Genomic DNA, 47,409 nt, shown 5'->3' on the forward strand with positions numbered 1-47,409 from the left:
TATCCTCGATGGTAGGGTCGCCCGTTCCTCTTTCTCCGCGGGCCACAGACCTGGCAAGGGCGACCTACTGACCTCCGCGTTCAAGGCGAGGCCCCCCCCCCCCCCCCCCCCCCCCCCAGGGCACGGCGACGTCGCCACCGCCGGCCTGGACCGGGTGGACCACCCGATGCTGAGCGCCGCCGTCGTCGAGCCGGACTCCGGCGGGGTCGTCCTCACCGGCCGGCTCTCGACCGGTGTGCAGCGGTGGGTCGCCGATCACGACGTGCTCGGCACAATCCTGTTGCCGGGCACCGGTTTCGTGGAGCTGGCGCTGTGCGCCGGGCAGCACGTCGGCAGCGGGCACGTGGACGAGCTGACCCTCGAAGTGCCGCTCGCGCTGCACGTCGGCGTCACCCTGCGCGTGGTCGTGGGTCCGGCCGAGGACGACGGCACGCGTGCGGTGCGGGTGTACTCGCGCGCTGAAGGAGACGACGTGCCGTGGGTGCGGCACGCGACCGGCGTGCTCGGCCCGGTGGCCGACCCGCCGACGGCCGAGCTGGTCGAGTGGCCGCCGCCGGGCGCCGCCGAGGTGCCGGTGGACGACGCCTACCGGTGGCTGGTCGACCGCGGTTACGCCTACGGCCCGGCGTTCCAGGGCCTGCGGCGCGCGTGGCGGCGCGATGACGACGTGTTCGCCGAGGTTTCGCTGCCCGAGGAGGCCAGGCGCGACGCCGGCCGGTTCGGGCTGCACCCGGCGCTGCTCGACGCCGCGATGCACGCCGACCTGCTGGACGCGGAGGGCGGCGCGGCGGGCGCGACGCTGCTGCCGTTCTCGTGGAACGGCGTGTCGCTGCACGCGTCGGGCGCGACCGACCTGCGGGTGCGGCTGCGGCGGCTGCGTGGCGAGGAGGTCACCGGGATCACCGTCGCGGACGGCTCCGGCAACCCCGTCCTGTCGGTGCGCTCGCTGGTCAGCCGCCCCGTCACGGCCGGCGAGCTCGGCCGGGCCGCGGCGTCGTCCGGTTCGCTGTGGCGGGTCGACTGGAGCCGGGTCGGCGTGCGGACGGGCGTTCCGACGCCGGCGCACGACGTCCTCGTGGTCACGCCCAAGGACGGCGAGGTGCCTGAGGCGACCCGGGCGGTCGTCGTCGAGGTCCTCGACGGGCTGCGGACGTGGCTGGCCGACGACCGCAACACCTCCTCGACGCTCGTCGTCCGCACCACGCGGGCCGTCGCGACCTCGGATGACGACGCCGTCGACGTGACGCAGGCCCCGGTCTGGGGTCTGGTGCGCGCCGCCCAGGCCGAACACCCGGGCCGGGTCGTGCTCGTGGACGACGACGGCACGGCGTCGGCCGAGCTGGTGGCTTCCGCGGTGGCGCTGGGCGAGCCGGAGATCGCCTTGCGGGCGGGTGAGGCGCTGGTGCCGAGGCTCGTCGCCGCGGCGCCCGCGACCGCCGACCTCTCCGCCGCCTGGCAGGGCTCGGTGCTCGTCACCGGCGGCCTCACCGGGCTGGGCGCGATCCTCGCCCGGCACCTCGTCACCGAGCACGGCGCGCGGCGGCTCGTGCTCACCGGCCGTCGCGGCGCCGAGACGCCGGGCGTCGACGGGCTGAGGGCCGAGCTGACCGGGCTCGGCGCGGACGTGCGGGTCGAGGCGTGCGACGTCACCGACCGCGCCGCCGTCGCCGCGCTGCTCGACCGGATCACCGCGGATCACCCGCTGACCGCCGTCGTGCACGCGGCGGGCGTGGCCGACAACGCGCTGGTCGGCGACCTGACCGCGGCGCGGACGGACGCCGTGCTGCGGCCCAAGGTGGACGGCGCGTGGCACCTGCACGAGCTGACCCGCGACCTGAAGGCGTTCGTGCTGCTCTCCTCGGCGGGCGGCACCGTGCTGGCCGCCGGGCAGGGCAACTACGCCGCCGCCAACGTGTTCCTGGACGCCCTGGCGGCCCACCGCGCGGCGGCCGGCCTGCCCGCCGCCTCCCTCGGGTTCGGCATGTGGGCGGTCGACACCGGTCTGGGCGGTCCGCTCGCGGACGCCGACCTCGACCGGATGGCCCGGCTCGGCACGCCCGCGATGGCCGTCGAGGACGCCCTCGCGCTGTTCGACAGCGCCCTCGCGACCGGTGACCCGGTGGTGACGCCGATGCCGGTCGACCGGGCGGCGTTGCGCGCGAGGTCCGACGAGCTGCCCGCGTTGCTGCGCGGCCTGGCCGGTCGGCCGGTGCGCGCGGCCAAGGCGTCCGACGACCGGTTCGCCGGGCTGTCCGGCGCGGAGCGGCTGCGGGCCGTGCTCGACGTCGTGCGGTCCTGCGCGGCGGCCGTGCTGGGCCACGCGAGCCCCGACGCGATCGACGCCGACCGGCCGTTCCGGGACCTCGGCGTGGACTCGCTCGCGGCCGTCGAGTTGCGCAACGCGCTCACCGCGGCGACCGGCGTGCGGCTGCCCGCGACGCTGGTGTTCGACCACCCGACGGCCCGTGCCGTCGCGGCGCTGATCGACGGCTCCCTCACGACCACCACCGCCGTCGCGCCGCCGCCGGTCACCACGTCCGCCGTCGCGGACGACCCCGTCGTGATCGTCGGCATCAGCTGCCGCTTCCCCGGCGGCGTGCGCGACGCCGAGGACCTGTGGCGGCTGGTGGCCGAGGGCCGGGACGCGGTCGGCGGCTTCCCCACCGACCGCGGCTGGGACGTGGACGGCATCTTCGACCCGGAACCGGGCCGACCGGGCCGCACGTACGTCCGCGAGGGCGGCTTCCTGCACGACGCGGCGGAGTTCGACCCCGAGTTCTTCGGGATCATGCCGCGCGAGGCGCTGGCCATGGACCCGCAGCAGCGGCTGCTGTTGCAGGGCTCGTGGGAGGCGTTGGAGGACGCCGGGATCGACCCGACCACGCTGCGCGGCAGCCGGACCGGCGTGTACGTCGGCGTCATGTACGGCGACTACGGCAGCCGTCCCGGCGAGGTGCCCGAGGACCTGGCCGGGTACCTCGGCAACGGCAGCGCGGGCAGCATCGCGTCCGGCCGCGTCTCCTACACCCTCGGGCTGGAAGGGCCCGCCGTCACCGTCGACACGGCGTGCTCCTCGTCGTTGGTCGCGCTGCACATGGCGGTCCAGGCGCTGCGCCAGGGCGAGATCGGGATGGCCATCGCGGGCGGCGTCACGGTGATGCCGACCCCGGACATCTTCGTGGACTTCAGCCGCCAGCGCGGGCTGTCGGCCGACGGCCGGTGCAAGGCGTTCGCCGGCGCGGCCGACGGCACCGGCTGGGCCGAGGGCATGGGCCTGCTCGTGGTGGAGCGGCTGTCCGACGCCCGCCGCAACGGCCACCGGGTGCTCGCGGTCGTGCGCGGGTCGGCGATCAACCAGGACGGCGCGTCCAACGGGTTGACCGCGCCCAACGGCCCCTCGCAGCAACGGGTGATCCGGCAGGCGCTGGCGAGCGCCGGTCTGTCCACATCGGACGTCGACGCGGTCGAGGGCCACGGCACCGGCACCCGGCTCGGCGACCCGATCGAGGCGCAGGCCCTGCTCGCCACCTACGGCCAGGACCGCGCGCCGGACCGGCCGCTGTGGCTCGGCTCGGTCAAGTCGAACATCGGCCACGCGCAGGCGGCGGCCGGTGTCAGCGGCGTGATCAAGATGGTGATGGCGCTGAGGCGGGGCGTGCTGCCCCGGACCCTGCACGTGGACGAGCCGTCGCCGCAGGTCGACTGGACCGAGGGCGACGTGCGGCTGCTGACCGAGCCGGTGGAGTGGGTCGACGCGGGACGTCCGCGCCGCGCCGCCGTGTCGTCCTTCGGGCTCAGCGGCACCAACGCGCACGTGATCCTCGAACAGGCGCCGGACGAGCCGGTGGCCGAGGAGGCCTCCGGCCGGCAGGAACCCGACGCCGGCCTCGTGCCGTTGGTGCTCTCGGCCGCGGCCGAGAACCGGTTGCCCGAGCAGGCGGCCAGGTTGAGGGCGCGCTTGGCGGCCGACCCTGACACCAGCCTGCTCGACCTCGGCTACTCCCTGGCCACCGGGCGGGCGGCGTTGAAGCACCGCGCGGTCGTGCTCGGCGCGAACCGGGACGACGTGCTGCGCGACCTCGCCGACCTGTCCGCCGGCGCGGTCGCCACCGGCGCGGTCGTCACCGGGGCAGCCGCGAGCGACGGCCTCACCGCGTTCCTGTTCTCCGGGCAGGGCGCCCAACGCGCCGGCATGGGCCGCGAACTGTACGAGGCGCACCCGGTGTTCGCCGACGCGCTGGACGAGGTGTGCGCGCACCTCGACCCGCTGCTCGGCCTCTCGCTGCGCGACCTGATGTTCGACGAGAGCAGCACCGACCTCGACCGCACGCTCTACACCCAGACCGGCCTGTTCGCGTTCGAGGTCGCCCTGTTCCGGCTGGTCGAGTCGCTGGGCGTCACGCCGGACGTGCTGCTCGGCCACTCCATCGGCGAACTGGTCGCCGCGCACGTCTCGGGCGTGCTGTCGTTGGCCGACGCCTGCGCGCTGGTCGCCGCCCGCGGCCGGCTCATGCAGGCGCTACCCGCCGGTGGTGCGATGGCCGCGGTGCGCGCGACCGAGGACCAGGTCGTGCCGCTGCTCACCGCGGGCGTCGGCATCGCCGCCCTGAACGGCCCCGAGTCCGTGGTGATCTCGGGCGTCGCCGACGAGGTCCGGGCCGTCGCCGCCCACTTCCGCGGCACGGAGTTGCGCGTGTCCCACGCCTTCCACTCGCCGCTGATGGAACCGGTGCTGGCGCGGTTCCGGGAGGTCGCCGCCGGTCTCGACTACGGCACGCCGCGGCTGCGCGTGGTGTCCAACCTGACCGGCGGGTTCGCCACCGCCGCCGACCTGGCCTCGCCCGACTACTGGGTGCGGCACATCCGCGAGGCCGTGCGGTTCGCCGACGGGGTGCGCACGCTCGCCGACGCCGGCGTCACCCGGTTCCTGGAGCTGGGTCCGGCCGGCGTGCTCACCGCGCTGGCCGACGCCTGCCTGGACGACGCGCCCGCCGTGCTGGCGCCCGCCGTCCGCAAGGACCGGCCCGAACCCGAGGCCCTGCTCACCGCGCTGGCCGGGCTCCACGTCACGGCGGGCGGCCCCGACTGGTCGGCCTACTTCGCCGGGCGCGGCGCGCGGCGCACCGACCTGCCCACGTACGCGTTCGAGCGACGGAGGTTCTGGCTCGACATGGCACCCGCGAACACCGGCGTCACCGGCGCCGGCCAGGTGGACGCCGACCACCCGCTGCTCACCGCGGTCGTGGTGGCGCCCGAGTCCGGTGGCGTCACGCTGACCGGGCGGCTGGCGCTGGACACCCACGCCTGGCTCGCCGACCACGACGTCCTCGGCACCGTGCTGCTGCCCGGCACCGGGTACGTGGAACTGGCCGTGCGCGCGGGCGAGGAGGTCGGCTGCCCGGTGGTCGAGGAGCTGACCATCGAGGCGCTGATGCCGCTGCCGCCGACCGGCGGCACCGCCGTGCAGGTCGTGGTGGAGCAGGCGGACGCGGGCGGGCGCCGGTCGTTCGCGGTGTACTCGCGGGTCGAGGACGCGCCGCCGCACGTGCGCTGGACCCGTCACGCCTCCGGGGTGCTGGCCGGACTCATGCAGGAGCACCCGACCCCCGAGGAGTTCGACGTCGGCCACCGCGAGTGGCCGCCCGCCGGCGCCGAGGTCGTCGACATCTCCGACGTCTACGACTACCTCACCAGCCAGGGCTACCACTACGGGCCGATGTTCCGCGGGCTCAAGCGGGTCTGGCGGCGCGACCGGGAGATCTTCGCCGAGGTCGCGCTCCCCGAGGACGCGCGCACCGAGGCCGCCCGGTTCCGGCTGCACCCCTCGCTGCTCGACGCCGCGCTGAGCGCCACCGACTTCCTGGGCGGGCGCAAGCCGCAGGACGTCGGCGCGTCGCAGCTGCCGTTCGCGTGGACCGGCGTCACCGTGCACACCGGGGGCATCGCGCACCTGCGGGTGCGGATCAACTGGGTCGACTCCGACGCGGGCGTCGGCTCGGACGCCGTGCGCCTGGAACTGGCCGACACCACCGGCAACCCGGTGGCGACCGTGCGGTCCCTGGTGGTCCGCGCGGTGACGCCGGACCGCGTCGCCGCTGCCGCCGCCGCCTCCACCGGCACCCGGCCGCGCGAGTCGATGTTCCGGCTCGGCTGGGTCTCGCTGCCGCTCGGCGCGGCGGGTGACGCGCCGGCCGGTCGGTGGGCGGTGCTCGGTGACGTGGACCTGCCGGGCGTGCCCGCGTTCGACGACCTGGACGCGCTCGCCGCGACCGGGCCCGAGGTCGTGTGGTTCGGGTGCCCGGCCGGTGACGGCGACGTGCCCGGTTCCGCGCGACGCGTGCTGTCCGACGTGGTGGACCTGCTCCAGCGCTGGCTCGCCGACGAGCGGTTCGACCGGTCGCGGCTGGTGGTCGTCACGCGCGGCGGGGTCGACACCGACGACGTGGACCCGGCGCAGGCCGCCGTGCACGGTTTGGTGCGCGCGGCGCAGCAGGAGCACCCCGGCCGGTTCGTGCTGGTCGACGTGCTCGACGGGCGGATCAGCCCGGCGCTGGTCGCGCTGGACGAGCCGGAGCTGTCCGTGCGCGGCAGCGACGTGCGCGTGCCGCGGCTCGCCGAGGTGTCCACGTCCGACCCGGAGCGGTCGGCGCCGTGGGACGCCGACGGCACCGTGCTGGTGACCGGCGGCACGAGCGGCCTCGGCGCGCTGGTGGCCCGCCACCTGGTGTCCGTGCACGGTGTCCGGCACCTGCTGCTCACCAGCCGCAGCGGCGCGACCGCGCCCGCCGCGGCGGCGCTGGTCGCCGAACTGGCGGAGCTGGGCGCCCGGGTCGAGGTGGCCGCGTGCGACGTGGCCGACCGCGCGGCGCTGGCCGACCTGCTGGCCGCCGTGCCCGCCGAGCACCCGTTGCGCGGTGTCGTGCACGCGGCGGGCGTCATGGACAACGCGTTGGTCGGCTCGCTGGACGCGGACCGGCTGGACCGGGTGCTGCGACCCAAGGTCGACGGCGGCTGGCACCTGCACGAGCTGACCCGTGACGCCGACCTGACCGCGTTCGTGCTGTTCTCGTCGGTGTCCGGGCTGGTGCTGGGCACGGGTCAGGCGAACTACGCCGCGGCGAACCGGTTCGTGGACGCGCTCGCGCAGCGCCGGCGCGCCGAAGGGCTGCCGGCCACCGCGCTCGCGTTCGGCCTGTGGACCACGGTGACCGGCCTGGGCGGCGGCGCCGTGGACGCGGGCGCGGAGGAGCAGCGGCTGGCGGCGCTCGGCCTGCCGCCGATGTCGTCGGCCGAGGGGCTCGTGCTGTTCGACGAGGCCGTGGCGCTGGACCAGCCGGTGCTCGTGCCCCTGCGCGTCGACGCGGCGGCGCTGGCCGCGTCGTCCGCCCCGGTCCCGGCGATGCTGCGCGAGGTCGCCAGGCGCACGACCCCGACCCGGGTCGCGGCGGCGGACCGCACGGCCGCGCCGGCCGCCAAGCCCGCCCCCGTGTCGCTGGAACAGCGGTTGGCCGGCCTGCCCGACGACGAACGCGAGCGTGTGCTGCTCGACCTCGTCCGCACGCACGTCGCGGCCGTCCGGCACGACGAGCCGGAGGCGATCGACGTCGACCGGGGCTTCACCGAGATGGGCCTGGACTCCCTGGCCGCCATCGAACTGCGCAACCGGCTCCAGACCGCGACCGGCATGCGGTTGCCCGCCACGCTCATGTTCGACTACCCGAACCCGAGCGCGCTGGCCGGTTACCTGTTCGAAGAGGTGTCGGACCTGATCCCGGCCGTGACGCCCGCGCCGACGGCCGCGCCCGTCCCGGTCGCCGCGCCCGTCCCGGCGGCGCCCGCACCGGCGGCGCCCGCACCGGCGGCGCCCGACGACGAGGCGGTCCGCCGTGCCCTCACGTCGGTCCCGGTCGACGCGCTGCGCGCCGCGGGTCTGCTCGACGTGATCCTCGCGCTGGCCGGGACGCCGGACGCGCCACCCGCTGCGGACGGCCTAGCCGCGTCGGACGGGCCGACCGACCAGAGCGATTTGATCAAGAACCTGGACGTGGACGACCTGGTGCGCGCCGCGCTCGCCGCGAGCGACGACGACTGAGAGTGAGGCTGTCCTCAGTGGACACATCGGTTGAGCGGATCGTCGAGGCGCTGCGCAAGTCCATGCTGGACAACGAGCGCCTGCGACAGCAGAACGCGCGGCTCACGGCGGCGGCCACCGAGCCGATCGCCGTGGTCGGCATGGCGTGCCGCTACCCGGGCGGCGTGACGTCCCCGGACGAGCTGTGGCGCCTGGTCGACGAGGGCCGGGACGGGGTGACCGGGTTCCCCACCGACCGCGGGTGGGACCTGGACGGCCTGTACGACCCGGAGCCGGGCGCACCGGGCCGCAGCATCGCGCGGGAGGGCGGGTTCCTGCACGACGCCGCCGACTTCGACGCGGACTTCTTCGGCATCAGCCCGCGCGAGGCGATCGGCATGGACCCGCAGCAGCGGCTGCTGCTGGAGACGTCGTGGGAGGCGATCGAGAGCGCGGGCATCGACCCGCGCTCCCTGCGGGGCAGCCGCACGGGCGTGTTCGCCGGCGTGATGTACCACGACTACGGGTTCGGCACGAGCGACGGCAGCCTGGTCACCGGGCGGGTCGCGTTCTCGCTCGGGCTCGAGGGCCCCGCCGTCACGGTCGACACCGCCTGCTCCTCGTCCCTGGTGGCGCTGCACTCGGCGGTGCAGGCGCTGCGGTCGGGGGAGTGCGGGCTCGCGCTCGCCGGCGGGGTCACGGTGATGGCGACCCCGGACATGTTCGTCTACTTCAACGTCCAGCGCGGCCTGGCCCGCGACGGTCGGTGCAAGTCGTTCTCCTCCGCCGCCGACGGCACCGGCTGCTCGGAGGGCGTCGGCGTGCTGCTGCTGGAGCGGCTGTCCGACGCCCGGCGCAACGGCCACCCGGTGCTCGCGGTGGTGCGCGGCAGTGCGGTCAACTCCGACGGCGCGTCCAGCGGGCTGACCACGCCGAACGGCCCGGCGCAGCAGCGGGTGATCAAGCAGGCGGTCGCGGCGGCCGGCCTTGCCCTGGCCGACGTGGACGTGGTCGAGGCGCACGGCACCGGGACCGTGCTGGGCGACCCGATCGAGGCGCAGGCGCTGCTGGCCACCTACGGCCGGGACCGGCCCGCCGACCGCGCGCCCCTGTGGCTCGGCTCGATCAAGTCGAACCTGGGGCACACCCAGGCCGCCGCGGGCGTCGGCGGCGTGATCAAGGTGGTCCAGGCGATGAGGCACGGAGTCCTGCCGCGCACGCTGCACGTCGACGAGCCGACGCCGCACGTGGACTGGTCCGCGGGCGCCGTCGAGCTGCTGACCGAGGCCCGGCCGTGGCCCGAGCACGGTGGCACGCGCCGGGCCGGCGTGTCGTCGTTCGGCATGAGCGGCACCAACGCGCACGTGATCCTGGAGCAGGCGCCCGCCGAGGACGTCGCCGACACCGCCGACGTCGCCGTGGAGCCGCCGCGCGCGGTGTGGCCGCTGGTCGTGTCCGCGAAGACGCCGGAAGCGCTGCGCGGGCAGGCCGCCGCCCTGCTGTCCCGGATCGACGCCCGGCCGTCCGCCCGCGTGGTCGACCTGGCGTTCTCCCAGGCGACGACGCGCACGTCGTTCGACCACCGCGCGGTGGTGCTCGCCGCGGACCTCGTCGAGGCCCGCACGGCGCTGGCCGCGGTCGTGGCCGGGCAACCCCACCCGGACGCCGTCGTGGACAGCGGCCGCCACCGCGCCCCGGCGGTGCTGTTCACCGGCCAGGGCGCGCAGCGGCTCGGCATGGGCCGTGACCTGCACGCGGCGTTCCCGGCGTTCGCCGCCGCGTTCGACGCGGTGCTCGCCGCGCTCGACCCGCACCTGGAGCGGCCCCTGCGCGAGGTCGTGTGGGGCGAGGACGCCGAGCTGCTGGACCGCACCGACTTCGCGCAGCCCGCGCTGTTCGCGTTCGAGGTCGCGCTGTACCGGCTGGTCGAGTCGTGGGGCGTGCGGCCGAGCGCGGTCGCCGGCCACTCGATCGGCGAGCTGGCCGCCGCGCACGTCGCCGGTGTGCTGTCCCTTGAGGACGCATCCACTCTGGTCTCCGCACGCGGCCGGCTCATGCGGGAACTGCCCGAGGGCGGCGCGATGGTCGCGGTGCGGGCGAGCGAGCACGACGTGCGCCCGCTGCTGACCGACGAGGTGGACATCGCCGCGGTCAACGGTCCCGACGCGGTGGTGCTCTCCGGCGTCGAGGCCGCCGTGCTGGAGCTGGCCTCCCGGTTCCCCCGGGCCAAGCGCCTGCGGGTCTCGCACGCGTTCCACTCGCCGTTGATGGCGCCGGTGCTCGCCCGGTTCCGGGAGGTCGCGGCCGGCCTGACCTACCACCCGCCGACGTTGCCGGTGGTGTCGATGACCACCGGTGCGAAGGCGGGCGCGGACGTGCTGTGCTCGCCGGAGCACTGGGTCCGGCACGTGCGCGACGCCGTGCGCTTCGACGACGCGGTGCGCGCGATGGCCGCCGACGGCGTGCGGACGTTCGTGGAGCTCGGCCCGGACACGGTCCTGTCCGCGCTGGGGGAGGAGTCCCTGGCGGACCCCGAGGTGGTGTTCCGCGCCGCCGCGCGCCGGGGCCACGACGGGCCGCGCGGTGTGCTCGCCGCGTTGGCCGCCGCCGTCGCCCGCGGCGCCGCCCCCGACTGGGCCGCGTTCTTCGCCGACAGCGGCGCCCGCCGCGTCCCGCTGCCCACCTACGCCTTCCAGCGCCGCCGCTTCTGGTCGCAGGCCGAGGTCGGGCAGGACTCCGACGCGCGGGCGCACGGGCAGCTCAGCGCCGGGCACCCGTTGCTGTCGGCCGTCGTGCCCTTGGCCGACGACGGCGTCGTGCTGACCGGTCGCCTCGACCCGCGCGGCCACCAGTGGCTCGCCGACCACGCCATCAACGGCCGCGTGCTGCTGCCCGGCACGGCGTTCGTGGAGCTGGCGCTGAGCGCGGGCGGCCACGTCGGGTGCGACGCGCTGGAGGAACTGGTCCTGACCGCGCCGCTCGTGCTCACCGGCACGTTCGCGCTCCAGGTGGTCGTGGACCCGCCGCACGAGGACGGCCACCGCCGCGTCCGCGTGTACTCGCGTCCCGCCGGTGACGCCGACGCGTCGTGGACCTCGCACGCGGACGGCGTGCTCACCGCCTCCGACGCCCGGTCCGCCTGGGAACCGCCCGCCGAGTGGCCGCCCGCCGGCGCCACCCCGGTCGAGGTGGCCGACGCGTACGAGCGGATGGCCGAGCGCGGGTACGACTACGGCCCGGCGTTCCAGGGCCTGCGGGCCGCGTGGCGGCTCGGCGACGAGGTGTTCGCCGACGTGGCGCTGCCGGAGCAGGTGCAGCGCGGCGCCGGGTTCGTGGTGCACCCCGCCCTGCTCGACGCGGCCCTGCACGCCGACGTGCTGCGCGACACCGGCGACACGCTCCTGCCGTTCACGTGGACCGGCGTGACGCCGCACGTCCACGGGGCCACCGAGCTGCGCGTTCGGTTGCGGAGGCAGGCCGACGACCTGGTGGCGGTCGACGCGGCCGACGCGGCGGGCCGGCCGGTGCTGTCGGTGGCCGCCCTGCTGTCCCGGCCGGCGGCGCGGGAGTTCGGCGGCTCGCTGTTCGGCGTCGAGTGGCGGAGCACGCTTCCTGGCGAGGTCGGCGAGCCCTTTGCGGTGCACGAGTGCGTGGTGCCGGACGCGGTGGCCGTGCCCGACGCCGTGCGCGCGGCCGTGGGCGACGTGCTCGCCGCCATCCGGTCCTGGGTCGCGGACGACCGTCCGGGCAGGCTGGTGGTGGTGACCCGCAGTGCGGTCGCGACGGCCGAGGGCGCGTCGGTGGACGTGCGCCAGGCTCCGGTGTGGGGCGTGGTGCGCGCCGCGCAGGCCGAGCACCCCGGCCGGTTCACGGTGGTGGACGTCGACCGTGCCGACGCGCCGCTCGCGGCGGCCGTGGCGACCGGTGAGCCGGAGATCGCCTTGCGGGGCGACGACGTCCTGGTGCCCCGCCTCGTCCAGACGACCGGTTCGGCCGTGCGGTGGCCCGTGGACGGCACCGTGCTGATCACCGGTGGCACCGGTGGCCTGGGCGCGCTCGTCGCCCGGTACTTGGTGGCCGAGCACGGCGTGCGGCGGCTGTTGCTGACCAGCAGGCGGGGTGCGGCGGCGCCGGGTGCGGAGGCGTTGCGGGCCGACCTCGTCCGGCTGGGCGCCGAGGTGTCGATCGAGGCGTGCGACGTGTCGGACCGGGCCGCGTTGGCGGCGTTGCTGGCCGACCACCCGCCTGCCGCCGTCGTGCACGCCGCGGGTGTTGCCGAGAACGCTTTGGTGGGTGCGATCACGGACGAGCAGGTGGACCGCACGTTGCGGGCCAAGGCCGACGCGGCGTGGCACCTGCACGAGCTGGCGGGTGACGTGGCGGCGTTCGTGCTGTTCTCGTCCGCCGGTGGTCTCGTGCTGGCGTCCGGACAGGCGGGGTACGCGGCGTCCAACGTGTTCCTGGACGCCCTCGCCGAGCACCGCCGGGCGGCCGGGTTGCCCGCCACGTCCGTCGCTTTCGGACTGTGGGCCGTGGACACCGGGCTGAGCGGTGACCTGGCCGAGGCGGACCTGGAGCGGATGCGACGGCAAGGCCTGCCGCCGTTGCCGGTGGAGGAAGGGCTCGCGCTGCTGGACGCGTCGGTGGGCGCGGACCGGGCGAGGTCCGTGGCGTTGGCGGTGGACGTCTCGGCGTTGCGCCGCCGCACCGACGAGGTGCCCGCGGTGCTGCGCGACCTGGCACGTCGTCCGGCCCGCCGCGAGCCGGTCGCGGTCGGTGGTGCGGCGCTGGTCGCGAAGCTGGCCGGGCTGACCGACGTCGAGCGGGAACGGGTGCTGCTCGACCTCGTTCGCACGCACGCGGCCGCCGTGCTGGGGCACGAGCGGACCGCCGCGGTCGCCGCCGCGAGCGGCTTCCTCGACCTCGGTTTCGACTCGCTTACCGCGTTGGAGCTGCGCAACCGGCTGGCCGAGGCCACCGGCCACCGCCTGCCGCCGACCCTGATCTTCGACCAGCCGACGCCGATCGCCTTGGCCAGGCACCTGCGTGACGAACTGGCCCCGCCAGTGGAGGAGGCTCCCGCGAGCCTCGAGGACGCCACGGCCGATGAGCTGTTCGACATCCTGGATCGGGAACTCAGCGGTTGACCGGCGGTTCGGTGGGTTCGGGCGGCTCGGTGGGTTCAGGCGGCTCGGTGGGTGAGGGCGGCTCGGGTCAGGCTCGATTTGACGGAGCGGCCCGGGTTCGGTCCGGCTCGATTTGACATGGGGCCCTTACGGGCACTCCAGGCAGGCCAAAGCCGGCAGGCCCGGCGGGGAAAAGCGTCCCGCCAGGCCTGCCGGCTTCGACCAGCCTAAAGCACCCGAACCCATGTCAAATCGGGCCTCTGCGGTGCGCTGCGGGTCCGTTGTGGATTGGGAAGTGGCCCGTGGGCGGTGGGCGGTGGTTCGTGGCCCGGGCGGTGGTTTGTGGCCCGTGGTTTGTGGCGGTGGGGTCAGCGTCGGGGAGCGAGCTCGGGGCGTTCGGCCTTCGTCACGTAGTCGGACACGTCGACCGACCGTTGCGGCTTGCGTGCCAGTGCCTCCTTGATCGGCACTTCGAGTCGGCGCTGCTTCGCCGCGTCGCGCTCTTCGCGACGTGCCGCGAACTCGGGCATGACCTCGGCGGCGAACAGCTCCAAGGCCTCGCACACGTGCTCGTGCTTGTTGGCCCCGATCTGCGCCTGGAAGATGATTTGGTCGACGCCCGCGTCCTCGTAGGCTCGGATGACGTCGGCCAGTTGCTCGGGCGTGCCGATGCCGCGGCGCAGGGCGGCGCGTTCGGCGCGGGTCTTCGGGTCCATCGAGGCGAGCGCGGCGTCGCCCAGGTCGCGCACGAACCCCAACTGGTGGCGCATCCGCTCGAAGTCCGCCGTCACGTCGGTGACACCGGGGCGGTGCTTGCCGTTCACGTAGTAGTGCATGAACGAGTAGGCGAAGAAGTAGGCGCCGTCCAGACCGCGGTCGAGGGCCACCTCTTCGTCCTGATGGCACATGAACGGCAGCACCAGCGCGAAGTTCGGGTTCACCGAGAAGCCCATCGGCAGGCACTCGTCGGAGGCCAGCGTCTCGTAGTAGGCGTCGACCCGTTCCTTGGCCTGCTCGGGGGAGATGAAGGCGAACGACAACGCGCCCATGCCGTTGCGGGCCGCGGTCTCCACGGTCTGCGGGCTGCTGCACGCCACCCACATCGGGGGGTGCGGCTTCTGCTTGGGCTTGGGCAGGACGTTGCGCGGCGGCAGGTCGAGGAACCGGCCGTTGTGCCCGGTGAACGGCGTCTCGGTGAGCAGGCGGGTGATGACCTCGACGGCTTCCTCCCACTGTTCGCGCTTGGTCTCGCGGTTGACGCCGAACGCTTCCAGCTCCAGCTGCGTGCTGCCCTGCCCGGTGCCGAAGTCGACCCGGCCGCCGGAGATGAGGTCCAACGTGGCCAGGCGTTCGGCCACCCGGACGGGGTGGTTGACGCCGGGCGGGAGCGACACGATGCCGTGCGCGAGCCGGATCCGTTCGGTGCGCGCGGCGGCGGCGGCCAGGAACACCTCGGGAGCGGACGAGTGGGAGTACTCGTCCATGAAGTGGTGCTCGGTTTCCCAGGCGTAGTCGAAACCGAGCCGGTCGGCCAGCACGATTTGGTCCAGCGACTCGTTGAGCATCCGCTCTTCGCTGTCCTCGGCCCAAGGCCGGGGAAGCTGGTGGTGATACAGGAGCCCAAATCGCATGACCATCCCCATTTCGTTCGGGAAGAAACCTGTCGTCCGCTCGCTTCGCCCCGAAGTATTCGGCCGCCCGAGGGCCACAGCAACCATTACCGCCCCGGTCTCTAGGACATTCGAACAGTTAGGGGTGACTAGGGGAGCCTCCACCGGTCCACCACACCCCACCCGCCCACAACGGCCCCGCAACCACCCACCGGTCCACCACACCCAGCCCGCCCACAACGGACCCGGAACATCCGCACCTAGGCCCGATTTGACATGGGTTCGGGTGCCATAGGCTGGTCGAAGCCGGGCAGGCTTGGCGGACGCTTTTCCCGCCAGGCCTGCCCGGCTTTGGCCTGCCTGGGGTGCCCGTAAGGGCCCCATGTCAAATCGAGCTGGCCCCAACCACCGCGCCACCCAACCCCCAACCAACCAGCCCAACCAGCCCAACCCGCCCCGCCCCAACCCAAACCCAACCCGCCCCCACAAACACTCAGGCCCCACAACTCCCCAAAGGGAAGTCGCAGGGCCTGAGCGGACGCGGCGCTGGACGGGGTGGTGCTAGTCGGCCTCTGGCAGTGCCGCCTCCAAAGGTCGACCCTTCGTCGCACGCATCGCGAACGTGAACGTCGCGGCGAGCACGAGGACGAACGCGGCACCGACCACGGCGAAGTACATCCACACCGGGCCGACCGGGAACGGCGAACCCGTCCGCGCCAGGCTGAACGACACGATCGTCGTGGGCGCGATGAGGCTGCCGAGCACGATGCCGATGAGCGCCACCAGCACGCCCTCCAGCATCGTCATCCTCATCACCTGGCCGCGGGTCGCGCCGGTCAGCCGCTGCAGACCGAACTCACGACGCCGCCTGCCGACCGACAGCGCCAACGTGTTGATCACCGAGATCGCGATGAAGCCGAGCAGGATGGTCAGGAACAGGTAGTTGATCGTGGCCATCGCGTCGAGGTAGTTCTCGAACGCCTCGTTCAGCTGCTCCCGGTTCACCACGTGGCTGCCCGGGTGAGCCGCCGTCACGGCCTCCATCGCCGTGGTCAGCTGGGCCGCGTCCGTACCGGCCGCCGGCGCCGCCACGATGTGGTTGGGCAGGCCGGACGTGGTGTGCTCGGCCAGCAACCGGGCGGGCAGGATGATCGAGGTGAAGTCCTCGTCCTCGGCGTGCAGCGCGACGACCCGCAGGCCGACCTCCTCGCCGTCACCGAGGCGCATCGTGATCGAGTCGCCCACCTTCACACCCATGGCCTGCGCGTGACCTTCATTGAGCGACACCGCGTCACCCTTGAGGTCCGCCAGCGAGCCCTGCGCGACCTTGGTCGTGGTGACCTCCTGCGCGGCGTCCGCGGTCAAGCCCTTCAGCTGCCAGCCGCCGAGGCTCTGCTGGCCCGCCCACGCGTCGGTCGGCGAGGTGATGAACCCGTTGCTCACCAGGAACTCCGACGCCTTGCCGACGCCCGGCAGGGCCCGGACCTCCTCCAGCACGGTGGGCGCGAACCCGTCCGGGCCCGACCGCAGGATCGTGTTGGCGCCGAAGCCCTCGGTGTACTTGCCGACCGTGCTCTGCTCGGTCGTGTTCACGTACAGGCTGCCGGTGCCCACGGAGACCAGCAGGATCAACGGCGTGATCACGGCGGCCACCTGAGCCGGCCGGGCCCGCGCGTTGAGCGTGGCCAGCGTGCCCGAGAACCCGGACAGCGCGCGCAGCAGCGGACCGAGGACCGCGACCATGAGCCGTGAGACGTCCGGGCCGAGCAGCAGCAACGCGATCGCCAGCAGGATCGACGACCAGGTCGCCGGTCCGGCCACGAACGGGCCGCTGACGAAGTTGAACGTGACGAAGACGAGGCCACCGGAGTAGATCACGCACAGGATCGCCAGCCCCCGCCGGACCCACCCGGCGCGGGTGCGCTGGGCGGCGAGGTCGCCGAGCGCCTCGATCGGCCGGGTCTTGGTCGCGCGCCGACCGGCCACCAGCCCCGCGCCCACGGCCGTGACCAGGGCCGTCACCACCGCGGCGACGGTGGGGATCCAGCCCAGGTGGAACGCCATCATCTTGGGCGCGATCTCCGCGTCCACGACCCGGCTGAACAGCCAGCGACCCAGCAGGACACCCGGCGCGACGGCCAGCGCGGAGGCGACCAGCGCGACCGCGATCGTCTCGCCGAGCACCATCCGCCGCAGCTGACCCGGCGTCGCGCCGACCGCGCGCATCAGGGCGAGCTCGCGGTGGCGGTTCTGCAGCGCCAGGGTGAGCGTCACCGCGATGCCCAGCAGCGACACCAGGAAGGCGACGCTGGCCAGCATCAACGAGATCAGCAGCAGGTCGTCGGACTCCAACGCGACCGGGTACTCGGCGTGACCGCGCTGGTCACCGGTCAGCACGGTCGCCTGCTTGCCCGCGAGCGCGTCGGTGATCCGCTGGGCGAGCGCCGCCGTGTCCGTGCCCGGCTCGGGCAGCACGGCGATCGCGTCGACCTTCGACGTGTCGGTCACGAACCGGCTCGCGTCCTCGGCGGTGAAGAAGACGGTCGCCGAGTTGTTCGCCCCCGGACCGCTCGCGATGCCGGCGACCTCGAACTGCTCGACACCGCCCGCGATGGACAGCGTGACCGGCTCGCCGACCTTCGCGCCGGACTGCTGCTGCGCGATCGGGTCGAGCACGACCTGGCCCGCGGTGGGCGCGGCGCCCTCGCTGAGCGAGTACGGGCGCAGCTTCGCGGTGTCCCAGTCGTGGCCCGTGGTGGCCAGCGGCGTGCCGCTCGGCGGGGTGGTGCCCAGCGGCAGGACGGGGAAGCCCCGGTCGGGCACGGCCTCGGCGACACCCGGGACGGCGGCCACGGTGTCCACCAGGCCCTCGTCGAGCCGGATGCGCTCGCTGAACGAGCCGGTGGCGCCGAACCTCTGGTCCCCGGTCACCACGACCGGCGCGGCGGCCAGCCGTTCGGCGGGGATGGCGTTGAGCACGGTGGTCTCCAGCAGACCACCCGCCGCGATCATCATCGCCGCGCACAGGAACATGCCGACGAACGTCGCCACGAACCCGGCCCAGCGGTGCCGCAGCGTCAGCAGGGCGAGGCGCAGCATCAGACACCCCCGAACGAGCTCGACCCGACGGCGTCCTTGTCGGCCCAGGCGCCGAGCATCGTCATGCGCTCGGCGACGGTCTCGGCGGTGGGGTTGCGCAGCTCGCTGTCGATCTGGCCGTCCGCGAGGAACACGACGCGGTCGGCGTAGGAAGCGGCGGACGGGTCGTGCGTGACCATGACGATGGTGTGCTGGTGGTTGCGCACGGCGTTGCGCAGCAGGGTCAGCACGCTGCGGCCGGACCGGGTGTCCAGCGCGCCGGTCGGCTCGTCGGCGAAGATCACGGCCGGGCGGGTGATGAGGGCACGTGCGACGGCGACGCGCTGCTGCTGACCACCCGACAGCTCGGTCGGCCGGTGGTGGCGGCGGTCCGCGAGACCGACCTGCGCCAGGGCGTCCTCCACCGCGGCGCGGTCCGGCTTGGTGCCGGCCAGCTGCAACGGCAGCGTCACGTTCTGCTCGGCGGTCAGCGCGGGCAGCAGGTTGAGCGACTGGAAGATGAACCCGATGCGCCGGCGGCGCAGCAGCGTCAGCTTCTTCTCGTTCAGCTTGCCCAGGTCGACGTCGTCGAGCACGACCGTGCCGGACGTGGGCTGGTCGAGCCCGGCCGCGCAGTGCAGCATCGTGCTCTTGCCCGAGCCCGACGGGCCCATGACGGCGGTGAAGGTGCCCTTCTCGAATTCGAGCGAGAGATCGGCGAGCGCGGTGACGCTGTTCGCACCTTTGCCGTAGACCTTGCGCACGGAATCCAGCCGGACAATCGCCGTGCTCGAGGATTTCTGGGTTTCCACTTCGTGACTCCTCAAAGGTTCGTCAGCGCCGTTCGTCTTGCCCCATCGCAGCTGCCAGGAACACTACGAGCGGTCGGCGCTCCGCTGGAATGGGGCGCGCCCTGAGCCGGTGGGTAGGGCTAGCCTCACCCCTGGGCGCTGGCGCTGACACCAAGACCGCCGGGGGGCTGGCCGGTCCGGCGTTCGTGCGGATTTCCCGGTTGTCGCGGCCCCGGTTCTCACGCCGGGAACAGCTCGTCGAGCTTTCCCGCCACCTCGCCGTCTAGCGGCGCTTCCAGGGCGCGCTCGGCCGAGGCCAGGTGGTCCAGGGTGCGCGGGCCGATGACCGCGCCGGTGATCCCCGGCCTGGTCAGCACCCAGGACAGCGCCACCTCGGCCGGGTCGGCGCCGAGGTCGGCGCAGAGCTTCTCGTACTCGGTGATCCGGTCGCGCCGCGTGCGCATCTCGACCTCGGCCCGGCCCTGCGCCGTCTTGACCGCCGTGCCGTCCGCGAGCTTGCGCACCGCGCCGCCCAGCAGACCGCCGTGCAGCGGCGACCACGCGAACACGCCGACGCCATAAGCGGTGGTCGCCGGGATCAGCTCGGCCTCCGCGCCGCGCCGGACCAGGTTGTACACGCACTGCTCGGACACGACGCCGAGGTTCCCGCGCCGCAGCGCGGCTTCCTGCGCCGACACCAGGTACCAGGCGGCGAAGTTGGACGTGCCGACGTAGCGGACCTTGCCCTGCCCGATCAGCACCTCCAACGCGGTCCACACCTCGTCCCACGGCGCGGTGAAGTCCATGTCGTGCAGCTGGAACAGGTCGATCCAGTCGGTGCGCAGCCGGCGCAGCGACGCGTCGCAGGAGGCGATGATGTGCCGCGCGGACAAGCCCTGGTCGTTGGGCCGGTCGCTCATCGGCTGGCACACCTTGGTGCCCAGCACCACCTTCTCCCGCCGCGCGCCGTCACGGCCGAACCACTCGCCGATCAGCTCCTCGGTGAATCCCTTGTGGACCTGCCAGCCGTAGTTGTTGGCCGTGTCGAAGAAGTTCACGCCGCGGTCGAGCGCGGCGTCCATGACCTCGAAGCCCTCTTCCCGCGTGGTGCGCACGCCGAAGTTGAGCGTGCCGAGGCACAGCCTGCTCACCTTCAGGGCCGTGCGGCCGAGCCTGACGTGCCGCACCGTCACCCCTCGTCCCAGTTCGACGCGCCGAACGTGCTGTGCAGGCACGCGATCAGGCTGCGGGCCTGCACGTTGACGTAGTGCCCGTGCCGCAGCAGGCTCACCAGCTGGTGCAGCGTCATCCAGCGGTAGTCCTCCGCCAGCTCCGGCGGCACCTCCAGGTCGACCTCGACCACGGTGTAGCGGGTCTGCGCGTTGAAGAACCGCCCGCCCTCCTCGGACAGGACCGTCTCGAACCGCACCCGGTCCGGCGGCGCGGCGAGCACCTCGTCCAGGAACGGCGGGCGCGCGGCGTCGGGCAGCGCGGAGTAGTTGCTCGGCATTCCCTGCACGGTCGGGCCCAGCTCGACCACGTCGAGGTAACCCGGTTCCACCCGCGCGTTCACCAGCACGTGCAGCACGCCGTTGATCGGCTTGGCGAGGAACGCCACCACGCCGACGTCGGTGGGCTCGATCATCGGCTGGGTCCAGCTGCGCACCTCGCGGTTGCCCGCGACCGTGTCGACGCCGACGACGTTGAAGAACAGCCCGCTCTCGTGCGAGATCCGCTCGTCCGTGCGCACCCAGTGCTCCACCTGGTCCAGCGGGATGCGCGTGGTGGCCACGTCGTGCCGGGTCCGGGCGCCGGTGATCCAGCTCAGGATCTCCCCGATCGTGTGCAGGCTGCCCTCGTCGTCGCTGCACGAGCGCAGCACGTCGAGCCGCACCGCGCCGCCCGCCGCCGAGAACGCCTCGGTCAGCCGGTCCCCGGAGAACGGCAGGCAGGACAGCACCGTGCGGGAGTCCATGTTGACCAGGTTGTCGATCTCGAACAGGTGGTGCAGCTGGCCGATGGTCAGCCAGCAGAACCCGTCGAGCAGCTCGACGTCGTCGGTGGTCTCGACGATGATGTTCCGGTTGCGCTTGCGGTAGTACCAGGAACCCTGCTCGGACTGCAGCACGTCCGCCAGCACCTGGTTGCGGCCGGTGTCGGTGAAGTAGTCCAGGTACGGCACCGGTGCGCCTTTGTGCACCCGCGTGTAGTTGCTCTTGGTCGCCTGCACGGTGGGCGACAGCTGGAGGGTGTTGCAGTTGCCCGGTTCCATCTTGGCCTGCATCAGGCAGTGCAGCACCCCGTTGAACTCCTTGACCAGGATGCCCAGGATGCCGATCTCCGGCTGGTTGATGATGGGCTGCGTCCACGCGGGCACCGCCGCGCCCTCGATTCGCACCGACAGGCCTTCGACCACGAAGAACTTGCCGCTGTCGTGGACCAGGTTCCCGGTGTCCGGGTCCGTCCGCCACCCCTTCAGGTCGCGCAGCGGGATCTTGTCGATGACGCTGCCGTCGGTGGCCAGTCTCTCGGCGAACCACTGGAGGAACTCGGGCAGCGACATCTCGGAACCGGAGTCGGCGAAGACCGACTCGGCGATGCGCACGGGTGTCGTCGCATCCGTGGTGCGCAGCAGGACGGCTTGTGCCGCCGTGGTTTCGGACACTGGGCACTTCCTGTGGCTCGTGAGCGGGCCGGCGCGGTCGATCGGGGGATCGGCGCTGGAAAGAGTCGACGGTGCCGCGTGACCGGGTAATGTGGACGGAGGATCGACGCGGTCGACCCGCTCGATCGTGTGGCCTCGGCGCGGTGGAATCAAGGCCGGCGCGGAAGCTAAGGGTGGGTCGGGGGTGCGCCCGATTTCCTTAAGGGGCGGCCGAGGGGTGGCCGGCATTCCGTAGGGGTTGAAGGGGCGGTCGACCGGCCCGCACCATGCAGGAATGCCTGACGAGCCTCTTTTCAGCAGCCCGCTGCACGTGGGGCGCCCGAACGTGGGTGATCGGTCTCGCTTGTTCGAGCTCCTCAACGAGGCACTGGACAGGCTGTGGCTGACCGACGGTCCGCTGGTCCGCGAGTTCGAGCAGCGACTGGTCGAGGTGACCGGCGCGGACCACTGCGTGGCGGTGGTCAACGCGACCGTCGGCATCCAGCTCGCCGCCAGGGCGTGCGGCATCGGGCCGGGTGACGAGGTGATCGTGCCGTCGTTCACCTGGGTCGCCACCGCGCACGCGCTGAGCTGGATCGGCGTCGTCCCGGTGTTCTGCGACATCGACCAGGGGACCGGCAACATCGACCCCGAGCACCTGGAGCGGGTGATCACCCCGAGCACCAAGGGGATCGTCGCCGTGCACGTGTTCGGCCGGCCGTGCCCCATCGCCGAGCTGACCGCGGTCGCCGAGCGGCACGGCATCCCGCTGATCTTCGACGCCGCCCACGGCCTGGGCTCCACCTACGGCGGCGTGCCGCTGGGCGGGTTCGGCGCGGCCGAGGTGCTGAGCTTCCACGCCACGAAGTTCCTCAACAGCTTCGAGGGCGGCGCGGTGGTGACCAACGACCCCGAGCTGGCCGCGCGGGTCCGCGCCATGCGCAACTTCGGCATCGACCCGGACCGCGACGTCGTCTCCTGCGGCACCAACGGGAAGATGAACGAGGGCGTCGCGGCGATGGGCCTCACCTCGCTGGAGGTGATGGACGAGCTCATCAAGCACAACCTGCTCAACTACGAGCTGTACCTCAGGGAACTGGCCGGCGTGCCGGGCGTGACCGTGCGCGAGCAGGCGCCCGACGAGCGGTCGAACAACCAGTACCTGGTGATCGAGGTCGACGGTGCGGTCGCCGGCCTGTCGCGCGACGAGATGTGCGAGGTCCTGCACGCCCGGAACGTGATGGCGCGCCGCTACTTCCACCCCGCGTGCCACGAGATCGAGCCGTACAAGCAGGCGCCCGGGGTGCACGCCCCGCTGCCGCTGCCGCACTCCGAGGCCCTGGCCGAGCGGGTGCTGGCGCTGCCGACCGGCACGTCCATCGGCGAGGAGGAGATCATCGGCATCGCCGGGATCATCCGCGACGCCGTGACCGAACGGGGTTCCCGTGTACGACGCTGAATTCGCCGACGCCTACGACGCGATCTACCAGGCGCACAAGGACTACCGCGCGGAAGCGGACGTGATCCGGGGTCTCGTGCTGGACCGCTGCCCGCACGCGACCACGTTGCTGGACCTCGGCTGCGGCACGGGCTCGCACCTGGTCCACCTCGCCGAGCAGTTCGACGTGGTGGGCGTGGACCTGTCCGCGGCCATGGTGGAGCACGCCCGGGCGAAGCTGCCCGACGTGCCGATCCACTGCGGTGACATGCGGGACGTCGCGCTGGACCGCGAGTTCGACGCGGTGTGCTCGATGTACAGCTCCGTCGGCTATCTGCCCGGCCTGGCGGGGCTCCGCGCGGCGGCCGAGAACATGGTGCGCCACCTGTCGCCCAAGGGCGTCCTGGTCGTGGAGCCGTGGATCCTCGCCGAGCACTGGAACGGCGGCGAGCTGGTCACCGCGACGTTCGAGCACAACGGGGTCGTGGTGTCGCGGATGGGCCGGTGGAAGACGGTCAAGGCGCGCAGCGTGGTGGAGATGCACTACCTGGTCAGCGACGCCGACGGCGACAACATCCGCTACTTCACCGACCGCCAGAGCCTGGGGCTCTACACGAGGGCGGAGTACGAGGCCGCGTTCGCCGACGCCGGCTGCCCGGTGGAGTACGTCGAGGGCGGCGGTCACGCGGCACGCGGGCTGTTCGTGGGCACCAGAACACACTGATCCGACGTCCACTGTGGACGTCCTCGGTAGACGAAGAGGCCCGGCCGGGATGATTCCCGGCCGGGCCTTTCGTGCTCCTGCGTTCAGGCCGTGCGACGGCGGAACATCACCGTGCAGAACACGATGCCGGCGGCGGCGATGCCCACGCACCAGATGACGGCCAGCAGCGGGTTGTCGCCCACCGGCGTGCCGAGCAGCAGACCGCGGATGGTCTCGATGACCGGCGTCACCGGCTGGTACTCCGCGAACGGCTGCAACCAGCCGGGCATGGTGTGGATCGGCACGTACGCGCTGCTCGGGTAGGGCAGGAACACGACCACGAAGGTGAACGCGTTCGCGGCCTCGCTCGACCGGGCCAGCACGCCGACCGACGCGGCCAACCACGCCATCGCGAAGATGAACAGCGCGATGATGCCGACCGCGCTGAGGATGTCGAGCGCGGTCGCTTCGGACCGGAACCCGTACAGCAGCGCGACGCCCACCACCGGCACGAGCGTGATGATCGTGCGGATCGTGCCGACCAGGACGTGACCGGCGATCACCGGCGCGCCGCTGATGTCCATCGACCGGAAGCGGTCCACGATGCCGCCGGTCATGTCGTTGTTGACGGTGACGGCGGTGGTGGCGGCGCCGAAGCCCGCGCAGGTCAGCAGGATGCCGGGGGTGAGGTAGAGGATGTAGTCGGTGCCGGTCTGGATGGCGCCCGCGAACAGCGACATGAACAGCACCATGATCGCGATCGGCAGGATCCACGTGGTCAGCAGCGCGTCCAGGTCGCGCAGCGCGAGCCGGGCGGCCCGGCTGCTCATCGCGGGCCAGTGGCCGATGCGAGACGGCGGGGTGGCGGTGTCAGACACCGGAGTTCTCCTTCTCGTGCTCGGCCTCGGCGTCGCCGTCGGCCTTCCCGGTCTGGTCCTCGGCCCGGGTCGCGGCGCGCCCGGTGAGCGCGAGGAACACGTCGTCCAGCGTCGCGCTGTGCACCTCGAACTGCGTGACCGCGGTGCGGTCCGCGTCGATCTCGTCCAGCAGCGCCCGCATGTGCGCCGCCGTGCCGTCGGTCGCGATGCCGATCGTGCGACGGGACTCCTCGCGGTGCACGGCGCGCTCGCCGAGGAAGCCCAGGGCGGCGCGGAACGCGTCGTCGTCGACGAACGTGACGTCCAGCCGCTGCTCGGCCACCCGCTCCTTCAGCTCCGTCGGCGTGCCCTCGGCCACCACGCGCCCGCCGTCGAGCAGCGCGACGTGGCCGGCCAGCTCGTCGGCCTCCTCGAGGTACTGCGTGGTGAGGAAGATCGTCACGCCGGCGGCGGTCAGCCCGCTGATGACCTCCCACATCATCCGGCGGCTGCGCGGGTCCAGGCCCGTCGTCGGCTCGTCCAGGAACACGATGGACGGCTCGCCGACGAGGCCGGCCGCGAGGTCGAGCCTGCGGCGCATGCCGCCGGAGTAGGTGCCGACGCGGCGGGACCCGGCCTCCACGAGGTCGAACTGCGTCAGCAGCTCCTTGGCCCGCGCGCGGGCGCGGGAGCCGGACAGGCCCGACAGCTGCGCCATCATGCGCAGGTTCTCCTCGCCGGTCTGCCGCTGGTCCAGCGCGACCGACTGACCGGTCAGGCTGATGGCGCGGCGCACCTTGCGCTGGTCCTTCAACAGGTCGTGGCCCGCCACGCGCGCCGTGCCGCCGTCGGGGCGCACGAGGGTCGACAGGATGCGGACCATCGTCGTCTTGCCCGCGCCGTTGGGACCGAGGAGCGAGAAGATGCCGCCCCGGGCGACCCGGATGTCGACACCGGCCAGCACTTGGACCGACCCGTACGATTTCACCAGGCCGTTCGCCTCGATCGCGAAGTCATCGGCCATATCCGTGGTCCCCCTCGTTCGGTTGAGCGGTGCGACGTTCGTGGTGACTGATTGGGATGATCATGGGCCGGGACGGGCGGAAACAGCCCGCCGGTGCCGGGACACGGCGTCGGTCGCGGCGTCCACGTCGCGCCGGGCGCTTGATCTGCGGGGATTGTGCCATAGGGAGCAACGGCGGGCAGCTGTTTCCCACGCTTCGCGCCCCCTATCGTTCGCAGTAGCCGGGCCGGGGCCATTGGGGTGAACGCGGGCTTTCCGGATTGCGCCGCACGGGTGTATTACCGGGTAACAGTCGACGTCGGACGACGGGAGGTTTCGCCCGACAAGGGTCGAATTAGGGGGCCTCTAGGGGCCGTCCGTACGGGGCGGCGGTTCATACCGTCGGCAGTACCCGCCTCAGACCTGAGCCCGCCTACCGAATTGGACCCGCAGCGATGTCCCACCATTTCCTGTTCGTCGGCATCCCCGACCGCGGTCACGTGTTCCCGAACCTCTCGGTCGTGGCCGAGCTGATTCGCCGCGGTCACCGGGTCACCTACGTCACCGGTGAGAGCATGGCAGAGGTCGTCAAGCCCTCCGGGGCCACGCTGCTCCCGTACGACTCGAAGTACGACAAGGTCGACATCCTCGACATCATCAACTCCGACGCGTCGTTCATGCCGCGCACGTTGGTCGAGGACAGCGGCGCGATGGTCCGGGCGGCCCTGGAGGGCCTGGCCGACGACGTGCCGGACATGGTCATCGCCGACTCCGCCACGCCGCTCGCCTGGCGGATCCTGGGCCTGAAGTGGCAGCGGCCCGCCCTGCAGTCCGTCTCGGTGTTCGCCTCGAACGAGCACTTCTCCTACCTCCACGCGATGATGGAGGACGAGGACGGCGTGGTCAGCGAGGTGCCCGACGAGATGGGCGACGTGTTCGGCGCGATGGCCGAGGTCATCGCCTCGTTCGGGATCGAGACGCCGGTGTCGGAGTTCGTGCTGCCGGGCGAGGAGTTCAACCTCGTCTACCTGCCGCGGGCGTTCCAGTTCGCGGGGGAGACCTTCGACGAGGAGCGCTTCGCGTTCGTCGGCCCGTCGATGGACGACCGGCCGTTCCTGGGCAAGTGGGAGCCGCCCGCCGGCGACCGGCCCGTCGTGCTGGTGTCCCTCGGCACGGTGTTCAACCAGATGCCGGAGTTCTTCCGGGTCGCCGCGGACGCGTTCGCCACCGAGCCGTGGCACGTGGTGATGACCGTGGGCGACGGCATCGACCCCGACGAGATCGGCCCGCTGCCCGCGAACGTCGAGATCCACCGCTGGCTGCCGCACCTGGAGGTGCTCGACCGCGCGAGCGTCTTCGTCACCCACGGCGGCCTCGGCAGCGTCATGGAGTCCCTCCACACGGGCACGCCGATGGTGATGATCCCGTTGACGCCGGTCGACCAGCCGACGGCCAAGCGGATCACGCAGCTGGGCGTCGGCCGCATCCTGCCCTTCGGCACGATGTCGGTGGAGGAGCTGCGGGAACTGGTCGCCGAGGTGGCGGGCGACGAGGCGATCGCGGCGAACACCCGCGAGATGCAGCGGCACGTGCGCGAGTCGGGCGGCAGCAGGCTGGCGGCCGACGTGCTGGAGAAGCACCTGGTCGAGCACGGCTGATCCGGCGTTCGGCGCAACCTTCCCCCGCGTCCGGCTCCGTGTGCCATATTACTGACCTGGGCTGGCGGGGGGAGCTCATCGCCACCAACGGGCGGTGACGTTCAGGTCGGAGGCGACATGTTGGTGCGCAGGGACGGGGTGTTCGCCGGGTCCCGCAAGGGCATCCTGCGGACGTTGGGCTTCTTCTTCGCCAGCGCCGTCCCGCGCGTCGTCCAGTTCGGCCTGACGTTCACCGGCCTGGTGGTCGGCGCGATCACCACCCCGATCTGGATCGGCATACCCATCGTCGAGGGCACGCTGCGGATGACCGGCTGGTTCTGCCGGGTCGAGCGGCAGTGGGTCGGCCGGATGCTCGACGTCGAGGTGCCGCCGGTGGCGCCCATCGAGTTCGACCCGGACGAGGACCGCGGCCTGATCCGCCGCGTGTTCCGGCGCATCACCGACTCGCGGACGTGGCGCGAGGTCGCCTACGTGGCGCTCGCGATGCCGCTGGGCATCGCCGAGTTCGCCGTCGCCGCGATCGGCGTCGTGCTGGTGCCGGTCAGCATCTGGGCCGTGCCGTGGATCGGCTTCGCCCACGGGCTGGTCGCGCGCGGCGTCCTGGGCCCGACCAAGAAGTCCGAGCTGCAACGGCGGGCCGAACGCCTCCAGGCGTCGCGGGCCCGCGGCGTCGACGCCGCCGAGGCCGAGCGCCGCCGCATCGAGCGCGACCTGCACGACGGCGCCCAGCAGCGGCTGGTGTCGGTCGCGATGAGCCTGGGCCAGGCCAAGATGCGACTGGCCCAGGACCCGGAGTCCGCGCGCGAGTTCATCGAGGAGGCGCACGTCGGCGCCAAGCTCGCCGTGTCGGAGCTGCGCGACCTGGCCCGCGGCATCTCGCCGGCGGTGCTGCGCGACCGCGGCCTCGACGCCGCGCTGTCCGCGCTCGCGGCGAAGTCGCCGATGGACGTGCGCATCGACACCAAGCTCAACCCCCGGCCGCCGGCGGCCGTGGAGACGACGGCCTACTTCATCGTCGCCGAGTCGCTGACCAACGCGGCCAAGTACGCGGAGGCGACCGAGGTGACCGTGCGGGCGCGCCGCGACGGCGACGGCGTCACCTTGGAGATCACCGACAACGGCGTCGGCGGCGCGAAGATCCGCCCGGGCGGCGGGCTCGCCGGGCTGGCCGACCGCGCGGCCACCATCGACGGCGTGATCACCGTGGAGAGCCCGGTCGGCGGACCCACCGTCATCCGCGCTGAGCTGCCCTGTTCGTGGTGACGCGAAGCGCCGGGCACCGCGGCGCTCGGCCGGTAGGGTGCCTCGCGTACCGGCATTGCTGTCAGGAGAGCGCATGCGTGTTGTGATCGTCGAGGACGCCGCTCTGCTCCGGGCGGGGGTGCAGCGCCTGCTGGCCGACGAGGGCATGGAGACGGTCGCCGCCGTGGACAACCCCGACGACTTCCTCCGCGCGGTCGAGGAGCACCGGCCGGACATGGCGATCGTCGACGTGCGGCTGCCGCCGACGTTCACCGACGAAGGGCTGCGCGCCGCGGTGGCGGCCCGCGAGATCGTCAAGGACCTGCCCGTCCTCGTGCTGTCCCAGTACGTCGAGGAGACCTACGCGGCCGAGCTGCTGGCCGGCGGCACGACCGGGATCGGCTACCTGCTCAAGGAGCGCGTCGCCGACGTGGCGGAGTTCCTCGACTCGGTGCGCCGGGTCGCGGCCGGCGGCACCGCGATCGACCCCGAGGTCATCTCGCAGCTCATCGCGCGGCGCAAGGTCGACCCGCTCGCCGCGTTGACGCACCGGGAGACTGAAGTACTCGGCCTAATGGCCCAAGGTTTGTCCAATCGGGCTATCGAACGGGACCTGCACGTCTCCTCGGGGGCGGTCGAGAAACATATCGGCAACATCTTCGCCAAACTCGGTCTCGATGTGACTCCCGATGAGCACCGACGCGTGCGCGCCGTGCTCACCTATCTCGGTCACGCGTAGTAGGAACCCTTTTTGCGGATCTCCGCAAACACACCACACCTCACCCGTTTGTGGGTAGGCTCCACTCGGCCGCACCAGCGGCCACCACGCACGGTGAAGGGTATCGGGGTGCCGTCCTACCACGGCTCCCCGGTCGTCTCGTATTGAAACGGATACCTCTCGCGCCGTGTTCAGGTCTTCGCTTTGAGTGATGTACCCGTGAGCTGGCTTGGGGGTCAGACGCATGGCGTTTGTTCAATACGAGGAAGCGTTCGATTTGCTGCAAGGTCGCCTGGCGGAAATCTCCGCGGGCTGTGGCCAACTGGTCGTGGTGCGCGGTGGTCCCGCGAGCGGCAAGACGAAACTTCTTCACGAATTCGCGGGCTTGGTGACGGCCGGCGGTGCGACCTTTCTCGGCGCCAGCGGCTCCCGCGACGAGACCGGCCTGCCGGCCGGGGTGCTCGACCAGTTGTTCCACAGCGCCGGCCTGCCCAACGGCGTCGCCGAACGGGTGTGGGACCGGCTCTCCTCGTCCGCCGACGAGGCGCAGACCGCCCGGGAGATCTGCGCGATCATCCTGGACCTGGCCAAGGACCGGCCGCTGGTCATCGGGGTGGACGACGTCCAGTACGCCGACCCCCAGTCCCGCCGCCTCCTGCTGTACCTGCAGCGGCGGCTCGGCTGGGCGCGCATCCTGCTCGTGGTCACCGAGTGGGACCGGTCGCAGCCGACCGACCTGCTGTTCGGCTCGGAGATCACCCGCCGCCCGCACCACCGGCTCCACCTCGCCCGGTTGACCAAGCTCGGCGTGGCCGAACTGGTCGAGCGGTCCGTCGTGGACCCGGCCGCGGCCGGCAGGCTCGCGCCGGAGGTCCACCGGCTCAGCGGCGGCAACGCGATGCTGGTGCAGGCGCTGCTGGAGGACTACCTCAACAGCGGCGACGCCGAGCGGTGCGAGCCGGTCGTCGGCCCGGCGTTCCGCCGCGCCGTGCTGTCGTGCCTGCACCGCTGGGACAACCAGACGCTGGACGTGGCCCGCGCGGTCGCGGTGCTGGGCGACCTCAGCCAGCCGACCGAGCTCTCGCTGCTGACCGGGGTGGACGTCAAGGACGTCGAACAGGTCCTCGCCATCCTCACCGAGGCGGGGATCCTCACGGCGGGCCGGTCACGGCACCCCGCGGTCCGGGACGCCCTCCTGGGCGGCATGTCGGCCTGCGAGCGCGCGACCGCGCACCTGGACGTCGCCGAGATGCTGCACCGCCGCGGCGCCTCCGCGATGGACGTCGCCGACCACATCATCTCGGCCGGGTGCGTCCCGGACGGCTGGGGCGTCGGCCTGCTGCGCGCCGCCGCCGAGCAGGCCCTGGCCACCGACCGCGTGCAGCTGGCCCTGCGCTGCCTCAAGCTCGCGCTCACCGCGTGCGCCGACGAGCCGACCCGGCTGACGATCACGGCCATGCTCGCGCGCGCCTCGTGGCGGTTGAACCCGTCCGCCGCCGCGCCCTACGTGCCCGCTCTGCGCACGGCGTTGCGGGAGGGCAAGCTCTCCGGCCGTGACGCCGTCGTCCTCATCCGCTGCGCGCTGTGGAACGGCGACGAGGAGGAGATCGCGGACGTCCTCCGCGCGGCGCACGACAGCGCGGCGCTGTCCGAACCCCTGATCGAGGCCGAGCTGCGACTGGCCCACCACCTGATCTACGGGTCGGGGCGCAACCACTTCCCCCCGTCCGACCGGCCCGCGGCGGGCGACCCGTGGTCGCAGGCGGTGGCCGCGGTCGAGACGGTGTGGACCCAGGGCGCCAACGACGCCGCGTCGTCGAGCGCCGAGCAGATCGTGCGCAGCTACTGCCTCGGTGACAACACGCTCGGCATCGTGTCGTCGGCGCTGCTCGCGCTCGCCTACGGCAACCGGCTCGACAAGGCCACCGAGTGGTGCGACTCGCTGGTGGACGAGGCGACCCGGCGCGGCGCGACCACGTGGCTGGCGGTGTTCAGCAACATCCGGGCCGAGGTCGCGCTGCGCTGCGGCGACCTGTCGGCGGCCAAGTCCAACGCCGAGACCGCGTTGCGGGTCCTGCCGCCGCAGAACTGGGGCATGGTCGTCGGCTACCCGGTCTCGGTCCTGGTGAGCGCGCTGACCAGGACCGGCAGACACCAGGAAGCCGCCGAGGTGCTGAACTCGGTCGTGGTGCCCGAGTCGATGTTCGCCACCCTGGGCGGGCTGCGGTACCTCCAGGCGCGCGGGCACCACCTGCTCGCCACCGACCGGGCGCTCGCCGCGATCCGGGACTTCCGCGACGCGGGCGCGCAGGCGGAGAAGTGGGGCCTGGACGTGCCGGCGCTCGTGTCGTGGCGCAGCGACGTCGCCGAGGCCAGCCTGAAGCTCAAGCGGGTGTCCGAGGCGCGCGACCTGCTCAGCCAGCAGCTCGAACCGGGCCGGTGCGTGGACCTGCGCACCAAGGGCATCTCGCTGCGGCTGCTCGCCCTGGCCACCGAGCCCGCGCACCGGCCGGCCCTGCTCAAGCAGGCCATCAACGCCCTGCACGGCTCGGGTGACCGGTACGAGCTGGCCAAGGCGCTCTCCGACCTGAGCGCGGTGCAGAAGCACCTGGGGGAGGCCGAGCTGTCGCGCCAGACAGCCAGCCGCGCGGAGCAGGTCGCCAAGGCCTGCCGGGGCGTCACGCCCACGGGCTCGGTGAGCGCCGCGTCACGGCAGCGCACCGCGCCGCACCCGACGACGCCGGTCATGCACGCCCCGGACGCCCGGCCGGTCACCCTCACGCCTCGGGCGGACGAGGGCGCGCCGGTGCTGAGCAACGCCGAGCAGCGGGTCGCGATGCTCGCGGCGAGAGGTCACTCGAACCGCGAGATCGCCCGCACGCTCTACATCACGGTCAGCACGGTCGAACAGCACCTGACCCGCGTGTACCGCAAGCTCAACGCCAACAACCGGGGCGACCTGGCCTCCGTCCTCACGGGACAGGGCGTGTCGTAACCCGCGGTCGCGCATGGGGTTCCCGGTGGGGCGTGGCGTGTTCACCATGCCCCACCGCGGCCGTCACGGCGTGGGCGAAGCACCGACGTGGGCGTGGTGGAAGCGGTCCGCCGCGGCCAGCAGGTCCGCGGTCCACCGGGCCAGGATGCGGTGGCCCGCCTCGGCCGAGGCCGTCGTCGGGTCGCCCAGCACGCCGTTCGCGGTGACGGGTCGCAGCCCTCGTTCGCGCAGCACGCCCATCAGCTCAGGCAACGGGCGGGTGTCGCCGCGTTCCAACCGGTCCAGCCGCACGGCTTCCGGGCGCACCGCGAGCATCACCGACGTCTCGGTGTGCCCGGCGTGGCTGTCGCGCGGCGGACCCGTCGGCGACCAGACCGCGACCGACCGCCCTTCCGCGACCGCCGTCGCGACCGCCCGGCTCAGCGGCTCGGCGTTGCCACCGTGACCGGACACCAGCAGCACCCCGGCGAACACGTCGGCCGACCGCACCAGCTCCAGCACCAGCGCCCGCACCACGTGGTGCCCGATCGACAGCGTGCCCGGGAACCCGGCGTGCTCCCCGCTCGACCCGTAGGGCACGGCGGGCGCCAGCACGGCCCACGGCCGTGCCGAGGCCACCCGCTCGGCCAGGCACGCCGCCACCTCGGTGTCCACCGTGCCGGGCAGGTGCGGCCCGTGCTGCTCGGTCGAGCCGATCGGCACCACCAGCACGCTGCGGGGCGCGAGCTCCGCCACCTCGGGCCACGTGAGATCGCCGAGCGCGGTCACGACGGCGGCAGCTTGCCGGGCCAGTCGACGAGTTCGGGCAGCAGCGGCTGGACGGTCCGGTGCTTCACGCACCCCCACCACACCCCGCAGCCGTACGCCAGGTCGTCGACGACGCGGAGCCCCAGGAACCGCGCCGGGTCGAGCTCGACCTGGCTGTCCCGCCACTCCACGAGGTGCCGCGCGAGCGAGGCGGCCAACAGCCGCCGTCCCCGCTTCGACAGCGCCATCAGCGGCATCGCCACCGGTCCGTACACCCTGGTGATCGCGTCGGCGGCCTGCGTGCCCGCGCCGAGGTGGCCCTGGAGCGCGAGCCGCAGCGAGTCCACCTCGGGCACCTCGTACCGCTTCAGCTTGCGCGGCAACAGCGCCGCCGTGCCCAGCGCCACGCCCGCGCCCGCAACCGGCAGGCCCACCGCGGCCAACGCCCAGGCCAGCGCGCTCCACGGCGACATCTTCACCGGCGTCACGGCGGGACCGTGCCGCAGCCCCAGCGGGGCCGCGCCCGTGCCGTAGTCGAACCGCTGGCGCAACCACTTCCGCCAGGTCGATCGCGGCTCGTGCGCCACCGTGGACGCCGGTTCGTAGCGCACCAGGTGCCCGGCGGCCACCATTCGCCACACCAGGTCCACGTCCTCGCCGAAGCGCAGGCTCTCGTCGAAGCCGCCCATCTCGCGCAGCACCGACGTGCGCATGACGATCGCGGCGCTGGGCATGTAGCTGATCCGCGCGCCGGGGCGCACCGGACCCGGCGCGGTGCCGAGGTCGAGCGGTGAGCGCACCAGTTCGTACCGGGCCAGCGTCGAGTCGCCCGGCAGGCTGCGCACCCGCGGCGCGACCAGGGCCACCTCGGGGTCGGCGAAGTGCGGCAGCACGGCGTCCAGCCAACCGGGGTCCGGGTGCACGTCGGCGTCGAGGAACGCCACCAGCTCGGTGCGCACGAGCGCCGCGCCGGCGTTGCGGGCCGCCGCCGGACCGCGCGCGACCGGGTGCCGCAGCGCCGCGCCGGGCACCCTCCGCGCCGACCCGTCGTCGACGACGATCGAGGCGGCGACGCCGTCCACGGTGCGCAGCTCGCCGGGCTGGTCGCGCACCGGTGTCACGGCGGTGACGTCCGCGGTCGTCAGGCCGACCTTGTAGACCGGGTGCACCATCCCCGCGCGCACCAGCCGCTGGGCCAACGCCCGCCGGGCCGGGTCGTCGCCGACCGGCTCGCCGTCGAGCCACGACCGGACCACCTTCGCGCCGGTCGCCGACAGGCGCATCACCCGGTACGGCGACCCGCCGAGGACCACGCGACCACCGGCCAACGTCCGGGTGCCCCCGTCGAGGCGGAGCCACAACTCGCTCATGCGGTAAACCCTCCATCGGCGTGCAGCACGGTTCCGGTGACGGCCGAGGACTGCGGGCCGCACAGCCAGCTCACCGCGGCGGCGACCTCGTCCGGGTCGAGCAGCCGCTCGACGAGCTGGTGACCGGCGAACTCGGACACGTCCGCCAGCCCGTACAGCGCGGCGCTCGCGGTCAGCATGTCCGTCGTCGTCGAGCCGGGGGAGACCGCGGTGGCCGTGACGCCCGTGCCGCGCAGGTCGGTCGCCAGCCCGCGGACCAGGCCGACCACTGCGTGCTTGGCGGCGTTGTACCCGGCGAGGTGCCACAACCCGCGGTGCGCGGCGGCGGAGGCCAGGGCGACGAACCGCCCCGAGCGCGGCGTCGGCGCCCGCAGCAGGGCGGGCACGGCGGCCCTGGCCAGGTTCAGCACGCCGCGCACCCCGCTGTCGAACAAGGCGTCCCACTGCTCGTCGGTGGTCTCCCACAGGGGCGTGCCGCCGACCATCACCGCCGCACCGGCCACCGCCGCGTCCAGCCGGCCGAACTCCCGTTCCGCCAGGGCGACCGCTCCGTCCACACCGGACTGATCGCGCACGTCCGCGACGACGTCGAGCACCTGGCCGGGCCACCGCGCCGCCAGCTCCGCCAACTGCTCGCGCGTGCCCAACGGGTACGGCACGCCGGGCAGGTCGCCGGGTACGTCGACCGCGACGACCCGCCAGCCCTGCTCGGCGAGCTGGCCGACGACGGCCGCGCCGATGCCGCGCGCCGCTCCGGTGACCACGGCCACGCGCGGCGTCACGGCAGGTACCCGTGCTCGCGCAGGAACGCCAGCAGCTCGTCGGCCGCGGCCTGCGGCGTCCCGGGCGTGACGACGCGCGAGCGGACCTTCGGACCGGTCGGCCCGGACAGCGCCAGGATGCGCTCGTGGTGCGACGCGGTGCTCGCCGCCGGGAGCACGCGGGGCCGCGGTCGGTAGGGGCGCACGGACGTGACCGTCACCCGGTGGTCCGCGCGGACACCCGGCGACACCACCGGGATCACGGCCTGCCGGGCGGCGAGCACCGCGGGCAGCGCGCCGCGCCGCAGCCGCACCGCGCCGGGCTCCACCGAGCACACGGCGGGGAACCCGATGCGCAGCCGCTCGCGCCGGCCGCCGTCGAGCCGCCGCACGCCGTGCAGCTCACCGTCCCGCAGGTCCAGTTCGCACAGGCCCAACGCCTGCCGCGCGCCGAGCAACCCGGCGAGGAACGCGGGGGTGGTCCCGGTGCCGCGGTCCGCCGAGCGGTCCCCGCACAGCACGACGTCCGGCACACCGGGTCCGGCGCGCAGCCCGGCCAGCAGCGCCGCCGCGGTCCGGCTGCCGTCGTCGGTGTGGTCGTCCTCCGCCGGGTGGTCCACCCGCAGCACCTCGTCCACGCCGACTTCGAGGGCCAGTCGCAGCACGTCGTCCGCCCCGGGCGGACCGAGCGTCACCGCGACGGCACGGGCGCCGGGCAGCGCGGAGGCCAGGCGCACGGCGTGTTCGAGCGCGCAGCGGTCGGCCTCGGCGAGCCCGCCGGTGCGCGGGTTGCGCCGGACCCGCCCGGTGAGCGGGTCGACCGAGGCGTGCGTCTCGGTCCGGCGCAGGGCGGCGACGACGAGCACCGGCCTCACCCCTTCGTGAAGACGACGCCCTGGCCGCCGTCGGGATAGGTCCAGGTGATCGCACCCGGCTGGTCGCACAGCAGGTAGCACGTGCCGCACTCGAAGCAGTGCTCGTAGTTGAAGAGGATGCCGCCGTCCGCCATGGGCACGAACAGGTCGGCGGGGCACGCGTGCACGCACACCTGGGAGGTGCACGACGCGCAGACCGAGGTGTCCACCGTGATGTGCGCCCGCTCGCCGACGTGGAACTCCACAGTGGACAGCACGTCGTCGAACGCCCGCTCGGCGTAGCTCATCCGAACCCCCGCATCCCGGTCACGGCGTCGCGCACCAGGTGGCGCAGCCGCACCCCGTTGTCCTTCGCGCTGCGGCGCAGCAGCCCGCGCAGCCCCGGCTTGGGCCGGGGGTTGTCGACCTGGAACACCGACTGCGCCAGGTCGCACAGCAGCCCCGGGTACTGGCGCTGCACCCGTTCCGACATCACCAGGCCCGGGATGTCGCGCAGCTTGCGGTGGTCGGCGAGCACGAACGAGCGTTCCAACGCCTTGCGGTACCCCGCCAGGCCGCGCTTCGAGGTGTCGCCCTCGTCCAGCGCCGCCACCGCGCTGCGCCCGGCCTGCGCGCCCGAGCCCAGGGCGAAGTTCACGCCCTCCAGCCAGATCCCGGCCGCCAGGCACAACCCGGCCGCGTCGCCCGCGAGCAGCAGCCCGTCGTCGGCCAGTCGTGGCAGGTGGCGGTAGCCGCCCTCCGGGATGAGGTGCGCCGAGTACTCGACCACCTCGCCGCCCGCGATCAGCGGCGCGATCGCCGGGTGCCGCTTGAGGTCGGCGAGCAGGGCCTCCGGCCGGGTGCGCGCGGCGGCCAGGCCGGGCAGCGCGAGCACGACGCCCAGCGAGACCGACTCCCGCTGGGTGTAGAGGAAACCGCCGCCGGGCACGTCGCCCGTGCAGCCGAGCATCTCGATGTCCGCGCCTTCGTCGCCGCGCAACGCGAACCGCTGGTCGATCACGTCGCGCGGCAGGGCGATGGTCTCCTTCACCCCGAGCATGGTGTGCTCCGCCTGGCGGGAGGCGTCGAACAGGCCGGCCTCCTTGGCCAGGAACGAGTTCACGCCGTCGCACGCGATCACGACCCCGGCGCGCAGGTCGCCGTCCGGTCGGTCCGTGCGGACGCCGGCCACCGCGCCGTCCGGCCCGCGCAGCAGCCCGGTCGCCACGGTGGCGGGCACGAGGACCGCGCCCGCCTCGACCGCGAGCCCGGCGAGCCACGGGTCCAGGTCGGCCCGGTGCACGGTCGCGCCGTTGTGCGGTGGCCGGCCCCAGTCCTGCGTGCGGAAGTCGACGGTGAGCGCGCGTTCCTCGGTCATGACCATGGTGGAGCGGCGGGTGACCCAGCGCTCCACCGGCATGTGCTCCCACCAGTTCGGCACCAGGTCGTCCAGCACGCGGCCGTAGACCACGCCGCCGTAGACGTTCTTCGAGCCGGGGAACGGGCCGCGCTCGACCAGGGCGACCGACCGACCGGACCGGGCGACCTCCAGCGCCGCCGCCGATCCCGCCGGCCCGGCGCCGACCACCACCACGTCGAACTCGCTCATACGCCCAACCTCGCGGCCAACTCGGAGAGCACCGCGGGCGCGTCGGCCACGATGCCGAGGTGCGCCATCGCGGTCATGGGGCAGGACGGGTCGGTGTTCACGCTCACCACGTGCGCCGGGCTGCCGAGCCCGCTGGTGTGCTGCACCGCGCCGGACACGCCGAACGCCACGTACAGCTCGGGGTTCACCACGACGCCGGTGGTGCCGATCTGCCGTTCGGCGCCCGCCCAGTCGGCGTCGGTGACCGCCCGGGTTGCGCCCGCGGACGCGCCGAGCGCCGCGGCCACCCGTGCCATCACGTCGACGGCCCGCGCGTCGCCCAGCCCGACGCCCGCGCCGAAGATCCGGGGCGCCTCGGCCAGGTCGGCGGTGGCGGGGTCGGGCGCCAGGACCTCGACCGACGTCGCGTCCTCGGCGTCGCGGTCGTCGGCTGCCGCCTCGACCAGGTCGGGCGTGCCGTCGACCGCGTGGACGCCGCGCACGCCGGGCAGCAGCGTCGCGACGAACGGCCCGTCCACGGCGAGCTCGACACTCACCCGACCGTCCCACCGCACCACTTCCGCACCACCGTCCGACACCCGCACCGCACCGGGCAGGAGGGGACGGCCCAGTTCGGCGGCGAGCCGGGGCGCGAGGTCGCGACCGTCCGGCGAGCCCGGCAGGATCACGCAGTGGTGCCCGGCCAGCGCCCGCACGAGCCCACGCGCCCACCGACCTGGCGCGAACGCCCCGGCCTCGACGAGCGTGCCGAACGCCAACGCCCCGAGCGCTCCCGCCGCCACCCGCGTGCCGGTGCCGACGATCAACGCCACCCCACCGGCCTCGGCAACCGCCTCGTCCGCGCCCAACGGCACCACCCCGTCACGAACCGGGACGACCGCGACGCGCTTGCCCACGCCTTCACCGGCTTGTCGCACCACTTCGGTCTGGCCGCCGGTCTGCTGCGCCCTCGCCGCCTTGCCGCCCGCCTGCGAGGTTCCCTCTGCTTTGCCGCGCGACTGCTCCGCCACTTCAGCCCGACCACCGACATCCGACTCAACCGGATCTCCCGGGCGCGGAGCCGACCCACCGACCGCGGCGCTCACAGGGCTGCCGCCGTCCGGTGGCCTTCGGCGACCGCCGAGTCCGCGCGCCGCGGCGTCAGGCAGTCACCCACCCGGTGCACCTCGAACGGCGCGTCCCGCAGGTCGTGCCACAGCCCGTCCTCCGGGTCCTGGTGCACCGCGCACACCACCCAGTCGTAGCGCTGCTGCACCGTCACCCCGGTGGTGTGCTTGTGCAGGTCGACCAGCACACCGCCGTCCTCCGCCCGCCACGCGCCGGTCACCACCTCGTCGGTCGACTGGGCGATCCCCTTGGCGTGCGCGCGGATCGTGAACATCTCCAGGTCCAGCGTCAGCCCGAGGTCCTGGCCGACCACCATCCCGGGCGTGCTGATCCGCACCGAGGCCCGCCGGTCGGCCAGCAGCTCGGCCACCGAAGTCGCCTGGTGGAACCCCAGCTCGTCCACCACCAGCACCTCGCCGAACGGCGCCGCCCGCCCCTCCAGGACATCCCGCACGTCCACCACCCGTTCCAGCTCACCGGCCCACCACGGGCGCTTCGGCCGCGCACCGGTGGCCAGCACGACCACGTCCGGCGCCTGCGCCCGCAACCACCCCGCGTCGACGCTCACGCCCGTCCGCAGGTCCACCCCGGACCGCCCGCACTCCGCGAGCAGCCCGCGCACCAGCTCACCCAGCTCCACCCGGCTCGGCACGGTCGCCGCCAGCGCCACCTGACCACCCACCTGCGCGGCACGTTCCAGCAGCGTCACGTCGTGCCCGCGCCCCGCGGCCGTCGCCGCGGCCTTCAACCCCGCCGGCCCACCACCCACCACGAACACCCGTCGGCCACGTCGGCGCGGCGTCGGCAGCACGACGGTCTCCCGCCCGGCACGCGGGTTCACCACGCAGCCCAGCCAACGCCCCAACCCGACCCGACCGACGCACTCCTGGTTGCACGACAGGCACGCGTTGACGTCACCCGCCCGCCCCGCGCGCGCCTTCGCGGCGAACTCGGGGTCCGCGATCTGCCCGCGCACCACGCCGACGAGGTCGCACTGGCCCTCCGCGAGCGCGCGCTCGGCCTGCGCCGGGTCCTTGATCCGACCCGAGCCGATCACGGGCAGGCGGACGGCCTCGCGGATCGCGCTCGCGATGTGCAGCGCGTACCCCGGCGGGAACGCCATCGACGCCTCGATCATGAACAGGGTGGACGTCGCCACGCCGATCGAGGTGTTGAGGTAGTCCACCGCGCCGGTCGCCTCGACCATCCGCGCGACCTCGACGGCGTCCTCGATCCTCGTGCCGTTCTCGATCAGCTCGTCGCCGCACAGCCGCACGCCCAGCGCCCGGTCCGGTCCGATCGCCTCCCGGACCGCCTCGACGATCTCCAGCAGGATGCGGGCGCGGTTGCGCGCCGAGCCGCCGTAGCCGTCGGTGCGCAGGTTCGTCACGGGCGACAGGAAGCCGCGCACGATCGAGGAGTGCGAGCACTGCAGCTCCACGCCGTCGAAGCCGCCCTCCACGCAGTGCGCGGCCACGGTGCGGTAGCCGGCCACCACCTCGGCGATCTCGCCGTGGTCCATCGCCTTGGGCACCTCGCGGAACAGCGGGTCGGGCACCGCGGACGGCGCCCACACCGGCAGCCGCGAGTACATCGAGGACGCCTGGCCGCCGTTGTGGTTGAGCTGCGCGAAGATCGGCACGCCGTGCGCGTGCACCGCGTCGGTGATCCGCCGGTAGCCCGCGATCGCCTCGCGCCGGAAGCCGTGCACCAGCTTCTCGTACGGCCAGTCCGTGACGTGGGTCGAGTGCTCCTCGGTGATGACCAGGCCCGCGCCGCCGGCCGCACGTGCGGCGTAGTACTCCGCGTGCGCCTCGCTGGGCAGGCCGTGACGCGCCTGGTTGGTCAGGTGCGCGGCGAACACGATCCGGTTGGGCACGACGACCGGGCCGAGCCGGACGGGGGAGAACAGGTACCGGTAGCGCGACACGTCACACCCGCCCGAGCACGCGAGGGGACGTGGCCAACGACAGTGCGGCACGTCGGCCTTCGAGGACGGCCTGGTACGCGGTGCGCGGCGCGACGCAGTCACCCGCCGAAGCCAGCCCGGTCGGCGTCGGGCTGGGCAGCCGGTGCCCGCAGTGCACCACCACCGAACAGTCCACACCGGACTCGACACCGGTGATGACGTTCACCAACTCCGCGCGCCCGTCGAGCACCCGGCGCAGTGCCGCGCGCTTGAGCAGCCGCACGCCCGCCACCTGCAACCGGGTGTTGGCCGCGGCCAGGTCGCCGGTGATGGCGAGCTGCGTGCCGATCACCGGGTCCTGGGTGACGATGGCGGTGTCCCGACCGGCCGCGGCCAGCAGTTCCGCCGTGCCCGCGCCGGTCCAGTCGCCGACGGGGTCCACCACCAGCACCGGCCCGGCCGGCACGAGGTCGTCCACCTGCGCGCCCGCGGCGAGTCCCGCGAGCAGGTCGCGCGTCTCGATCACGGGCCCGTCCGACGTGTACGCCCGCGGTCCGGCCACCGACCCGGTGGCCAGCAGCACGGAGGCCGCGGGGTCGAGGTCGGCGAGGTCGACCCGGGTCCCGGTCTCGACCCGCACGCCGAGCCGCCGCACCTCCCGCTCCAGCCAGGACACCAACTCCGCGAGCCGCGCCCGCCCGGCGAGCCGCGCCGCGACCAGCAACGTCCCCCCGAGCACGTCCTCCTGCTCCACCAACCGCACGGACCGCCCCCGCAACGCCAACACCCGCGCCGCCTCCAACCCGGCGGGCCCACCACCGACCACCAACACCTCGTCCAACACCGAGCCCGAGCCCGCGCCGATACCCGCACCCGCGCCAAAACCCGCGCCGGCGTCCGACATCGCACCAACACCCACGCCGGCGTCCGAACCGCCGCCGGAACGAGTGCCCGCGCCCGAACCCGCGTCCCATCCCGTACCCGGCCAAGGCAGGTCCACCGGCGGCTCTTCCACCTCGTACCCGCTGCCCGGGTCGCCCAGGCAGCTCACCCGGGGGTTGCGGCTGTCGCGCACCCGGCAGAACTGGTTGCACAGCACGCAAGGCCGGATGCGCTCCGGCGTCCCCGCCCGCACCAGCGACACCAAGCGCGGTTCGGCGATCTGCGCCCGCGTCATCTCCACCAGGTCCGCCGTGCCGTCCTCGACCGCCGCACGCGCCGCACCCGGGTCGACCACGCTGCCCTGCCACACGACGGCCGCCCGCCCCGACACCGCCTCGCGGACCGCCCGGCACAGCCCCGCGTTGAACCCCGGCTCGGTGTGCGAGTCGGGCCGCGTCGCGGACACGTTCATCGCCGACCCGCGCACCGGCACCACGTAGTCGACCACGTCGGCGAACCCGGCGAACGACGAGACCGCGTGCTCCGGCGTGATCCCCGCCCACGGCGCCAGTTCGTCGCACGACAGCCGCAGCCCCAGCACCCGCCCGTCGCCCACCTCGCCCCGCACCGCCGCCAGCACCTCGACCAGCAGCGCCGTCCGGTCCTCGCCGTAGCGGTCACCGCGCAGGTTGGTCAGCCCGGAGAGGAACTGCCGCAGCACGGAGTACTGCCCGGCGTCGACCTCCACCCCGTCCACGTCGCACGCCACCGCCGAGGCCGCCGCCGCCGCGAACCCCGCCACGAGCGCCGCGATCTCACGCTCCTCCAGCTCGGCCGGCAGCTCACGGCTCACCACGTCGGCCACCCGCGACGGCGCCCACAACGCCCGCTGCCCGTACGCCGAGCTGCCCTGCGAGCCCGCGTGCCCCAACCCCGCCAGCACCAGCGCGCCGTGCGGGCGGCACGCCGCGACCACCGCGCGCCACCCGTCGGCGCACGACGCCGCCAGCGGCGCGCGTTCGTAGGGCCAGTCCGAGTCGTGCACGCTCGCCGTCTCGGTGACGATCAGCCCGGCCCCGCCCGCGGCCCGCCGCTCGTAGTACGCGACGTGCCGCTCGGACAGCGCGCGCCCGTCACCCAGGTTGGTCTCGTGGGGCCCGAACAGCACCCGGCTCGGCGCCGTCCGCCCGGCCAGCACGACCGGACCGGTCAACGCGGTCATCGCGGCACTTCGAACCCGCTCAGCGGATTCGGGTCGCACGGGCGCAAGGCCGGCGCGGGGACGACGGCGGGCGGCCCGAAGGTCAGCTGCAGCGGCACCGCCTTGCGCCGCGAGTGGTCGACGTCCGACCGCGGCGCCGCGCCGACCGTGGCCAGCGCCCGTTCGCCGTGCCCGCGCACGCACTCCGGGTCGGGCCCGTCCAGCGGCAGGCCGGTGAAGAACTTCGCCGCCATGCACCCGCCCTGGCACGAGTCGAACGCCGAGCACGACGAGCACGCGCCGCCGTCGGAGGGCTCCCGCAGCCGGGCGAACAGGTCCGACCCGCGCCACACCCCGGTGAAGCCGCCCGGCTCGCGCACGTTGCCCGCCAGGAACTCCCGGTGGATCGCGAACGGGCACGCGTAGACGTCGCCCACCGGGTCGACCAGGCACACCACCCGGCCGGCGCCGCACAGGTTGAGCCCCGGCAACGGCGCCGAGCCCAGCGCGTTGAGGTGGAAGAAGGAGTCGCCGGTGAGCACCCGGTCGCCGTTGGCCGACAGCCACTCGTACAGCCGCAGCTGCTGCTCGGCGGTCGGGTGCAGCTCGTCCCACACGTCGGCGCCGCGACCGGACGGGCGCAGCCGGGTGATCCGCAGCTGCGCGCCGTGCTCCTTGGCGATGGCGGCGAAGTCGTCCAGCTGGCCGACGTTCTGCCGGGTCATCACCACGCTGATCTTGAAGTCGCGGAAGCCCTCGTCGCGCAGGTTCGCCATCGCCCGCAGCGCCGTGGCGTACGAGCCGGGTCCGCGCACCACGTCGTTGACCTCGGCGGTCGCGCCGTCCAACGAGATCTGCACGTCGACGTAGTCGGACGCGGCCAGCGCGCGGGCCCGGGCGCGGTCGATCCGCACGCCGTTGGTGGAGAACTTCACGCCCACCTGGTGGTCCACCGCGTAGTCGACCAGTTCCCAGAAGTCGGGGCGGACGGTCGGCTCGCCGCCGCCGATGTTGACGTAGAAGACCTGCATGCGCTGGAACTCGTCGATCAGCGCCTTGCACTCCTGGGTGCTCAGCTCGCGCGGGTCGCGCCTGCCCGAGGACGACAGGCAGTGCACGCACGCCAGGTTGCAGGCGTAGGTCAGCTCCCAGGTCAGGCAGATCGGGGCGTCCAGACCCAGCTTGAAGTGCTCGGACAGCTTCATCGCGCGCCTTTCAGCGAGGTGGCCGGCCCTACGGGCGCGGTTCGATCGTGCCCGCCTCGGCGAGCCGGGCGAGGGCCGCCAGGTACGTGCGGTGCTCCTCGGGCAGCACCTCGGCGGCCACGAGCGCGGCGGCGGCGGAGGGCTGGTGCTCCAGCGAGCGCACCACCTCGACCAGCTTGGTGGACTTGAGGAACGACAGCCGACGGGTGCCGAAGTGGTAGGCGAGCGCGCCGAACGGCTCCGGGCGCAGCGCGAGCGCGGGCGAGCAGCGGTAGGGCCGGTCCGGGTCGAATTCCATCCGGTCGACCTAGTAGACGCCGCACATGCCGTCGATCGACACGTCCTCGACGAGCAAGTCGGCCTCCACCAACGCGTTGTCGGCGTCGTTCTGCGGAATCGAGGTGTCCTGGGTGCCGCTCATGCCGTGCTCCTCGGATCGGCTGCTCAAACCGGTTCAGTGGACGACTGTAACCAGGGGTCGTGGGAGTGCCTAGCCCCTAGTCCCCTTACCCGACAGGGGATTGCGGACGAGTTCGGAACACCGGGCCGCTAGGGGGTCGAATGTCTTCCCCGGGCTGCGGGGGACCGGTAGACAGTTGGCGGGTGTCAATGCTCCGACGGGTGTTCGCGAGTTCCGACGCGGAACACCGGAACCGGTGATCGCGGCATCCGTCGACGAATTGTTCGTTCACAGCGATGGCAGGAGGCCGCACAATGGGCCGCGTTGAAGACAAGGTCGTGCTGATCACGGGCGCGGCGCGTGGGCAGGGTCGCAGCCACGCGGTGCGGCTCGCCGAGGAGGGCGCCGACATCATCGCCCTCGACCTCTGCGAGGACCTCCCGGGTATCGACTACCCGATGGCCTCGGAGGAGGACCTGGAGGAGACCGCCCGCCTGATCGAGAAGGCCGGGCGCCGGGCGTTCACCGCGAAGGTCGACGTGCGGGACCGCGCCGCGCTCCAGCAGGCGATCGACGCCGGCGTGGCGGAGCTCGGCAAGCTGGACGTGGTGATCCCGAACGCGGGCATCGCCCAGCTCGGCCCGGGCCGCCCGCTCACCACGTTCACCCAGATCGTCGACATCAACCTGACGGGTGTGCTCAACACCGTGCACTCGTCGCTGTCCTACCTGCAGCCCGGCTCGTCGGTCATCATCGTCGGCTCCGCGGTCGGCCTGATGCCGGGCCACGGCGACCCCGGCCCGATGGGCCCCGGCGGCGCGGCGTACTCGGTCGCCAAGCAGACCCTGGTGCTCTACACCAACATCCTCGCCACCCAGCTGGCGCCGATGAGCATCCGGATCAACGCGGTGCACCCGTCCAACGTCAACACCGCGATGATGCACAACCCGTCGATGTACAAGATCTTCCGGCCGGACCTGGAGGAGCCCACCCCGGAGGAGGGCGTGCAGGGCTTCTTCGCGTTCCACGCCATGCCGATCCCGTTCGTGGAGCCGGAGGACGTCTCGCACGCGGTGCTGTACCTGGCCTCGGACGAGTCGCGCTACACCACCGGCACGCACCTGAAGATCGACGCCGGCGCCCTGGTCAAGCAAGGCAAGTGAAGTAAGTCCCGAGCCCGGTGGCGGATGGCCGTGAAGCCATCCGCCACGGGGTTTCGGCGCCTTGTCGGAATGCGATTCGCAGGGCGTGCTCCCGAGGTGCTCTCGAATTTGCGGAATGATGTCCGGTGAATTGCCGGGCTGATGGGCGATGAATTTTCGGCACCACCCCTACCCGGCTGATCCGTGCATTGTTCGGGGTGGTCGACGCGGTGTGTCACTGCTTCAGGGGTTCCATTCCCGATCAGGGTGTCGGCCGCGCGGGCGGCCGACTTGGCGTCGTCGACGCCCAGGGCCCGAAGGTCGAGGGCCGTTTGTTCCGTCCTCTTTGGACTGTATGCGCGAACCCGGACGGCCCGGCGTGGTCGATCTTCGAGGGCCGCGGCCGGCCGGCTTTGACACGAACCTGTCCGGTGCTCCGTGTTGACGCTGTGCGAAGGCCGGTCCTAGCCTCGGTGTGAGAGCGTTCTCACACCCTGTCGGCCACCCACTCCCGTTGGGGAGGTCCTGTGCTGAACACCGTGGTTCACGCATCCCTGCTCCTGTCCTTTGTGGTCTTGGCGCCCGCATCGCCCGCCACCCCACCGGATCCGGTCACCGCGCCACCGCCGGCGACCGCCGTCTGCGACAGCTACTGCGACGACCGCGACCCCGCCCTGCCGCCCAGCGCGCACCGGTCGCCGTCCCGGCCGTCCGCCGGTTCCCGGTCGATCGCCCTCGGACCGGTCTGCAACCTCCACTGCGACGGCCGCGACCCCGCCCTCTCGGCGGGGGAGCGCGTCGCCCAGTCCGTGCCCGTCGGCACCCGTCGGGTCGCGCTGCACTTCGACAGCTCCGAGACCATGGGCTGGGCGGTGATCTCCGGTGGCGGCCAGGGCGACGCGGTCTGGCTCGACCGCTCCTACGACGCGGGGGTCACCTGGCAGCCCAAGCTCGGCTCGACCACGACACCGGCCGGCTACGGCGGCTGGCGCACGTCCATGCACAACGTGGACGACTGGGCGAACCTCGGCGTCGGGCTGCTGCGGGCCTGCGGCCAGCCGGCCGGGTCGTCGTCGATCGCCTGCACGAGCTGGTACCGCACGACGTGGAACGCCGGGAACCGCGGCACCGCGGCGGCCACCGCCCTGATGCAGCGCTACAACCTGAGCACCGGCCTGTTCGACACCACCGGCTGGTGGAACGCCGCCAACGCGCTCAACGCGATCATCGACAACGCGCGGGTCAGCGGCATGGGCAGCTACCGCTACGCCATCGCGCGGACCTACGACCTCAACCGGAACGCCTGGGCGGGCAACTTCATCAACGAGTACAACGACGACGTCGCGTGGTGGGGCCTGGCGTGGATCGCCGCCTACGACCTGACCGGCGACCGCCGCTACCTCGACACCGCCCGCGCCGGCGCCGACCACGTCCACCGGTACTGGGACCAGACCTGCGGCGGAGGCATCTGGTGGACGTCCAGTCGGACCTACAAGAACGCCATCGCCAACTCGCTGTACGTCCAGCTCAACGCCGCGCTGCACAACCGTTTGCCCGGTGAGACGACCTACGCGCAGCGCGCGAGGGACGGCTGGCGGTGGTTCGAGAACAGCGGGATGATCAACGGTTCGAACCTGGTCAACGACGGGCTCGTCACGTCGACGTGCCGCAACAACGGCCAGACCCCGTGGAGCTACAACCAGGGCGTGCCGCCGGCCGCGTTGACGGAGCTGCACCGCGCCACCGGCGACCAGGCGTACCTCGCCAGGGCACGCGCGCTGGCCGACGCCTCGACGACCAGCACCGCGCTCAACCCCGGCGGGATCGTGTTCGACAACGGCGGCGGCGGTGACGTCCCGTCGTTCAAGGGCGCCTTCGTGCGCGGGCTCGGTCAGCTGAACCGGGCGTTGCCGGACCGCCCGTACACCGCCTACCTCAAGAGGCAGGCGGACACCGCCCACGCGCGCGACCGGTCCAGCAGCGACTCCTACGACCAGCCGTGGGCCGGGCCGTTCCAGCGCAGCGACGCGGCACGCCAGCACAGCGCGGTGGACCTGATGAACGCCGCGAGCTGACCGTTCCCGCTCCCGCGGACCCGGGGGGGGGGGGGGGGGCAGAGGGGGGGGGGGGGGGGGGTGGTGGGGGGGGGGGGGGGGGGGGGGGGGGGGAGGGGGGGGGAGGAGGGGGGGGGGGGGGGGGGGGGGGGGTTTTTTTTTTTTTTTTTTTCCGTGGGGGTGGTTCCCCCCCAGTCTGGGGGGGGAACCAGACACCACCCCTTCACAACAACC

The 47,409-nt window shown here is 73.2% G+C and carries 28 protein-coding genes and 1 pseudogene; 10 read left to right on the forward strand and 19 right to left on the reverse strand.

The features are described 5' to 3' along the window. Both ACZ7GX_RS14950 and ACZ7GX_RS14955 read left to right on the forward strand, forming a co-directional pair. A partial coding sequence (locus ACZ7GX_RS14950) for a type I polyketide synthase (protein ID WP_498776785.1) occupies positions 1-8,092 on the forward strand: 8,092 nt, incomplete at its 5' end. A 35-nt stretch (positions 8,093-8,127) separates the two neighbouring features. Beyond that, positions 8,128-13,218 (forward strand): annotated as a pseudogene (locus ACZ7GX_RS14955) (type I polyketide synthase); the annotation flags it as partial. Positions 13,219-13,565: 347 nt separating this feature from the next. Here the strand turns inward: ACZ7GX_RS14955 and ACZ7GX_RS14960 are convergent. From ACZ7GX_RS14960 to ACZ7GX_RS14980, 5 genes are all read right to left on the reverse strand, one after another. Next, the gene (locus ACZ7GX_RS14960) at positions 13,566-14,828 is read right to left on the reverse strand and encodes an LLM class flavin-dependent oxidoreductase (RefSeq protein WP_498776787.1); all 1,263 of its coding nucleotides are present in this window, start codon (positions 14,826-14,828) and stop codon (positions 13,566-13,568) included. Between the two features lie 540 nt (positions 14,829-15,368). Next, positions 15,369-17,906 carry an FtsX-like permease family protein gene (locus ACZ7GX_RS14965; RefSeq protein WP_498776789.1) on the reverse strand — a complete coding sequence of 846 codons (2,538 nt, stop codon included), beginning with the start codon at positions 17,904-17,906 and terminating at the stop codon, positions 15,369-15,371. Further along, positions 17,906-18,697, reverse strand: a complete 792-nt coding sequence (locus tag ACZ7GX_RS14970) for an ABC transporter ATP-binding protein (RefSeq protein ID WP_498776791.1) — start codon at positions 18,695-18,697, stop codon at positions 17,906-17,908. Before ACZ7GX_RS14970 ends, ACZ7GX_RS14965 begins: the two co-directional genes overlap by 1 nt. A gap of 218 nt (positions 18,698-18,915) precedes the next feature. Then, complete coding sequence (locus tag ACZ7GX_RS14975) at positions 18,916-19,911, reverse strand: aldo/keto reductase (protein WP_498776793.1); 996 nt, start codon at positions 19,909-19,911, stop codon at positions 18,916-18,918. Further along, positions 19,866-21,341, reverse strand: coding sequence for an NDP-hexose 2,3-dehydratase family protein (locus tag ACZ7GX_RS14980; protein WP_498776795.1), 1,476 nt, complete (start codon positions 21,339-21,341; stop codon positions 19,866-19,868). The genes ACZ7GX_RS14975 and ACZ7GX_RS14980 overlap by 46 nt, the downstream gene beginning before the upstream one ends. A gap of 343 nt (positions 21,342-21,684) precedes the next feature. On the opposite strand from ACZ7GX_RS14980, the gene ACZ7GX_RS14985 reads away from it, so the two are divergent. Both ACZ7GX_RS14985 and ACZ7GX_RS14990 read left to right on the forward strand, forming a co-directional pair. Beyond that, positions 21,685-22,779, forward strand: a complete 1,095-nt coding sequence (locus tag ACZ7GX_RS14985; protein ID WP_498776797.1) for a DegT/DnrJ/EryC1/StrS family aminotransferase — start codon at positions 21,685-21,687, stop codon at positions 22,777-22,779. Then, on the forward strand, positions 22,766-23,482 hold the full coding sequence (locus ACZ7GX_RS14990; RefSeq protein WP_498776799.1) for a class I SAM-dependent methyltransferase: 717 nt from the start codon (positions 22,766-22,768) through the stop codon (positions 23,480-23,482). Before ACZ7GX_RS14985 ends, ACZ7GX_RS14990 begins: the two co-directional genes overlap by 14 nt. Positions 23,483-23,565: 83 nt before the next feature. Here the strand turns inward: ACZ7GX_RS14990 and ACZ7GX_RS14995 are convergent, their stop codons facing one another. Both ACZ7GX_RS14995 and ACZ7GX_RS15000 read right to left on the reverse strand, forming a co-directional pair. Then, positions 23,566-24,339: an ABC transporter permease gene (locus tag ACZ7GX_RS14995; protein WP_498776801.1), complete on the reverse strand. Its 774-nt coding sequence runs from the start codon at positions 24,337-24,339 to the stop codon at positions 23,566-23,568. Next, positions 24,332-25,342: an ATP-binding cassette domain-containing protein gene (locus ACZ7GX_RS15000; RefSeq protein WP_498776803.1), complete on the reverse strand. Its 1,011-nt coding sequence runs from the start codon at positions 25,340-25,342 to the stop codon at positions 24,332-24,334. The genes ACZ7GX_RS14995 and ACZ7GX_RS15000 overlap by 8 nt, the downstream gene beginning before the upstream one ends. A 434-nt stretch (positions 25,343-25,776) precedes the next feature. Between ACZ7GX_RS15000 and ACZ7GX_RS15005 the strand changes: the two genes are divergently transcribed. From ACZ7GX_RS15005 to ACZ7GX_RS15020, 4 genes are all read left to right on the forward strand, one after another. Beyond that, the gene (locus tag ACZ7GX_RS15005) at positions 25,777-26,979 is read left to right on the forward strand and encodes a macrolide family glycosyltransferase (RefSeq protein ID WP_498776805.1); all 1,203 of its coding nucleotides are present in this window, start codon (positions 25,777-25,779) and stop codon (positions 26,977-26,979) included. Between the two features lie 117 nt (positions 26,980-27,096). After that, positions 27,097-28,242, forward strand: a complete 1,146-nt coding sequence (locus tag ACZ7GX_RS15010) for a sensor histidine kinase (protein WP_498776807.1) — start codon at positions 27,097-27,099, stop codon at positions 28,240-28,242. A gap of 73 nt (positions 28,243-28,315) precedes the next feature. Beyond that, a complete protein-coding gene (locus ACZ7GX_RS15015) occupies positions 28,316-28,960 on the forward strand; it encodes a response regulator transcription factor (RefSeq protein ID WP_230567585.1) in 645 nt (214 codons plus the stop codon). A gap of 223 nt (positions 28,961-29,183) precedes the next feature. Beyond that, positions 29,184-31,934, forward strand: coding sequence for a helix-turn-helix transcriptional regulator (locus ACZ7GX_RS15020; RefSeq protein WP_498776809.1), 2,751 nt, complete (start codon positions 29,184-29,186; stop codon positions 31,932-31,934). A 63-nt stretch (positions 31,935-31,997) separates the two neighbouring features. Here ACZ7GX_RS15020 and mftE read toward each other — a convergent pair whose 3' ends face one another. The 12 genes from mftE to mftA all read right to left on the reverse strand — a co-directional run bounded on the left by mftE (position 31,998) and on the right by mftA (position 44,000). Further along, a complete protein-coding gene (gene mftE / locus ACZ7GX_RS15025; RefSeq protein ID WP_498776811.1) occupies positions 31,998-32,702 on the reverse strand; it encodes a mycofactocin biosynthesis peptidyl-dipeptidase MftE in 705 nt (234 codons plus the stop codon). Then, positions 32,699-34,051, reverse strand: coding sequence for a mycofactocin biosynthesis glycosyltransferase MftF (gene mftF, locus ACZ7GX_RS15030; RefSeq protein WP_498776813.1), 1,353 nt, complete (start codon positions 34,049-34,051; stop codon positions 32,699-32,701). Before mftF ends, mftE begins: the two co-directional genes overlap by 4 nt. After that, positions 34,048-34,833 carry a mycofactocin-coupled SDR family oxidoreductase gene (locus tag ACZ7GX_RS15035; RefSeq protein ID WP_498776815.1) on the reverse strand — a complete coding sequence of 262 codons (786 nt, stop codon included), beginning with the start codon at positions 34,831-34,833 and terminating at the stop codon, positions 34,048-34,050. The genes mftF and ACZ7GX_RS15035 overlap by 4 nt, the downstream gene beginning before the upstream one ends. After that, a complete protein-coding gene (locus ACZ7GX_RS15040; protein WP_498776817.1) occupies positions 34,830-35,678 on the reverse strand; it encodes a mycofactocin-associated electron transfer flavoprotein beta subunit in 849 nt (282 codons plus the stop codon). The genes ACZ7GX_RS15035 and ACZ7GX_RS15040 overlap by 4 nt, the downstream gene beginning before the upstream one ends. A gap of 5 nt (positions 35,679-35,683) precedes the next feature. Further along, on the reverse strand, positions 35,684-35,974 hold the full coding sequence (locus ACZ7GX_RS15045) for a ferredoxin family protein (RefSeq protein ID WP_498776819.1): 291 nt from the start codon (positions 35,972-35,974) through the stop codon (positions 35,684-35,686). Then, positions 35,971-37,275, reverse strand: a complete 1,305-nt coding sequence (locus tag ACZ7GX_RS15050; RefSeq protein WP_498776821.1) for an FAD-dependent oxidoreductase — start codon at positions 37,273-37,275, stop codon at positions 35,971-35,973. The genes ACZ7GX_RS15045 and ACZ7GX_RS15050 overlap by 4 nt, the downstream gene beginning before the upstream one ends. Then, the gene (locus ACZ7GX_RS15055; RefSeq protein WP_498776823.1) at positions 37,272-38,285 is read right to left on the reverse strand and encodes a mycofactocin-associated electron transfer flavoprotein alpha subunit; all 1,014 of its coding nucleotides are present in this window, start codon (positions 38,283-38,285) and stop codon (positions 37,272-37,274) included. Before ACZ7GX_RS15055 ends, ACZ7GX_RS15050 begins: the two co-directional genes overlap by 4 nt. 71 nt (positions 38,286-38,356) lie before the next feature. After that, entirely contained in the window at positions 38,357-40,312 is a 1,956-nt protein-coding gene (locus ACZ7GX_RS15060; protein WP_498776825.1) for a mycofactocin system FadH/OYE family oxidoreductase 2, read from the reverse strand. Between the two features lies 1 nt (position 40,313). Then, positions 40,314-42,395 (reverse strand): oxidoreductase, encoded by a 2,082-nt coding sequence (locus ACZ7GX_RS15065; RefSeq protein WP_498776827.1) that lies wholly within the window; start codon positions 42,393-42,395, stop codon positions 40,314-40,316. Next, positions 42,392-43,579, reverse strand: a complete 1,188-nt coding sequence (gene mftC / locus ACZ7GX_RS15070) for a mycofactocin radical SAM maturase (protein WP_498776829.1) — start codon at positions 43,577-43,579, stop codon at positions 42,392-42,394. Before mftC ends, ACZ7GX_RS15065 begins: the two co-directional genes overlap by 4 nt. A 28-nt stretch (positions 43,580-43,607) precedes the next feature. Then, positions 43,608-43,877, reverse strand: coding sequence for a mycofactocin biosynthesis chaperone MftB (mftB, locus tag ACZ7GX_RS15075; RefSeq protein ID WP_498776831.1), 270 nt, complete (start codon positions 43,875-43,877; stop codon positions 43,608-43,610). Positions 43,878-43,886: 9 nt separating this feature from the next. After that, the gene (gene mftA / locus ACZ7GX_RS15080) at positions 43,887-44,000 is read right to left on the reverse strand and encodes a mycofactocin precursor MftA (RefSeq protein WP_230567598.1); all 114 of its coding nucleotides are present in this window, start codon (positions 43,998-44,000) and stop codon (positions 43,887-43,889) included. A 293-nt stretch (positions 44,001-44,293) separates the two neighbouring features. Between mftA and ACZ7GX_RS15085 the strand changes: the two genes are divergently transcribed. Then, entirely contained in the window at positions 44,294-45,142 is an 849-nt protein-coding gene (locus ACZ7GX_RS15085) for a mycofactocin-coupled SDR family oxidoreductase (RefSeq protein WP_498776834.1), read from the forward strand. 518 nt (positions 45,143-45,660) lie between these two features. Then, the gene (locus tag ACZ7GX_RS15090) at positions 45,661-47,196 is read left to right on the forward strand and encodes a glycoside hydrolase family 76 protein (RefSeq protein ID WP_498776836.1); all 1,536 of its coding nucleotides are present in this window, start codon (positions 45,661-45,663) and stop codon (positions 47,194-47,196) included. The last annotated feature ends 213 nt before the right edge of the window (positions 47,197-47,409 follow it).

It is taken from the genome of Actinosynnema sp. NPDC037264, from assembly GCF_055603705.1.

Excerpts from the sequence above, each read along its gene's own strand:
- ACZ7GX_RS14960 (WP_498776787.1), bottom strand. The coding sequence starts at position 14,828 with ATGCGATTTGGGCTCCTGTATCACCACCAGCTTCCCCGGCCTTGGGCC.
- ACZ7GX_RS14965 (WP_498776789.1), bottom strand. The coding sequence starts at position 17,906 with ATGCTGCGCCTCGCCCTGCTGACGCTGCGGCACCGCTGGGCCGGGTTC.
- ACZ7GX_RS15000 (WP_498776803.1), bottom strand. The coding sequence starts at position 25,342 with ATGGCCGATGACTTCGCGATCGAGGCGAACGGCCTGGTGAAATCGTAC.
- ACZ7GX_RS15005 (WP_498776805.1), top strand. The coding sequence starts at position 25,777 with ATGTCCCACCATTTCCTGTTCGTCGGCATCCCCGACCGCGGTCACGTG.
- ACZ7GX_RS15010 (WP_498776807.1), top strand. The coding sequence starts at position 27,097 with ATGTTGGTGCGCAGGGACGGGGTGTTCGCCGGGTCCCGCAAGGGCATC.
- ACZ7GX_RS15015 (WP_230567585.1), top strand. The coding sequence starts at position 28,316 with ATGCGTGTTGTGATCGTCGAGGACGCCGCTCTGCTCCGGGCGGGGGTG.
- ACZ7GX_RS15020 (WP_498776809.1), top strand. The coding sequence starts at position 29,184 with ATGGCGTTTGTTCAATACGAGGAAGCGTTCGATTTGCTGCAAGGTCGC.
- mftF (WP_498776813.1), bottom strand. The coding sequence starts at position 34,051 with ATGAGCGAGTTGTGGCTCCGCCTCGACGGGGGCACCCGGACGTTGGCC.
- ACZ7GX_RS15045 (WP_498776819.1), bottom strand. The coding sequence starts at position 35,974 with ATGAGCTACGCCGAGCGGGCGTTCGACGACGTGCTGTCCACTGTGGAG.
- ACZ7GX_RS15050 (WP_498776821.1), bottom strand. The coding sequence starts at position 37,275 with ATGAGCGAGTTCGACGTGGTGGTGGTCGGCGCCGGGCCGGCGGGATCG.
- ACZ7GX_RS15065 (WP_498776827.1), bottom strand. The coding sequence starts at position 42,395 with ATGACCGCGTTGACCGGTCCGGTCGTGCTGGCCGGGCGGACGGCGCCG.
- mftC (WP_498776829.1), bottom strand. The coding sequence starts at position 43,579 with ATGAAGCTGTCCGAGCACTTCAAGCTGGGTCTGGACGCCCCGATCTGC.
- mftB (WP_498776831.1), bottom strand. The coding sequence starts at position 43,877 with ATGGAATTCGACCCGGACCGGCCCTACCGCTGCTCGCCCGCGCTCGCG.
- mftA (WP_230567598.1), bottom strand. The coding sequence starts at position 44,000 with ATGAGCGGCACCCAGGACACCTCGATTCCGCAGAACGACGCCGACAAC.
- ACZ7GX_RS15085 (WP_498776834.1), top strand. The coding sequence starts at position 44,294 with ATGGGCCGCGTTGAAGACAAGGTCGTGCTGATCACGGGCGCGGCGCGT.